Raw genomic sequence first — 57671 nt, forward strand, 5'->3', positions numbered from 1 at the left:
CCGCTACTGGCAACGAGCCAACCAAGCCGTCAGTCTCGCGTCAGTCAACCATCTGCTCAATGAAATGGATGGCACGCTCGCCGATCCGGCGCAGCACGTCGAGCCGCTTGACGCGCTGCGCCAGCGGTTGGAAGCGTTGCCGTATCGCCAGCGTGGCGAAGCCTTCAAGCGCGTGTACGCGGCGGCACAGCGTATTCCGAAGGATGGCGTGCAGATACAGAAAGCGCTGTTGTTGCACTCATTGTGCGATTTTCATTGGAGCCATCGCGATGAATTATTCGACTTCGCTTACGCAATGGCGCAGCGGCGTGCGCCCGAGGAGGATAATGTCTGGACGGAACTCGCTGACAGTTTGGATTCGTTGTTGTGTTGGCTCAGCTGAGTTTGTCGAGCGTTATCAAGCGCTCGTGGCTCGGCTTGCGTCCTTAAGGGTGTCCGAGCAAGCGGAGCTGATCCCAGTATTGTGTCTGCGAATGATCACTTTGGTGGAAGCGACGACCGCCTCCCTGGGCTGTATGCGGTGTTACGCGAACACGCGTTGCAGCTGCCGCCTTCTCATCAAGGCGCACCGGTTGGCAGGTTAGCCAGTGCCATATGGGTTTTGCCGTACGCGGAGCGGCTCGCACAGTACACCCAGCTACGTGATGTGGCGCTGTCGCTGCCTGACGAGCAGTTGAGCGTTGCGCTACGCGATCTTCCAAAGGGGTTGACGGATTTACCCAGCGAGCATCACGCACACGAACTTCAGTTGCTAGAGCCGGCATTGCTGCGCGTACTGCCAGCGCAGCGTGCGCAGGTCGCACTCGGCCTACTAACGTGTGCCTACAGTTTAGACGATGCACTGGTAAAGTGGGTCTGGCAGCAGGGCTTGAGTCTATTGAATGGCGCGGGCGAGGCCGCCTTATACGATGTGCTTAGCAGACTTCGGTTCGAGGGTTCGCTAAATAACTTAGACGATCGTCAATGGAATATAGCGAGAAGTGAAATCACCCACTTTATGGAAGCCAACCAGTTCTCCGAGCCGGCCCGGGCACGAATCCAGGACAGTGTGCCTTGGTTCAGAAGTGTGCCACGTTAACCGGCGACTGAACCAACATACTTCGTTTATCCGGAAAATTCCTTAAACTCGATTGCAAAACGGGTTTTTTGTAAAAGGTTAGTATCTATAGAATTCTCAGGAGACTCAAGAACCGAGCGGGCAAGCGATGACAGCATGTGTTGCGCTGTAAGTATTTGGCGCGCTACTGCCCACGCTCGCTCACGCGTCTTCCCCTACGTCATGCGGATCAGGCAGCGGCTCATGACCTGCCTTGGTCGGTGCGGGCGGATGCCCCCTCATCGTCGCCTTCTGCGCTTCGGAGAGCCGGCGATCCGCTGCGGTCGGCACGTCGGGGCGCTGCCGTGGCGCGCCTGCCGGTTGGGAGGATTGTGTATTACCAGGCTTCGTCGGTGCGTCATTTGACTTTCGTTCCATCTGTCGTGCTCCTCAATCTAACAACCATGTTGGTCAAGCTCAGTACAAGCCAGCTTCCGTCCCGCGCCCGCGTGGCAGACCACTTGCCGCACCGCCGGCACCATTACCGATGCCCGGCGCGCTACCGATCCCGACACCCGTGCCGCCCGCATTATTTTGAAACGCCCAACGGCATCGTTCTCAACGCCGTACCCGTCCAGGTTGCCGGTGCCAGCGCATCCTGCCAATACCCTAGCAAACCGCATTCCCAGCACAGAGCAAGACAGGCACGCAGCTTGCGAAGTGCCGCGTGCTCTTCGCTGCTGCCGTACAACACCATGCCTAACTCCCCGGCCCCGACCGCAACACGAGCGACCCCGCGCCGCCGACGACGCCCCGCGCCCGATGCCGATGCGTGCGAGCAGTTACGCTACGTGAGCGACACGCAGCGCGGCTATACGCGCCGTGCGGTTAACGGCCGGTTCGTGTACTTCGACACACGGGGCACGCGCATTCGCGATCGCGCGCGCATCGAGCGCATCAATACGTTGGCGATACCGCCCGCGTATACCGACGTGTGGATCTGCCCGGACCCATACGGTCACTTGCAAGCTACCGGCCGCGACGCGCGCGGGCGTAAGCAATACCGCTATCACGCCGCGTGGCGCATGATGCGCGACACACACAAATACGCACGGATGGCCGACTTTGCGCGCGCGTTGCCGAAGATCCGCGCGCGTGTGACGCGGGACCTACAGCGCCCGGGGATGCCGCGCGAAAAAGTGGCCGCGGCGCTGGTACGGCTGCTCGATCGTACGCTGGTGCGGATTGGCAGCCCCGAATACGCGCGCGAGAACCGGTCCTACGGCTTAACGACTCTGCGCAAGCAACACCTGGCGCTCGACACCGACCGCATGCGACTGCGGTTTCGTGGCAAGAGCGGCGTCGAGCACGACGTCGACATCGACGACCCACGTATCGTGCGCATCGTGCGACGCTGCCTAGACTTACCTGGCCATGAACTATTCCAGTATGTCGACGAGCACGGCGAGCGGCACGCTATTGGCTCGACCGACATTAATGCGTACCTGCGCGAGATAAGCGGAACAGGGTTCACTGCCAAGGACTACAGAACGTGGGCGGGTAGCGTCCTTGCACTTGGCGCGTTGCGCCAAATTCCGCCGTGCAATCTCACGCGCGCGCGCCGGCATGTGGTCGACACGGTCCGGCAGGTCGCCGATCTGCTGCGCAATACGCCTGCCGTATGCCGTAAATGCTATATCCATCCGGTAGTGCTTGACGCTTTCGAAACAGGTACGCTTGCCACACTTGAGCCGCTGCGCCAGCACCGGCGCCTGAAGGCCGATGAAGCGCTGTTCGTCTCCTTGCTCCACCATCACGCGCGCACAGCCCGCGCAGGGCCAGCACGCTTGCGCCGTGGGGCGCAATAGCCCGTCCGTCACAACCACGCGGTGCCATCTCACGCCACGTGATGCCGTACTACGCGTTACGTCGCCTCGGTCAACGCGATGGTAGCCGGTTGCGCTTGCCTCACACGCTCGAGCATGAAATCGATGAAAGTCGCGGCCGCACGGGTATGATGCCGCTCTGGCCTATACAGCATTACCCTCCGCGTGCCAAAGATGCTCAACCGCCAGGGGTCCAGCGCGGTCACTACATCGCCGCGCCGGATGTCGTTCTGCACCACGTAGTCGAGCACGATGCCTGGGTAGCAACGCTTGAATTCGATCAGCCAGCGCGCCATCACCATCTGGCCATCACCACTGGGCACCGACAGCCGCACGCACCCCTGCAGCGTCTTGCCGAGGGTGGACACCGATTCCTGCGCGACCAGCAGCTCATTGCGGATCTTGCGACCCTGCTCGTCCAACCGTAGCCCCACGCCCCACCTCGGTCGGCTCCCGCTACCACGTGGTCCGACGCCGCAGTGCCAGCCCGACCGCAAGCTCCAGCTGGTTCAAGTGGTAGCTTACGTTCGCACGCGACATCTTCAGCCGACGCGCGGCCTCGCTGAGATTGCCGGATTCGAGGATTTCGACCAGCAACGTAAGAGGTTCAGGTGCATGGTTGCACGCGCTTCGCAGCGCATAAGGCATGACGCACGGCGCCATCACGCAATAGTTCAAAATTTTTTGACACTCTGTCAACCATCGTTGTAATTGTCAATACAGGTTATCGATTGGACAATCAGCCGGCGAAGTGCGCCGCGCGCTCCTCTATTCCGGAAACACGCCCCATGACCCTCGCTCCCTCTCCGACCCAACCCGTGAGCCATGAACGACACGGTGAGGTTCTGGTTGTCACGATTGACCATCCGCCGGTTAATGCACTTGGGGTTGCGGTGCGCCAAGGCCTGATCAACGCGATCGATGCCGCTGAGGGCTGCGACGAGGTCGCAGCGGTGTTGCTGCTCGGCGCAGGCCGCAACTTCATCGCCGGCGCCGACATCCGCGAGTTCGGCAAGCCGCCATTGCCGCCGTCGCTGCCGGAAGTGTGCCAGCGCATTGAATCGTGCCGCAAGCCCGTGGTCGCCGCGATTCACGGCGCGGCGCTGGGGGGCGGTTTAGAAATCGCGCTGTCCGCACACTACCGGATCGCCACGCCCGGCGCGAAGTTCGGCTTACCGGAAGTGCAGCTCGGCCTCATGCCGGGGGCCGGTGGCACGCAACGCACACCGCGACTGATCGGCGCACGTGCCGCGCTCGATCTGGCATTGAGCGGACGCCATGTCGATATCGACGAAGCACTCCAGCTCGGCCTACTGGACCGCATCAGCCAGAGCGACGACACGCGAGCGGAAGGCCTGGCCTATGTGCAGGCGCTGCTGGCCTCGCGCGCCGGAACACGTCCGACCCGTTCCGCCAAGGCGCTCGCCGATCGCGACGCAAGCCATGCAGCCGTACAGGCCGCCCGCGCCGACGTCGTGCGCCGCTCGCGTGGGCTGTTCTCGCCGCTGAAAATCGTCGAGGCGATCGAAGCAGCTATCGATTTACCGTTCAACGAAGGCATGAAGTTTGAGCGCCAGGCATTCCTGCAATGCCTTGACAGCCCGCAGCGCGCGGGGCTCGTGCACGCGTTCTTTGCCGAGCGCGAAGCCGCCAAGACACCGGAGAGCCAGCATGCCTCGCCGCGCACGATCGACACGGTTGGCGTGGTTGGCGGCGGCACGATGGGCGCCGGCATCGCGGTAGCCGCGCTCGATGCGGGCTTTCCAGTGACCCTGATCGAACGCGACGATGCGTCGCTGGCACGCGGGCGGGCCCACGTGCAACGGGTCTACGACGGGCTGGTTGCCAAGGGTAAGCTGAGCGTGTCGGCCAGTGCCGTCACGCTGTCCCGGCTCAGCGGCAGCACATCGTATGATGCGTTGGCCAACGTGGATCTGGTCATCGAAGCGGTATTCGAGGATCTCGCGGTGAAGAAAGCTGTTTTTGCGCAGCTGGACCGCGTCTGCCAGCGCGGCACCGTGCTGGCGACCAACACGTCCTATTTGGACATCGACGAGATCGCCTCCAGCACCGAGGAGCGTGCGAGCGACGTGATCGGACTGCACTTCTTTTCGCCGGCCAACGTGATGAAGCTGCTCGAGGTTGTTGTGCCGGCCAAGGTGGATGCCGACGTCGTGGCCACAGCGTTCGAGTTTGCCAAGCGCCTGCGCAAGACGCCCGTGCGAGCCGGGGTGTGCGATGGTTTCATTGGCAACCGGCTGTTGGCCGTGTATCGCGCTGCCGCCGATGCGATGATGGAGGACGGCGCCTCGCCGTACCAGATCGATCGCGCGATCCGCGATTTCGGCTTTCCGATGGGCCCCTACCAAGTCAGCGATCTGGCCGGCGGCGATATCGGCTGGGCCGCCCGCAAGCGCCGTGCGGCTACGCGCGATCCGCGCGCCCGCTACGTGCAGATTCCGGACCGCCTGTGCGAACGGGGCTGGTTCGGCCAGAAAACCGGTCGCGGCTATTACTTGTATGAGTCGGGCCAACGCACCGGCATACCCGATCCCGAGGTCGAGGCAATCATCGCGTCCGAGCGGCAGCGGGCCGGGATAACGCCACGCGAATTCACCGACGAGGAAATCGTGCGCCGCTATTTGGCCGCCATGGTCAACGAGGGCGCCAACGTCGTGCATGAGCACATTGCATTGCGGCCGCTCGATGTCGATGTCGTGCTCGTGCACGGTTACGGATTTCCGCGCTATCACGGCGGCCCGATGCACTACGCCGACACGCGAGGCCTGGCGAACGTGCTCGCTGATATCCGAGAATTCGCGTGTCAAGATCCGTTGTTCTGGCAACCGTCGCCGTTGCTCGTTGAACTCGCGGACAAAGGCGCCACCTTCGCGAGCCTGAACCGCCACGCCGACGCGTAGACGCAGCGGCCCGTCGCCCTGGTGGGCCATGGGCACATACCTTGCATGAGCAACGTCCGGTCGGTTACCCGGACGTCGCGCGACGCTTATGCTCTGACAATCCTTAATATTCGTCCGCCCGAAAAGTCGCTATATTGAGGGCCGTCTAGTCGGCGTGAACCCTCACGCTGTACGCGAACTACCGATACGAGTCAACTTGAGACCGTATCGACCGGGTACTTTTTACACGACGACGAAAATCCATTCTAGCCTGGAACGGCGTCCTCTTCTATGCCACGGACGGTATGAACGCCAGTCTCAATGCATCAATGACACTCAAGGAGAGTCTGGAACAGGCGATACGCGACAACACGTTCCGCCTACGCTATCAGCCCCAGGTCGATCTGACCAGCGGCTGGATAGCAGGGGCCGTCGTATCGCTGTATTGGCCGAACCCGGACGGCAAGCCGGTCGCCCAATCGGCCTTGCTGAGCGCCGCGCACGACAGCGAGATCGCGGTCGAGGTCGGCGAGTGGATGCTGCGCCAGGCCTGCCAGCAAAATTACAAGTGGCAGCAGGCCGGACTGTCCCCGATCCGTGTTGCAGTGCCGATGCCCGCCGCGCTATTTCGCATGCAGGACGTGGCGCAGCGCGTGGGAGCGATCTTGCAGCAGGCGCAGTTACATGGACGCTACCTAGAGCTGGACATCGCGGAAACGGCCCTGCTCGAGGACCTGGCCCATGCCGATGCGGCGCTATCCGCGCTGCATGCGCTGCAGGTCCAGAGCACGGTTACGGACGTGCGTTTTCGCGCACAGGGCGACGAGCACCTGGCTACACTGCAACTGGACCGGATCAAGCTCGATGGCGAGTTGGTCTCGCCATCGGCCAAAGCACGCACCGGCGAGACACTCGCCAGGCTGCTGGTGGCACATGCACACTCCACCGGCCTCAAGATCGCCGTCCATGGTGTTAACAGCTTCGAGCAATTCGAGTTTTTCAGGCGTCACGAATGCTTCGAGATGATCGGCAATTTTTACTACCGCCCGGTTGACAGTGCCGTGATGTCGCAATTACTTAGCCGCGGATCGAAATCGTTACTGCTCTGAGGATCTAACCGGTCCGCGCAAGTTGTGCGAAGATGCGACAATCAAAGACTTGCAATGCGTTCGGAGCTGCAACATGGGCAAGCAGGCCATTGGCGTGATCGGACTCGCGGTCATAGGTCGCAATCTGGCATTGAACATCGAAAGCCGCGGCTATGCGGTATCGGTCTACAACCGCACACGTGAGCGCACTGACGCGTTGATCACCGCCTTCCCGGATCGCAAGTTGGTCCCGACTGATACATTGGAAGCGTTTGTTGAATCGCTCGAAACGCCGCGACGTATCCTGCTAATGGTCAAGGCCGGCACGCCGACCGACGCCACCATTGCTGCGCTCAAGCCGCTGCTGGAACGGGGGGACGTACTGATCGACGGCGGCAATACCCATTTCACCGACACGATGCGCCGCCACCGTGAACTGGCCGACGCCGGCCTGCATTTTATCGGCACCGGCGTGTCGGGTGGCGAAGAAGGCGCGCTGTACGGCCCGTCGATTATGCCGGGCGGGCCACGTGACGCATACGAGCGTGTCGAACCGATCTTCATGCGCATTGCCGCGCGTGCCGATGACGGCGAGCCATGTGTCGCGTACATGGGACCAGACGGCGCCGGCCACTATGTGAAGATGGTCCATAACGGCATCGAGTACGGCGACATGCAGTTGATCGCCGAAAGCTATGCCTTACTCAAGCATGTTGCAGGTTTGTCCAACGCGCAATTGCGCGACGTGTACGCGCAGTGGAACGAAGGCGAGCTTGACAGCTACCTGATCGACATCACGTCGAAGATCTTCGCGCGCAAGGATGATGAGACCGGCCAGGATCTGGTCGATGTCGTGCTCGACCGCGCCGCGCAAAAAGGCACCGGCAAATGGACCAGCCAGAATGCGCTGGACTTGGGCGTGCCCTTGCAGTTGATTACCGAGTCGGTGTTCGCCCGCTTGCTCTCCTCGCTCAAATCCGAGCGGGTGACGGCCAGCCGTCAACTGAGTGGCCCGTCGCCGCGCACCCTGACGGGCACGCGCGAGCCGTTCATCGAGGCAGTCCGGCGCGCGCTGTATTTAAGCAAGGTGATTTCGTACGCGCAAGGGTTCGCGCAATTGCGTGCCGCGTCCGATGAGTATGGATGGGATTTGCCATATGGCACGATCGCGCGCATTTTCCGCGCCGGCTGCATCATCCGCGCGCGCTTCCTGCAAAAGATCACCGACGCGTATGCGCAGAATCCGACGCTGGTCAACCTGTTGCTCGCGCCATATTTCCGCGATATCGCCGCGCAATACCAGGCAGCGCTGCGCGAGGTCGTGGTGGCGGCTGTGCAAGCCGGCGTGCCGGTGCCGGCGTTTGCGTCAGCGATCGCGTATTTCGACGCGTACCGCGCCGAAACATTGCCGGCCAACTTGATCCAAGCGCAGCGCGACTTCTTCGGCGCCCATACGTTTGAACGCATCGACAAACCCGGCACTTTCCATGCCCGCTGGGTATAGCGGCACCCGCTTTGCCACGGCACCGCGTGTGCCGTGCCGCCCTGCCGTGATGTACACGCGGCCGTTTCTGTTGATCGATTGTCCTGTATTCATGCTGCACAACGCTGCTCCGCCTCAGCCGTCATTTTGCTTATTACGTTTGTGCTCCAACGGAGGCCGGGGATGAACGATCCACGACTCAATCCCAACATGGCGACGGCAATGCCCGGGGCGGCAACCGCAGACGCGGCGCTGGCCGAGCCACCGGCAAAGCCAGCGTCGAGCACACTGCCGAATCCGCCAGACGATCCGGCGCAGGATGTTCCGCTGGAACCCCCACCCGCGCCGCCGCCCTCCGAGGCAGCCGCGCGTCAATGGCACGACCTGCCGCGCCCCACCGTCCAACCGGATCTAACCGGTGCGTTGTTCCGTTCGCTATCCGGCTTGCTCGCCGCGTATGCGGTGCTGATGGTCGGCAACGGGCTGTTCACAACGCTGATTCCGATTCGGATGTTGCATGCGGGACTGTCGACGGTCGCAGTCGGGCTCGTGCAGTCGTGCTACTACGTGGGATTTGTCGCTGGGGCCGTGACCAACAGCCGTCTGATCGAGCGCATCGGCCAACATCGCGCATTCGTCGCGTTTTCGGCCGGCGCTGCGCTGACCGCGCTCGCATTCGGCACGTTCGACTCGCCGTGGATCGGCGGCGCACTGCGCTTTTGCAGCGGTGTTGCATTCATGGGTATCTACGCGTGCGTCGAGAGCTGGCTCAACGGCGCGGTCCCGAATGCGATGCGCGGCCGGGTATTCTCGGCGTACCTGGCGATCACGTACCTGGGCGTCGGCGCGGGGCAGTTCCTGCTGGACATAGCCGGCGCATCCGGCGGGCGCAACCTGCTGATCGTCGGTGCGCTGTTTGTCGGCGCCATCCTGCCCGTCACGCTACTGGAGGGTTGGCCAGTACACGTATTCGAGGACCGGGCCGGCCTGCGCCGCCCTCGGTCATGGATTGGCAATGCCGCCGACTTGTGGCGCGACACGCCATTGGCGATTCCCGGTTGCATCTGCGCCGGGTTGCTGTCCGGTGCATTTTATTCGATGACCCCGGTGTTCCTGACTGGCATCGGCTTCTCGGTTAGCGAGCTGTCGCACTTCATGGGCATCGTGCTGATCGGCGCATTGCTGTCGCAATGGCCAATCGGCAAACTATCGGACCGCATCGAGCGCCGCGTGCTAGTGTTCTACCTCGCGGTGCTGGCCACCACCCTTAGTGCCTCGTTGATCATCGTGCGCGTGCACTGGTTTGTCGGCATCGCGACGCTCGTGTATGTCGCCGCGGCGTTCACGCTTTATGGGCTCATTGTCTCCTATGTGAACGATCATATCGACGCAAACCGGCGCATTGCGATCAGTGCAACGCTGTTGATTCTGTTTTCGATCGGCGGACTGTCGGGGCCGACGATTGCATCCATGGCGATGACCGTGCTTGGACCGGGGGGCCTGTTCGTGTTCAATACCGCAACGGCTGCGCTGCTTGCCTATGCGGCGCGCCGGTCGATCACCGGCGGGCGGGCAACGCGGTCCGAAACGCCGTGATGACATGCCCGCGCACAGCGAGCTGCCACGCGCTTATCCGACCTTGTGCGCCATCATTGCGCTTGCACAGCCCGGTGCGCCATCATTTTGCGATCGGAATCGCTACCTGCGCGGCCGGCTACAGCGCGTTAAGGCCGCCGCCTGCCCAGCGATGTGCTGGGCATCGGCCGGTCAAGCATGAACCCAGCTACCTCGTGGCCGCTCAAGCGCACTTGGTCGAGCAGATGCGCCACAATCGGTGCGCCCATTGAGTAGCCAGGGAGAAGCACTTTTTCCGGCGGCACGCTCATGTTACGGGTCATATGCTCAAACATTGTTCGCGTGGGCCCAGTATCGATCGCATTGCTGAGTCACGCTACGCGCTATATTGCAGACTGCTGACTGACGAGCGTATGGAGCGACTTGTCTCTGGCCCGCTGATTCGACTCTTGACGCGTACACCACCAGTCTAGCCGGCCCGCGAACGCTATGTTGACGCTGTCATTAACAGCAGCGTCATCAAAACAGTGCCGGCGCCATTGCAATACAGCGCATCCGGTACGCTGCGCCCGTCGCCGCATCAATGCAGCGGCCCATTCGAGATCGTTTTGCTCCAGCGCTGCAATGATCTGCAAATGTTTGGTACACGACGGCACATGTCCCAGACCATGGCAGTGCTATGGATGCTCGGACAGCCTGCGCATCTCATGCTGCTGCTGAATCACCTGCAGCACAAAGCGGCTATTCGCAAAACGCGCGATGGTCTCGTGCAACGCGATGCACACCGATTGCTATGTCTTATTTTTGACCACCGATATATGTCGATGGCGCGCGCCTATCGAAACTATTTCGTCCGAAAATAATATGCACATTGTGCATTCTTGTGGTCGTCATATAAACGCGGTGATAATCCGCTCGCCTATTGCCTCGGCCGGCACGGTTTCAACTAACGTGTGAGCGCTTGACGCGTCGCTAGTGACTCACGTCGTGCATACCGCACCGTACGTGCATACCAACCGTACTGCGATATTGGGTTTGGCACAGCCATTTACTTCGCAAGTTCATTAATTGCTAACGCCAAAATAATGAATGGAAAGGCATGGGTTTATCAGTTTAAATTTGGCCACTGCATCACGGAGCACATGAATATACCATTAAAATTCGAGGCGTGTGGCACCATCGTGCAAACACGTTCCTCAACGAGGAAGCGTGCACACGCCCATGTCACGGCATTTCTCAAACCGTTACACATCTCGATCGACGCGCGCGCATGCGCTGTGTCAATCTAACATCCAACAGGAATACGCATGCTTTCATGCGCCCACTGCAAGGTGGAGCTACCCAATAGCCAGAAGTTCTGCAACACATGCGGCACGCCGGTCATGGCCCTCCCAAACAAAGAAGCCAGGACAGCTTACCGACATTGCGGGCATACGCTGCCCGCGCGTCAGTACTTCTGCAATAAGTGTGGTACACCCGTCGCGGCTTCAACGAATATCGATGAGGTCAACGTCGAATCAAGCCTGCCGACGTACGCAAAGATCGATGCCTACACTACCACGGTCACGCCACGCACGGCCGTCAAAACCGGCGAGCCGATTAAGCTGCAATCGCAGATCCGCACACCCGCTGAACGCTAAGCCGGCTAAAAATCAAAAGGAGATTGACGATGTCCATGACCGACCACACGCTAGCAACAGGCCAGTTCGGACTGCTGCGCGCCGCCGAAGCGGTGACGAACTGGCGCGCGCTAGCCATGTGCGCGTTCTGCGTCGTCGCGACGATGCTCATTGGCATGCTTACGATGCAGATGCTGCGCCACAGCATCATGCTTGGCTTGCCGTTCATCTTTGCAACGATCGCCGCGATGATCGTCGGCTATTCGGCAGTCGGCATCATCCTGATGCGTGGCACACAGGGCGAACGCGTTGGCTTTGCCAATGCGCTGCGTCAGGCTGCGTTCACCGCGCACCGGTTCGTCGGTGTCGGCGCGCTGCTCGGCATCGGCTGGCTGGCGCTGTTGCTGGTGCTGCTGTTCGTATTCTTCGTCTGCAAGATCCCTGGTGTTGGCCCGCTGCTGTACGCGATCGCCTATCCGATCGTAGCAATCGTGGCGGGTGCCGCCTTCGCCGGTATGTGGTACGTCGGTTATCCGCTCGCGGCCCCTGCGATTTGGCAGGGCAACTCGACACTGCAGACTACCGCGCGCCTGCTGCACATAGGTCGTCACCAACTGCTTGGCATGATTATTCAAATGTTCATGCTGCTGTTGCTCGTCGGCGCGCTATCCGTCATCGTGTTCGGCATTCTCGGCGTCGGCATGGTGGTCGCGTCGACGGCATCGATGGGGGCGGGCATCAGGCCGTTGAGTGGCCTGCTCGACCTGCTCGGTGGCTTCGGCAGCGTTGACGGATTGAGCGGGCTCGGCACTTTTGACGGCCGATACGGCGGCTATGGCATGAACGACAATGCGATGGACAGCGCGTTCGGCAACGGCTTAGACCACCATAGCATGGCATACCTTGGGTCGTTCGGCTTTGGCAACGGCCTGTTGATCGCGATCGGCCTGGTCATTCCCTTTTTGACGTTCGTGAACGGGACATGCCTTATCTATCTGCAAGCCGCCAGTGGCATCGACTTCTCGGCCACCGAAAGGAAGCTAAGGCAGCGCGTCGCCGAGGCAAGGAGACGGGCTAGGCAGGCGCGCGACACGGCGATGCACCCCACGCCGAGCGGCAACAACGGCGCCACGACGTGCACGCAATGCCACAGGCCGATGGGCAAGGAAGACCTGTTCTGCGGCGAGTGCGGCACGCGGCGCCAGGCCTAACGGTTGCATGGTCCCCCGTCGAGGCGCGGCGGCAGACTGCCACGACGACGGCGGGCGGATACTGCGTGGCATCGAGCGGCAAACCGCCGCAGCTAGCATCGGGCTGGCCGACTGACCGAGGCAATCCATGGCAGACACCGACGCGACCCCAAACGGGGAGCCGGCCTATATCAGCAGTTTGGCCGAACGATCGGTTGCAAACGCTATTTCGGCCGGCAATCGCTCGTGGACCGTTGCAGCACGTTGGCGGGCGACAAACTGCTATTCTTGGCATGATCGCACGGGTGCATTGTCCATTACGGACACCAATCATGCGAGTGCGCAGGTAACATAACGAGGCGACACGCGATGCTGCCGTGCCCGGACTGCGCTACAGCAGGCCGGTAATCCGCGGAAGCGAATTACACGTCCTCGGGGTCTTTGAGATCCAAGTCGAGCAACACGCTGCTAAGCGACTTACCGTGTGCATCCAACGCAAGCGATCGCGTCACGCCGCCACCGAGCGCGTGTTGGGCAACGAAGTTGAACGCCGCGAGCTTCGGCAATTCGTAGCGGATGACGTCACCCCGTACCACGTCCTGCAGGTGAGCTTTCACCCGCTCAGCCGACAGCGTCCGACGCAGATACTCATAGTGGCGACTGTCGTAGCATATGACCGATATGTTCAGCGTATCTCCCTTGTCACCGGTACGCGAGTGAGCTAGGTCCCGCAACTTCATCTTATGCCTCCACGAATTCGAATGTCGGGTGCACGTGCGCCCTTGGCAACAAGATCGATTGCACGGCGAGTACCTCGCGTGTTGTCTTGCTTACGCCACCGCCGCCCGCAGGACCATTGGTATAAAGCGTCTCCACCTCGTTGCCGATGCGCATCGCCTCCCTAATCGACGCGGTCCGTCCCGCGACGCGTGCCCGGACTTCGTATGGCTCACTGTCGCGCGTGCCCGCGCGTCCAGATATGGCATCCACGCCAATCAAGTCGAGCCGCAACTCCCGGGTTTCAACGGCGGTCAATTGCAGCCGCTCACGCACGATATCGAGTGCGGCACGTGCCCGCGCCAGCGCGCCCGGACCACAGTACGAAATCTGTCCTTCGCCGATAAAGCCATCCAGATAACCGACCGAGACCTTCAGCGTATCGGTGTGCGCCGTACCCCGTCCGCCAGTCAGACGGACACGATCGGGCGCTTCTTCAAATACCCGGACCCCGGTGAAATCCGCCACGACGTCAGGCTGCACGTAGCGACTTGGGTCGTGGATCTCATAAAGAAATTGCTCCTTGCATGTTGCCTCAGTCACTCGACCGCCGGCGGCGGGCAATTTCGTTATGACGGCGGCCCCATCCGCGCCAACCTCGGCGATCGGAAATCCTAGGCTGGCAAGATGAGGCACGTCCTTGAAACCCGGATCGGCAAAATAGCCGCCTGTGACCTGGCCCGCGCACTCCAGCATGTGCCCGATAAGGGTGGCTTGCCCGAGCCTATCCCAGTCATCCATGCCCCAGCCGAACTCATGAACCAGCGGTGCGATGAAAAGCGCTGGATCGGCGACGCGTCCCGTCAGCACAACATCCGCGCCGGCAGCCAACGCGGCAATGATTGGCGCCGCGCCCAGATAAGCGTTCGCCGACACCAGCCGCTCAGCGTACGATGCTACGCTATCGCCCGACTCCTCAAAATAGAAGTCGCCCTGTCGTACGACGTCTAGCACGTCATCTCCTGTCACCGCGGCGATCTTCAAGCCGTCCAGGTCTAATGATCGAGCGATCTGGGCTGTCTTGCGCGCCGCCGCAAGCGGATTGGCAGCGCCCATGTTGGAGATGATTTGCACGCCGTTGCGCGCGGCGACAGGCAGAACAGCCGTCATGCGTGCCTCAAGCAGCGGGTCATAGCCCAGTTCTGGGTGACTGCGCCGCATTTGCTGGGCCAGAGCGATCGTTCTCTCCGCAAGACATTCGAATACGAGATAGTCTAGTTTGCCGTATTCGGCCAGTTCGACAGCGGGCTCTATCCGGTCACCCGAATATCCGGCACCCGTACCGACGCGCACTCGGCGCGGATCGTGAGTTACAGCCATGGCCTCATTCTCTATCAACACTCACAAGGGGAAAACGCCTAGTACGACTGCTGCGACAGTCATGACAATCGAAGCACCAAACAACAGAGGAAAGCTGAATTTCTGATGATCGGCGAGATCGATACGACACAATCCGACCACGAGGAATGTAGCAGGCGTAAGTGGGCTAACGGGAAATCCCGTGGTCATTTGTCCCAGCAGCGCTGCTTGCGCAACCTGCAACGCAGGCACACCCAGGTGCCCCGCCACTTCGGCGACAACCGGTAATACACCAAAATAGAACGAATCAGGATCAAACAGCATGCTGAGCGGCATGGCGATGAATCCGAGCGTAAAAGGGATATGGCTAGCCATCTCTTGCGGTACCAGGCCCACTGCAGAGTGAGCCATCGCCTTGAGCATGCCACTACCTTGCAGCACACCGGTAAAAACGCCCGCCGCCAGTAGAATGCCCGCCATCATCAATGCGGCTCGCGCATGCGCATCTATACGATTACGCTGCATGTCGACATTTGGATAGTTGACCACTAAGGCAATGCATAGCCCGACCATAAACACGATTGCAGGCGGCACTTTGTCTCCCATCACCACCAACGTGCCCAGCACGCATAGTGTAAGGCCGACGTTGAACCAAAAATACTGGGGACGACGTACCTTCATTTCGTCGGATGTAAGCTTGCGCTCAGGTATGGGTACTGGATTGGCGAGACGCGTGAATCCAAGTCGCTTTTCCTCGCGACGACCAAGCAGATAGGCAATACCAAAGACGAAAACCAACCCAATTGCCTGTACAGGTATTAACGGATTGAAAATCGACGAAACAGGCAAATTCAACGATGCGGATGCACGGATCGTGGGCCCTGTCCACGGTAAAAAGTTAATTCCCGCCGCCATCGATACGGCTGCCGCCAACACGCGACGATCCATCTTCAAGCGGTCGTAAAGTGGCAACATCGCTGGAATAGTTACGAGGAAGCACACTGCGCCTGAACCATCGAGATGGATAAGTAACGCCAGCAGTGTCGTTCCTATGACAATGCGTGTTGGCCTCGTACCAACCGCCCTTAGGATGCGGTCGATAATCGGATCAAGCATACCGGCGTCCGTGACCGTTCCGAAATAAAGGATCGCAAATACGAACATGCCAACGACCGGCGCCATGTTTCTTAAGCCGTCGATCACGAACTGGCAGGTCTGCCACCCGAAGCCTCCAATCAACGACGCAGCAATGGGCACCACAATCAGCGCTACCAGCGGTGACATTCGCTTCGAAAGGATGACAGCGAGCAAGACTACGATAGTAGCGAATCCTAGTAGCGGCAACATGTAGTGGGTCCAGGTCCGTCATTCAACTTGATCGAGGATATTTTCCTTCACTGAATAGATCAAATGAAATAATTTAATCGCAGCATTCAAAAACACAATGGATATAAAACTGCGCTATATCAAAGCCTTTGTCACCGTAGCCCAGACGGGGAGCTTCACACTGGCCGCGGCCCACCTACATTTGTCTGCGCCTGCGCTAACATTCCAAGTTCGCAGGCTGGAAGAGGCGGTGGGCACGCGCCTACTGGACCGCAATAGTCGTAAAGTGGCGCTAACGCCCGCGGGACGTGAATTGCTTCCTGCGCTTAAGCAGTCGCTGCATAACCTGGAAAAGGTGCTGCTTGACGCACGCACGTTGGGCGACGATTTGAGCGGTGTCGTGCGGATCGCTTGCTTACCGGTGTTTGCCGCCAGTCTCCTGCCTGGGCTCATTCGGGAGCTAAGGGCGGATATGCCACGCGTCAACTTCTATCTGCGCGACGTGGTGGCCAGCACCGTTCACGCATTGGTGCGCAGTGAGGAGGTCGACATCGGACTGACCGGTGCAGACTCGCTCGACGCCGCTTTCTAGGTTTTATGTTCCGGCGCCGATCGCCTCATTGCGGTGCTTCCGGTGGACCACCCGCATGCTCGGCGACAGCACCTCGAATTGGACCATCTGCTAAGCGAACCACTGGTGCTCACGGCGCAAGGCACCAGCGTGCGTGCGATCGTCGATGCCGCGCTAGCCAACGCCAGTTCAACGCCGAACATTTCGTGCGAGCCAACGTACATCATGACGGCCGTCGCAATGGTGCGCAGCGGACTAGGCATAACGATCTTACCCGGCAATGCGCGCGAGATCCTGGCCGAGCCAGGACTTGTAGTGCGGCCCATCGCAGACGAGGCGTTTGTCCGTCCGATTGCGCTGGTCAAAATGCGAGGCCGTACTCTGCCACCTGTAACAGAGCGATTTGTATCGGCATTGCGACGCAAGCTCAACGGCGGTGCAACATCGGCGTAGGCCGGGCCGGCAGTCGGCCTACCTTGGCCAGTACGGATCGACAGAAACGCCAAAGGCCTGCTGATCATGCGGGGTGCGTGCGCTCGCTGTACGTATCGCTGTACGTATCATTGCCGCAATGCGGGCATGTCGGGATTGGCTTGCCGGCCGACACATGCGTCGATCGATGGCACTTTTCGCGGCGAAAGTCCGCTGTCTTTTGGGCCTTTTCTCTAGCATGCGCGGTCATCCTCGCCCGCCTGTCAGCCGATGTGCACGCCGCTCAACGCGGCATTTTGACCTTGACCTCAGCCGCCGCAAGCTGCAGCGTGCTGCCCTCTTGCCACGCGTTAGCGCCGACAACCGGCCTGGGCTGCGGCAGATCGGCACGGCGCTGACGTAGCGCGTCAGTAGATACGCCGAACCGCTCATCACGCGCCTGCACGCGCGCACGGTCAAGTTGCCCGTCATTCGTGAAACTCATCATCAATTGAGGGATGCCAAGCGGCAGCGCGTGATCTCGATCGATCTGCCACGTATGCCAGGTCTTGCCATACGTATTGACAAGTTGCGCCATCAGCGCGTGCTCAGCTTGCTCCGGAATGCCCGGCGCCACAAGCTGTCCGGAACGCACCTCGTAGTGGTGGCTATGCCATAGCCGTCGCTCCTCGTCAGGCAGCGTGCGAAATATACGCTCGCTGATAATGTATTCGATACCAATCAGCTTCGCATCCGGCGCATCCGAATCGTAGATCACGCATTGATGGAAGTCTTCTGTCAGATGCGTGCAGTAATGATAGGCCTCGACCTGCCGGCCCATGTCATCCGCATAAAAATGAAAGCCGTTTAGGAATGCGCTCATTGCGTCAACAGGCCGTTTTTTCTGCAACAGCCGTGCGCCCGTATCGAGCACGCGACTTCGCGGCGACAGCTTTGCCCCAGGCACGGGCGTGCCGTGGTCCTCGTCAGCACGCGCAGACGACGCCGATACGCCAACCGCGGAAGTCAGCGCAATCTTGAGCGCTGATGACGTGAACGCTCGGCGGCACGCGCAGATTGCAGGTTGCTTCATCAATCACCCCCGTTATATGTGAATCGGGCCGCGTGGCCCCCAAGCTAAAAACCGGTATGTGGCGAAGGCATCATGCCGACAAGTCGCCACCGCTACGTGGCTCGACGTCCTTTGGATTATCGAGATGCCCTGGCGGCGGCTGGTATGGGCCCCGGTCCGGTTCCGGTTTCTGCGGAATCATCGTTTCATCCATGTTGCCATGGCCTTTTTGGTGCACCTTGCCATCCTTGTCGCTGGTCACCTCACCCTCACCCGCTGCGGGTTGTCGCATAGCAGGGTCGGCGCGATCGGCAGCATCGCGATGTTTCATTGTGGGTCTCCTTCAACAGGCGCGCCGCGACAGCGCGCGTCCTTGTAGAGAGCAAACCGCATGCCGCTATGTGGCAGCTCGGTGCCGGATCGATCAATCGCTGCGATGCCCTGTTGCCATGGCCACTACACTGCTATGAAAAGCAACGCCGGCGCTCGCCGACCGCCGACCGCCGAGGGTTGAGGGTTGAGGGCCGTCACCCACATGCTGCCTTGGCGGACGGCATCAATCGTTAGCGATTGCGGAAATTGGACCGCTAGGTCTTTTACATCCATCCGGTTTCGATACGTTGCAAAAATTCCCGAGCGACGTGGCCATTGCTGGTGAAACATGCAACACCGTTCGGCAACCGAATCATTGCGCTACACCTGTACAGCTTTTATGTGCCGCGCGGTGCCCGTCTATGTTGAATACCTGCGCCACGCGCTGCACTAGGGTTTCGGCGCAGATTGTGTACCCATACTCTCGTAACCAGATGCGCGGCAACGGGTCTTCCACAGTTCAGCGAGCCCATGAATCCGCTTCATGTCACCCACGCCGCACGATACTTTGTGATTTAGCTGCGCAACTGGATCCTGCGGTTTTCTTGCCAAATAGATTACTCCGACCCCGTATTAAATAATTTCACAATTCAATTAAATTTTTGGGGAACAATCGCCCGATCAAGATTAATCCGAGTATTTACTCAACTACTGCGCTATTTAAAAAACAAGCCAAACAATTCTTACTTCAAAACAGCTGTCTTTCTTCTACTTTCTTCTTTGCGCTTCGCGGAACCCTAAAAGATTATCCCCAGCAACCTCGCTAAAAGAATAGATTCTTCGTATCCTCAAAAAAGTTTGACCGTGACTTTTCCTCTTGATACTGTCACACACACATAATCCAGTAGTCGGATAAGCAAACAGCAGGCACCTTTCGTGGCAAAACGTTAGGGTTAACGCGACACCGCTCCACTGTTGTTTCCTTATCCAGACGATATTCTTTATCTGCACAGGCAACCGATTTTATGAAGCGATTTTTTGCAACCTCAACAATTAATTTAACTACCTAATTAAATTAGTGGAGACGCTTGATGACTGCAATCCAAATTGGCATCGTGGGCCTAGGCGCACAGATGCAAGAAAACCTGTTACCCACGTTGCTGCAGATGCCCAATGTCCGCATCGTTGGCGTATGCGATATCGCTGCTCCCCGCGCCGCGCAAATTCATCGCTTCCTATCCGATGTTCCTGTCGCAAGCAGCGTCGATGAGTTACTCACGCTTGTCAAGCCCGATGCACTCGTGCTCGCCTGCCCGCCTCAGGCACATCGCGACATTGCATTACAAGCGATGCGCGCGGGCATCGATGTCTTCGTCGAAAAGCCTCCATGCATCACACTTGACGAACTTGAAGCACTCGTCCTGGCGAATCGTCAAAGCGGCGTCATAACAGGTGTCGGCATGAATTTTAAATTCGCAAAGCCTGTACGGCAGTTACGCGACATGACGCAGGCTGAACCATTCGGTCGCACGTTGCACATCCAGCTCAATCACTATGCGAGCAAGCCTCGAGCACCCCTGTGGGGCCTAGATTCGACACTGCGCTCGTTCCTGCTCGCGCAGGCAATCCATACGATCGATCTGGGCATCACATTCGGTGGTGGCGAGTTGACCGACATCCGATCGCGAGTGCAGCGCTATGACGACTCACTGATCGTCAATGCCGAGCTGGTCTTTTCATCCGGCACGACAGCAAGCCTTTTGTGCGGCACGATGTTTCCGTACTTCGAGTTCGACATGAAGATCGTCAGCTCGACTTCGATGATGATCGAACTCGACAACCTGTGGAACATCACAGTGCACGAACCCGAGCACGGCACGCGCGCGACTGGTGCAGCGAAGCGCTGGCGCGGCGCGTGGCAGCCAGGTCCGCTCGATTCCGGATACGAGCGAAGCGGTTACTATGGTGAACTATTTGAATTCTTTGAAGCCGTCCGCAAGCGGGGAACGTTCAGCGCGAATTTCGAAAGCCTGCTGCCCACCTATCGAGTCATCGAACAGATTTGCGCCGCCGATTCGCAAGACGTCTGCGGCACGAAAAACTTCGCACTGCAAACGCTTCATGCCACATCCACCGCCAATCCGGGAGTCGTATCCAATGTCCTCTGATCTCAGCGTCAACACATCGGTCCCCGCGCGCCGCACAGTCTCGGACAAGTATCGAGTGGTCTATCCGGAAGACGTCGACACGCTGCAGGCAACACTCGCACGTTCACTGTCGGGCACGAGCGACGTTGTAACCGAATACGAGCAAGCGCTTGGCGGGTGGTTCGGTGCCCGGCATGCCGTCGCGCTGTCATCGGGTGGAGCTGCACTAAGCGTCGCGCTGCACGCGGTTGGCGTTGGGCCAGGCGACGACGTGCTGCTCACGCCGAGCTGCCCACTGTGCACAGTCTATCCGATCATCGCCGCGGGTGCGACCCCCGTGTTTGTCGATACGCGCGTGCACGGTTTCTGCGCCGACCCGGACTGCGTCCATGCGAGCATGACGCCGCGCGTGCGCGCGCTGATCGATATTCCGATGTGGGGATATCCAACCGAAGTCGACGCGCTCCAGGCCATCACGCGTGAGCTAGGCATCAAACTGATCCTCGACCTCGCACACTCGCACGGCACAACTCTGCATGGCCAACCGTTGTCGCATTTCGGCGACGTGTCGTGCTTCAGCACGCATGAGCGAAAGCTGCTCGCGACGGGCGAGGGAGGATTTCTGCTGACAGACGACGACACGCTCGCAAAACGTAGCCGCGATTACAGCCGCTTCGGAAATCTGAATGGCAAGGACTTCGGCCTGAACTACAAGCTTGCGGCGCTACCTGCCGCGCTCGGCAAGAGCCGGCTGCAGTCGCTCGCCGCGCAGATCGACAAACGTCGCGAGAATGCGCGTTATCTGCTCGAGCGCATCCATCATCCGCAAGTACGAGAAAAGACGATCGTCGCGGGCGGCGTGCCGAACTACTACTTTCTCAATCTCGAGTTGCACTTTGCCAACAATGCGGCATTCATTGACTATCTCGACGATCTCGGCGTGCCGTCGGACATCAAGCGATACGGCTGCAAGGCACTGTACGAGTTCCCCGCGCTCGAGCAGTACCGCACCGCGTGTCCGAACGCGCAGGCGCTGCTCGCCGGCATGACGACGATACCCGTGCATCCCGGCATCACGGTCGACGAACTCGACTACATCGCGGCCTGCATCAACCGGTATGAAGCGGTATGACCACTCACGTCCCTCATGGCCGAGCGTTGCTGGAACGGCATTTCACCGCGTCGGGGCTGGTGATGAACCGGCATCGGGAGCTTCTGCTGCTGCAGCATCGCAAGCTCGGCGTGTGGCTCTATCCCGGTGGCCACATCGAGCGGACCGAGACGCCCGACCAGGCCGTACTGCGCGAGATCGACGAAGAAACAGGCATTCGCGCAACGCTCATCGGCAAGACGGACGCTCGGCTCGCCGATCCGGACGCAGACGTCACGGTGTTGCGCCGACCATACCAAGTGCTGTGCGAATTTATTGACGACACGCGTGAGCCACATTACCACATCGACCTCGTCTATCTGTGCGTAACCGCCGCCCGTGCGTGTCCGGTCCAGCGGAAAAACGAGCGCGCGCACTTCTTCACATACGAGCAGACGAGCGGGCTGCGCATGTTCCCGAACTTCCGGCGTCTCGTGCACCGCCTATTCCGCGACAAAGCCGCATGGCGCCTGGTGAACGAAGAGGTGATCACATGATGAACGCTACCGAAACGGCGCCGCGCCGGATTACCGAGACATGCTTGCACGACTCGCCGGAAGACATCGTCGAGCTGACGCGCGCACTGCACACAGGACTGTCGGGCACCGCGCAGATCGTCGAGGACTACGAGGCCATGCTAGCCACCACGTACGGCGTACGGCATGTGATTGCCGTCTCATCGGGCGCTGCTTCAGTCACCGCTGCGCTGTCCGGCATCGATTGGCAGCTGGGCGACGAGGTCGTCGTCGCGCCGACGTGTCCGATCTGCACGGTATTGCCCATCCTGTCGCTTGGACTGCGCCCCGTGTTCTGCGACGTCGCGCCGGACAGCTTCGGCCTCAATGAGGCGGATTTGCAGCGTTGCATTAGCGAGCAGACCTGCGCGGTCATCGAGGTGCCGATGTGGGGGTATCCGAATCGGCCCGACCGAACGCTCGCCTTGCTGCGACACATCGGCGTGCCGTTGATTCAAGATCTCGCGCACGCGCATCTAGCAAAACTCGACGACAGGTGGCTGCCGCACTATGGCGACATCAGCTGCTTCAGCACGCACAGTTGCAAGTACCTGTCGACCGGCGAAGGCGGTTTTGTCATGACCGACGACGACGCACGCGCGCAACGCATTCGCGCATACACGCGCTTTGGCAACCTGACAGGCGAAACGGTGGGCGTCAACCTGAAGCTCGGAGGACTGCAAGCCGCACTCGGGCTCGCGCGCTCGCGGCGGCTACATGCGCACCTAGCAACACGGTTGCGCAACCGGGAGCGGCTGCTTGCGCTGCTCGACAATTCGGCGTTCAGGGAACTGCCCATTCCACCGCACGGCACGCCGAACGGCTACGCACTATTGTTGCAAGCACTGGGGCATGATGGGCGCCGTCTCGTCGCCTACCAGCAGCGGCATCAAATTCCGTCCGACATCGGCAAGTACGACAACCGTCCGCTGTTCGAACTGCCGCTACTCGCCGTCTATCGCCGGGCCTGCCCGAACGCTGCGCGCCTGCTGCGCTCGCTGACGACGGTGCCGCTGCATCCCGACCTGACCGACGACGAACTACATTACATCGCGGGAGTACTTAATGACTACACCGCACAATGACGTCACGGTTTGCGCCCGGCGTGCAAACCACGCAGTCGTGATCGGCGGCAGCCTTGCTGGCTGCCTGACGGCGGCGGTGCTTGCCCGCCGCTTTCAGCACGTGACACTTGTCGAAAAGGGCGACTTCTTTGATGAGTCGGGACCGCGCCGTAGTGTGCCCCAAGAGCATCACGTCCATCTGTTATTGCTGCGCGGCAAGCAAATTATTGAACGCATTTTTCCAGGGTTCCTGGCGGCACTGGAACGCAACGGCGCACTCGTCGCTGATCTCGGTCACGACGTCAAATGGTTTCAAGCGGGTCAATGGAAAAACCGGTATCGCAGCGGCATCTACGCGCACTATTGCAGCCGAAGGCTCATTGACAATCAGTTGCGCCGCCACATCGCGCAAACGCCGGGTGTCGAAGTCTTGTCCCGCTCGCGCGTAACGCGTGTCAGTTTCGTGGCAACGAGTAGCATGCGCTCGGTCAACGGCGTGTGGATCGCCGACGATGCGACGCTCGGTGAACGCTTCGTTGCGGCCGATATCGTCGTCGATGCGAGCGGCCGTGGCACGCGGATGCCGGAATGGCTGCGCGAAGCGGGGTTCGGCGACGTCAAGACGAGCATCGTCAAGACCGAACTCGGCTATGCGTCACGCATCTATCGTCGTATCCCGGCCTTGGCCACACAATGGCAGGTACTGCTTGTCCTGCCGAACGCACCCCAGCAACGCGCGATGGGCGTCATCAGCCCCATCGAAGCAGAACGCTGGATGGTCACGACAGGCGGGTGGTTCGGACACTTTCCCAGCAGCGATCCGACCGAATTTCTTGACGCGCTCGCCTCGCTACCCGTGCCGGACATCCACAATGTGATCCGCGCTGCCGAGCCGCTGTCGGACGTCGCGACGTTCCAAATGCCGGGCAGCCGGCGCGCACACTACGACCGGATCGCACATTGGCCGGCCGGATTGCTCGTCATTGGCGATGCGCTAAGCAGCATGAATCCGTTATACAGCCAAGGGATGACGCTCTGCGCGCTCGAGGCCGAATGCATTGATCGCCACCTCGATGCGGCACTCGCAGACGCATTGGCATGGCGCGACGTACAGCGGCTGCTGTGCGGAATCGTCGATGACGCGTGGCATATGGCGACGACCGAGGATCTCCGGTTTTCAGAGACGCTCGGCGAACGCAGCTGGCGCACGCGCTTGCACCATTGGTATGGTGCGGGACTGGGGCGCGTATCGGGCCGCAACCGCCGCGCGCTCGAAACCCAAATCGGCGTGACGAATCTCGTGACGCCGCCAAGCCGGCTGTATTCGCCAGCCATTGCGACCCGCATCGTGCTCGACACCCTTCTGCCCCGCTCACTCAGATGACACACGCCACTGATTTGGTTCCCACGCGCATCGAACACATCGTGCTCGATTGGAACGGCACGTTAATCGACGACATCGATCTCGCAGTACGCGCCGTCAATTGCTGCGGCGAGCGATTCGGTGTCACGCCGGTGACACGCGACCGCTATAGAGCATTGTTCGATTTTCCGATCGCCGGCTTTTATCAGGCGCTCGGCTTCGACTTCGCACGCACGCCGTTCGCGACAATCGTCGAACACTATCTCGAATGCTTCGACGCAAACGTTGCGCAATGCGCGCTGCACGACGGCGTTCTCGATCTGCTCGACACAGCGCGCGCGGCCGGCGTCGGCCTATCGATTCTGTCTGCTTCGCATCACGACATCCTGCGTGGCACGCTCGACGCAAAAGGCCTGCACGACCGTTTCGAGCACGTCGTGGGCCTCTCGCACAACCGTGCGAGCAGCAAGCTGGACGAGGCAATGCAATTGATGCGGACACTGGCTCTGCGCCCGGACCGGACGCTATACGTCGGTGACACAACGCACGATTACGACGTCGCGTATGCGGTCGGCTGGCGACCCGCTCTCGTGTCGACGGGCCATCATGATGCCAGCCGGCTACTTCGCAGCGGCGCACCAGTGTACGGTGGGCTCGGTGAATTGCTCAAGCATCTGACGTGCAGGTGGTCGACCGATAGCAACGATAGGAGCGTTGAACATGACTGATTTTCTCAATCCGGCAGTCCTCGCCGTGGTGGTGACTGCCCTCACCATGCGCGCGATCGTCGCATGGTACTACCGCGACAGTACGCGGGTGCTGCGCCTTCTGCGCCTGCTGCCACGGCTGCAGGGCCACAAGGAAAGCTATTACCGGCCCCTCGACGCGTGGCTCGCGCCGCTCCCGTTCATCTGGACCTGGCTAGACATCGTCGCGGCCGTGATGCTTGCGCAGCGGTGTCCGTGGCCCATCGCGTGGCTGGGCGTCGTGCTGTGGAGCGGTGGACGGATGCGCGCGCTGCAGGAATTTGGTCACAACGCCGTGCATTTCGCGCTGTGCCGATCGCACGCCTGGCAGTGGTGGCTGAGCGACATGTTCTACCAGTTTCCAATGTTTAAGCGCGATATGCACAGCCGCCACCAAACACACACCGTCGAACATCATCGTCATCCGAATCATCCCAAACTCGATCCGAACCGAGCACGCGTCGCGGCAGGCGGCTACACGAACGGCCTGTCGCCGCTCGAATTCTATGCACGACTGCTGTATCCCATCACGCCGAAAGGAGCGTGGGCCAACGTCGCGACGATGGCGCGCAACAGCATGCTGAATCATTCGCGCGTGACCACGGCCGCACGCTTGATCACGCTCGCCACAACGATGGCCGTGCTGTACTGGGCCGGTGGCTGGAAGGGTGTGGTATTCGGCTGGCTCGCGCCGCTCATCACATCGTATCCGGTGTTCGCGTGGGTCTCGCTGTTGACGGAACACCGCTGGTTCGTTGACGGCCCGACGCGCGATCGGCTCGAGCTTGAGTATCTCGCGGGCCGCCCAACAGACTATTTCGGATGGACTGGGTGGCTGGTGCGCGTGTTCATTGCGCCGACCTCCGATGCCTATCACTTGGTCCACTCGCTGTACCCAGGGGTGCGATGGAATTACTTGCCTGCAATCGACCGTCATCTGAAAGTTCACGAGCCGCGCTATACGGCGAATGCAAGCGAAGGGTTGCTGGTGCGCAGAGGCAATGCGCCGAGCGCGTTGTCCGAACTGTACGACCGCCTTGTACAGAGCCGGCGAGAATCATCGATACCCCAAACGGGAGGTGGAATGTGACGCACGAACAAACACCGCGAATCGGCATCATCGGAGGAAGTAGCTTCCAGGATCTGGCCGGATTACAGCATGTAGAAACCGTCGAATTCGACACGCTGTTCGGCACGCCGTCGTCGCCCGTCATGCTCGGCACGCTCGGCGGTGTGCCAATCGCCTTCATCCAGCGGCATGGGCCCGGACACACGATCCCGCCATCGTTGATCAACGTCCGCGCGAACATAGCGGCGCTGCGCGCGCTCGGCTGCACGCAACTGCTGTCGATGAGCGCGGTCGGCAGCCTGACACATGAGGCGCCGCCCGGCACGTTCGTGTTGATCGACCAGTTCATCGACCGGACGATACAGCGCGACAAAACGTTTTTCGGACAGCGCCTAGTCGGTCACGTGCCGTTCGGGGAGCCGGTCTGCGCCCGGATGCGCGCAACGCTTGCCGATAGCGCGGCCGCGCTCGGTGTAGATGTGCGGCAACGCGGCACCTACGTTGTGATGGAAGGTCCGCAGTTTTCGACGCGAGCCGAGTCGAACCTGTATCGGCAGTGGGGCGGCACGGTGATCGGCATGACAGCCATGCCGGAAGCAAAACTCGCGCGGGAAGCCGAACTTTGCTATGCGCTCGTCGCGATTCCGACCGACTTTGATTGCTGGGACGATGAGCACGACGCAGTAAACGCGACGCTCGTCGCTCAGCGGATGCACGACGTCAACGCATCGGCAACCCGCCTTTTCACCGACGCAGTCACGCGGCTCGGCTCGCATCGCGGCGCGTGCCCGTGCGGCTGCGACCGGGCGCTTGATACCGCGGTCATGACCGCGCTCGCCCACCGCGACCCTGGGATGATCGAACGCCTTGCGACGGTTTCTCCCCGCGCAGCCAAATTGCTGTCTCAATGAACGGAGAGGATGCCTTGAAAGATGCTATTCCAACGCACGATCGCGTACGCATCAAAAAAGTTCAAGTGCTGTCCGACGATTGGTACGTGCTGCGCAACACAACATTCAACTACCAGCGGCGTGACGGCGCGTGGCCAAGCCAGTCGCGTGAAACCTACGACCGCGGCAACCGCGCGATGCTACTGCTCTACAACCAGGCGAAGCAAACCGTCATCCTGACACGGCAGTTTCGCTTCCCAGCGTTCGTCAACGAACACGACGGAATGCTGTCCAAGACCTGCGCGGGTCTGCTCGCCCGCGACGAGCTGTTGGCCTGCATCCAGCACTCGCCATGATCGATTCGAGCGAGATCACCGACGGCAAGACGATCATGCTCCTGCAGTACGCGAAACTTCATTGCCTCATGGATTGACGCCATTATGGACGAACTGCTTGCCGTCAGCTCGATGGAGCATGCGGAGCTTGCCGAATTCATCGCCGGCATGTCGGCGCACGTCGGCGTGCCAATCCGCCTGCTGCGTTGGTCAACCGCCGAACTCACCGAACGCCTGCGCGGCGACGACGCGCCCAAGTGGGATCTGCTGCTCGGAACCGCCGCTACCGCGTTGCTCGATTCGGCGATCGTGGTGCGGCTCGGGCCGCTGGACCGGATCAATTTTTCAAGCCTGCCGCGCGGTGCCATCGACACCAACCGCCGCGCGTTCAGTCCGTCGGGCTTCGTTCCTGTTTTTTGCTACGACGCAACGGCGCTGGCCGATCATCGGCTTGCCGCCCCGGCTTCGTGGGCAGCGTTGGCCGCGCCGATCTGGTGCAACCGCATCACGTTACCCGATCCAGCACGATCCGGCGCCGGCTATCTTCATCTGAGCGCGCTCCTCGAGTGCCGTCCCGATTCGGCGTGGCAGACGCTCGCCGCCGTCGCGAAACTGCGTCCGTCAATCGTTGCATCGTCCACCGCACCAATCGACGACGTACTCGCAGGACGTGCATGGATCGCCGCCACGGTATCGACAGCAGCGACACGCGCGGCACGCGCGTACCCGGCCTTGCGATGGCTCGTGCCACGCGATGCCTGCCGTTACGAGCATGAAGTGTTCGGCTGCCGCGCGGGCTCGCCTCGGGCGGAACTTGCACAACGGGCGCTCTCATGGATGTTATCTAGCGACGCGGCGGCAATCGCGCGGCGCTATGGCAAAGTCGTGCTCGGCGATACACCGGACCCGAACGAAACGATGCGGGGCTTGACCGCACTGAACGTGGCCGACGCCGGCCGCTCGAAGGGCGACCGTACCGCGCAATGGCACACGCTATTTACCCAGCAGGCTCACTATGACTGAACGGTCTACAAGCGAAGCAGATGCCAACGGCTCATCCGTCCACGACGTTCACCGTCCGTGGGCCATCTACCTGCTGTTCGGCTTGTACGGTTTGCAACAGGGGATGCTCGGGCCCGCAATGCCGTTCGTGCGTGCCGAATTCGGCTTTGACCTGCGTGCCGTCGGTTTGCATTTTGCCGCTTACGCGCTCGGACTCGCATCGATCGGCCTGCCATACCATTGGCTCAGGCACCGACGATTGTCCACTGGCATCGGACAAATCGCGATTCTGGCGGTCGCCGTGGCGAGTGGCCTGCTGGCCATCGCGCGTGCACTGCCGATCACACTGCTCGCCGGCACGCTGATGGGCATTTCAGGCGGGCTTTTGATGACCACCGGCCAGGCCAAGCTTGGAGCACGCTATCGAGCGCGCGCCGCCTCAAGGCTCGTCGAAGCGCATGTCGCCGCTAGCCTGTGCGTGCTCGGCGGTGCGCTGCTGGTCGGCGGCTTGACATCGCTCGGATGGTCGTGGCGCTCGGCTCCGACCGCCATAGCGGTCGCTGCACTACTGCTCGCCGCATTGCCGTTCGCTGCGTACCGTCAAGACGAACCGGAACGGCACGCGGCAAACACTGGTGTGCCGGCGCCGGATACCGCGAATGTCCCCAGCATGCTGCGCTTTGGCCTTTGGGCGCTGGTGATCCTGGCCATTTCGGCCGAATGGGGCGTCGGATTCTGGGGGGCCGAATACTTGAAGGAAATGGTCACTGGCAACGCCGCGACGGCTGCGGCGTTAATGACCGTTTACTTCGGCGGCACCGTGGGGGGGCGCTTGGCCAGTAGTTACCTGCTGCGGGCGATGCAGCCACTCACGCTGCTCTTGGCCATCACGCCCGGCGCGGTCGTCACATTCGCCGCGCTACACGCGACGCGTGGCATAGGGGTCACAGCATGCGTCATGGCTATGCTCGGCGTATGCCTGGGTAACTTCTTTCCGCTGATCCTCGGCGCGGCCATGCGTGCGGCACCCGGCGCGGGTGCATCGCTGAGCGCGTGCGCTTCGCAGGGGGTCGGCATCGCGTTGTTGATTGCACCGTTCCTGCTCGGCATGTTATCGGAAGAGATTGGGGTACGGACTTCATTCGCCACGTTAATCGCGTATCCGCTGTTGATGCTGCCACTTCTACCGATTCTGCGCACCCACGCCAAAACTGACCACTGCGGCACCACAAATGGAGACCCTGCCCAATGACCGCGCTAACCCTACTGTTTGATCTGGACGGCACGTTGGTCGACACTGACGCGCTGCAACTGAACGCGTATAACACACTGCTCGCGCGTTGGAACCGATCCATCGACCTCGACTATTACCAGAGGCATGTGATGGGTTTTCCGGACGACATGATTTTCAGCAGACTGTTTCCAGGCATGCCAGCCACGGAATATACGAAGCTCGCGAGCCAAAAGGAGCGACTGTTTCGCATGCAGCTTGGGAATAGGCTGACTCCGACTGCCGGCACACAGCGCATTCTCGACTTCGCGGATCGGTTCGGCATCCGGCTCGCCGTCGTGACAAACGCGCCGCGCAAGAATGCAACGATGATGCTGAACGCACTCGAACTCGCTACACGATTCGACACGCTCGTGATCGGGAGCGAACTGACGCACAGCAAACCGCATCCACTGCCCTACACGACGGCGCTGGAACGGCTAGGCGGAAACGCCGACCATGCATTCGCGTTCGAAGATTCGGCGGCGGGTGTGCGTTCCGCAAGCTCGGCCGGTATCTTTACGTTCGGGATATCGACCGCATTGAGCGAAGACAGGCTTCGGGAAGCCGGCGCACAAGATGTGATTCGGAATTTTGAAGATCAACGCCTTTGGGATCGGTTAACACACCAGATCAACGCCCAGCACGACGCTACCAACCGGTGAATGACGCTCGGCACGACTGTGGGCTGTGGACTGTGGGCTGTGAGCCGTCACCCACATGCCGCCTTGGCGAACGGCATCGATCTTTAGCGATTGCGGAAATTGGACCACTAGGTCTTTTACCTCCATGACCTTGACAATATATCTAAAGACCCATATCTTTAGATATATCTTAAGATCCTATTGGAGAAATCGATGCGTCATTTTTCTCTTTTCCGCGATGGGCCACGCAGTCTGCGTTCTTGGGACGATTGCATACCGGTGGCCGTGCCACGTTACGCGATGGGTCGGCACGGTCACCGGCGACACGGCGGTGGTAGCTCGTCCTGGGGCGGTAGCGGCTTCGGCGACGACGAAAGCATGTCGCGCGGACGCAAATTCTCGTCCGACGACCTGCAGTTGCTGCTGCTCGCGCTAATCGCGCAACAGCCCAGCCATGGCTACGAGTTGATCAAGGCACTGGATGCCCGCTCCAACGGTTACTACAGCCCAAGCCCAGGCATGGTGTATCCGTCCCTGACCTACCTCGAGGAGCTTGGCTACGTCACGGTCCAGCTGGAAGGCAACCGCAAGCGGTACATATTGGCGGACCCCGGGCGCGACTATCTTGACGCCAACCGGGAGCGCGCAGACCTACTGCTCGCCAAGCTGCAGCACATCGGTCGCAAGATGGAGATGATCCGCCGCTTCTTCGCCGGTGGGGAGGGCGACGACATGTCGGGTAGTCCGGCGTGGCTGCCGGAATTCAACGAGGCCCGCCTTGCATTGAAGCAGGCGCTGTATCGTCGCGATAACCTACCACCGGATGAGCAGCGGCGCATTGCAGCCATCCTGATGCGCGCGGTCGCCGAAATCGAGCACAAGCCGGAGGCAAGCCGATGACATCTGATCAGGACAACATAACAGTCCGGGACCACCCGGAGCGCACCGTGACACGCGTTCGTCATCCGTTGAAGTTTCGTCTGCTGCGCGTGCAGCGCGTGCGACAAATCACGCCGACGCTCGTGCGTGTGACGCTGGTCGGCGACGATCTACATGATTTCGTCTCTGCCTCGTTCGACGACCACGTCAAGGTGTTTTTCCCCTTACCCGGCATGGATAAACCCCTGCTACCCACCGTGGGAGCGGATGGCGTCGTGTTCCTGGAGCATCATCCGCGCTCCCCGGCACGCGACTATACGCCCCGGCGCTACGATCGGCACGAAGGTGAATTGGATCTAGAGTTCACGCTGCACGATGCCGGCCCCGCATCTGCATGGGCAAAGCAGGCGCAACCGGGACAATGGCTCGGCGTCGGCGGACCACGAGGCTCGCTGGTCATTCCAACCGGCTTCGACTGGCATGTACTAATCGGCGACGATACCGCACTGCCAGCCATTTCGCGGCGGCTTGAAGAGTTACCCACCGATACTCGGGTGGCCACCGTGCTCGAGGTAGCGGACGCGGCGTCGTGCATCGACCTCAAGACCCGCGCGCAACTGCATGCAGTGTGGTGCTATCGCGACTGCGCGGGACCCGACGGCGGCGCGTTGTTACGCGCGGTACGGAATACGTATCTGCCAGACGGCGATGGCTACGTTTGGGTGGCAGCCGAGGCCAGTGTAGCGCGCGCAGTACGCCAGCACTTGGTGGAGGAGCGCAGGGTACCGAAGTCCCGGATCCGCGCGGCCAGCTATTGGCGGCGCGGTACCGCAGCGGTGCACGAGACGATCGACGGTTGACGATCTGCATCGTGCCCTGCCTGGTCAGCGTGCGACGGGTATCGCACAGTCGGCGCCGGCGCCAATGAACGACAACCAGCGCTGCATCACCGACTTCTGCCGCGTGTAGAAGCGCACACCCTCCGCGCTGTGTGTAGGCATGTCGCCAAACAGGCCGTGCTTCCAGCCGCCGAGGGCCTGCCCTGCTCTCGGCACTGGGATCGACATTGGCCGGTCGGCTTGCTTGTCATCGGCGATGCGCTAAGCAGCATGAATCCGTTTTTAGAAACCTACCCTGAAATAAGAGTCCTCGCCTCGTACTTCATGGAAATAATTCATGTTGCCGTGGCACCGCCCATATTCCTTTTGGGCATAGAACCAACCGGCCTGCCCATCGGAGCCATAAGGTGGTGAAAAGAGTATTTCAGCCAGGGGAATGCGTGCGCAGGAGCTTAATTGTGCATAGTACTCAATGAATCCGCCCTGGCTGGAAGACAGTGAACCCCATGTCGCCGGTACTTTGTAGGCGCCAAGCTCAACTCGCTCATACGTTACAGAGTCGGTAATGCTGCCTCGCCATACGCGTGAGTCGGCTGGGTCCCGGGTAATAGTGAGAAGATACTGCCGACCGTGCACCAACTCGTGCTCGGCCGAGCAACTGACGCCTTTTCCGCCATCTGCGCCGCTTTTGCAACGCGTGGTATCGACTACTTCCGTTCCGCTGCCAAACACCGAGAAAGCCGCAAGCGACTTCCCACCCGGACGCGGGCGAATCCCCATGTAACCCACGCTGCCGCCCGAAAAACCATACTGCTGAGCAAAATAGTAGCCAGCAGCATCTGGAGCACCAATCACAGTGATGGGGAAAGTGATTTGGGTGATTGGCGGGGTGGTAGGCATGTGATAAGAGAGCGATGCCATCCCACCCGGTGTCACTGGTGGGGGAAACATACCAAATCGCCATTGTCTCATGGAGGTGTAATCATTTGGCCCACCTTGCGCATCGCACGCGCCAATCTGTATCTCTGCGTTGCCGCCAGCATAGACACGGGCACAATGATGGCTTGACCGCACACCTTCCTTGTAAAGATTTTTTGCGAGTTTAAAGGTACCGCCTTCCAATTTCCATTGCTTTGTTGATAATGGAGCAGATGCATTACCGTTACAGCTCCCCACGATCAGGTCTGCCGAGTCTGGGAGAGCTTGTAGGCAGCTGCCAGCCCCCATATCGTTACGGTACTTATTTTGGATTAGATAAGTGCCGTCTTCCTGCTCCACGAGCCGCCATTGCCTCATGGAGGGGTCATCACTTGGCCCTCCTTGAGCCTCGCAGGCGCCGATTCGTACGGATGTGCTGTTCTCGAATGTACGCATGCAACTAGCCTGTTTTGCGTCCTGCTTGTACTTGCTTTCTATCAGCCCATAGGCGGATTCCCTCGTTTCGATGGCTGATACGTATGTTGCGAAGCCTAGCGTGCCAGCAAACATCAGTGTAATGATAGCTATTCGATGCATAATGTTTATCCTTTTAGACTTTAAAATGAAAGATTTAATTTGCATTGAAATAGTCGTCAGTTTTAAAAACTAATATAGAGGACCGATCAGAGTGTGTCAAGAAGTAGCTTTGCTGGTTGGAGCAATCGTCTGAGAAATTCAAGTGAAACTAGATAAATCCTATCTAACGTGATAACAACCCAAGCTAAATCGTCAGATAAGTGAATCAAAGTGAACACAGCGGAGACTATCACGCATACAAATCACTTAGTCGGAGTCAATGCCGAGAACGTAATATTTGCAGCCTCACTCGAACTGGCAGGCGTCCAATGGAAAATACTACTGCACGATGGACGCAGGCAGAGTTCAGCGGCGTGCCCGGTAAGAATGAAATCTACTATAGCTAATCCTAAACAATTCGTTTTAGCTCGCAGATGAAGTTATGCTGTCGAGATGCAACGGTTTGAAGCGGAGCAAAGTGACACGAATCAGGGCGTAAAAAAGCCGCAGCTTACGCAGGATCATCCGCAGATTGTGACCGTGCAGTGCTCACCCACGGTCTGCTCGTGGCACCGGTCTACTTACCAACATAACCTTATATGCCTCGCCCCATTAAAGTTGAGGCATTGGCCGGTTGATACGCCTTTTTGTCGGCACGCTTGCGTCGCCCCGTGCGATGTCGCGCAGCTTGTCCACCGGCTTATGCTACCCGCCAACGATCTCACACTTACGACGTATCGCTGCACGTCTGCCCCTACTTTTCGTTAGCCTGCTGCACAGCTTCGCTACACGTGGTGTCTTTTTTACCGATCACTGATGAGTTTGCCAATGGACTTCGACTTGAATGCCACTTTAAACCCTCACTCCAGCTACGTATGTGCAGGGCAGACTGGCCAACAGCCTGCCGCGTCAGCGCCGCCACGACCACCTTCCGACGACGCGTTGACTCACTCTTCGTCCACTCGACCGACCACGTATGACGACCTGCCGTCCGAACTGATTGCCCGGATCGGTGACTGTGTACCCATCCAAGACGTGACGCCGTTCGCCACGGTCGATCGCCGCACGTATCATGCGATGCAGGCTAGGCGCCTCGTCCACCACTATTGGCAGCGGGCACACCAGGCCATCAGCTTGGCGTCAGTCAACCAGCTGCTGGACGAAATAGGCGGTGCGTTGAGCAATCCAGCGCAGCATGTCGAGCCTATTGATGCGCTGAGTCAGCGTCTGCAAGCGTTACCAGAAGCCGAGCGAGTTGATGCGTTCAAGCGGGTGTTTGCAGCTGCAGAGCGTATCCCGCAGGACGGCGTGCGAATACAAAAAGCGCTGTTACGCACCTTTCTTGATTTTCCTCGGAGCCAGCGTGTTGAGTTATTCGACTTCGCTTACGCGATGGCGGAACGGCGCGCGCCCGGGCAAGACAATATCTGGTCAGAACTGGCTAACAGTTTGCAGTCTTTTTCGTTCCGCTCACCTTTTGTCGAGCAGCGTTATCAGGCGCTGTTGGTTCGGCTTGCGTCGATAAAGGTATCCGAACAAGCGAAGCTCATCCCGGTATTATCGAATTTGCTACGTTACTTTAATAAGACAGACCCACGCGTCCTTGAACGCTATGCGCTCTTACGCGAACACGCGCTACAACTGCCGCCCTCCCATCAAGGCGCATCGGTCGGCATGTTAGCGAATTGCGTACAGATTTTTCCGCAAGCGGAGCAGTTCGCACAGTACACGCAGATGCGTGATTGGGCGCTGTCGCTGCCTGACGAGCAGTGGGGGATTGCCTTGCGGTATTTGCCTGGAGGGCTTGAAGCGCTGTCGCCCGAACAACGCGCGCAGGAGGTGACGTTGCTTGAGGGTCATTTAGCGCGCGTGCCTATGTCACAGCGTGTTTCAGCGGCGTTTGGACTACTCAAATGCCACGCGTTTTTAAACGATGTACAAGCAAAGCGGGCCTGGCGGCAAGGTTTGAATCTACTGAATGGTGCGGGCGAAGCCGCTTTATGGGATTTGCTTATCCAACTTCGGTCCGATTGGGTGTTATCTGAGTTAAGCAATTTCAGATGGGAAATGGCAGTGGGTGAGATGACTCGCTTTATGGAGGCCAGCCAGTTCTCCGAGCCGGCGCGGGCGCGATTCCAGGCCAATATACATTGGCTCAGAAGTGAGCCAATAATATTTATTGAGACTGGGTCCAGCATGCTTCGTTGATCCCACGCCGGAACAGATACCGTCGTGCCATCGGCACGCTGGCAAGGGTTCGTCGTTGTCGTCATGCAACCTGAGACCGCCGCGCGATGCTCGCCCGCAAGAATCACGAAGCCGGCAACGCCAGCCTCGTGTGCGCGCAGTGTGGCATCTGCCGACCAACACTTCGCAAATGGCTACGTCGCTATCAAGAAGCCGGCGAAGCAAGTTTCCCATCCCAAAGCCGCTGTCCACACCAAAGTCTAAGCCAGAAGGTTTTTGAGGCCGATCGAGCAACGATCCTCCGACTGCGTGCCGAGCACAAAGGCGACTCGCCGATTAATGATTTACGGCACTATGCCAAATCACGCGCTTCGATACCATGGCAACAGCCAGCGGGCAAACCGTCTTTGACCTCAACACAGCCGCACATGCCAAATCTTGGCGGTCCGCAATTTTATCCTATTGTATTGATGCAGCAAAGCCATTGAAAACGACTTTGTGCATGCCTGATCAGCAATGGTTCGGAGAACCGTTCACCCATGCATTATATAGTCGGCGCACTCCTATCCGCGTCTGCCCGGGTGGCATTGTGAACTTAGGCTTTCTCTCGTTCTCGATACGCTCAGCATGGATTTCAATACCACACCACCGCCGAACCCTCACAACGCCGCCATCTATGCGTCCATCGACTCGCACAGGAGCGGTCCTAGCAACTCGCCCCCAAGCGGTTTTTTCAGCGTCGGGGACTCCAATACGACTCAGCGTCAGGCGTCAGCCCATTCTTCTGGCATCGCGCCTATGGAGCGCGTTAGCGCGTTCTTAAAGACACTGCGTAAGAAGAACGTCGAAATTGAAGCCCGCATAGGCGCGTTGCGTGAGCTGTTGGATGGGCTCAATAGCGACGTTGCGAATCCAAACATCCTATTGGCAGCACTAGACAGGCTGGCCATGTCTGGCATCAGTGGGCTTCCTTTTGAAGCGCAAACGGAAGCATTTGCGCACATCTTTGCTGAGGTAGTGAAAATTCCGAACAGTCAGGCACTGCAGGACAAGATGATTCATCATTTTGGACCTGACTATCATGTGGTGAGCACCGCGGGGCTGGGCTCCTATCATGTTGTGCCGGCTGAATCGATGATCGCAATGTTCGATGCAATTCTCAACCGCACGATCGCTGGTCCATTGGAAGAGCGGCGCAAGATACTGCCATTCCTGGCGCTGCAACTGGACTCTTCTCATTGGACCGGGTATCAGAATTGGGCAGCTGTCCCTGGACGGCCTTATAACCCGAGGCCTGAGTTGCCAGCACGATTTGATCGGCTGCTGAACGAAATGACGCGGCTGGACGACCTCGGCCGAGCGGAATTAAGCGCGGAACTCGCCAACCAATTGTTTTTGCTTCATTGCCTGGATCGCACTCTTGTGCTGAACCGACATCAGCGTTTGCTCAGTTACGTCGAAGCGCTTCCTGAAAATCTTCAAGCAACACCTCGCAAGGCGCTGGGTCGTGCGATTCGATGGCTGCCAGAGCACACACGCCTTGCTACCTACGAATCCATGCTCGAAGCAGCCAAGCGGTTGTCAATAGGCAAAGGCGAGGCGCTGTCAGGCTTGCCCGAAGCGCTGGCGGGCTTAACCGCCGCCGAACAAAGCCGAAAGCTGCAACAGTGGAAGTATGAAATCCTGCCGATGTTGGATTTATCGGATCAAGAACCGATCGTTGCAGGATTGATCGAAGCCTTTGGCAACTTGGCCGAGGGAAACAATCCCGAATTTGCACTGGCGCTGGCGCTTGATACCTTTGATAGGACGTCTGGTGGCCAGAACATGGATAAAGACAGATTTAGTAGCATAATTTTAGAGATTCGCTGCAACCGAAAGCACATGTACTCTCCCGAGACACTGGGACGTATCCTCGATCTAAGTAGCGGTATTCCACCGTCCACACGTGAAATACTTCTCCTCGACCTTGAAGAGTGGCTAGACTTCAAATTTTTTCATAAGGAGTTGGGCAAACCGGAACAGTTATTTTTGCCGATACAGGATCGCATGGAGCGAACGCGCCAAATTGGCACCTGAACCGCTACTTAACCTTGACCCTGACCCATCACCAGTGACATGGTGGGAAGATCCCGACCGACGGAAGGCGGCTGGTCATACAGATGGCGAGCGCCGTCGGCGACCCATCGTCGATTGGATCAAGGCACGGCTAGGCCGGCGATGAGATAATGCCCATTTGGCGACGTGTATGGAAAAAACTGACGCAACCTGACCATGCGACTCGCCAATTAACGAGGTCAGAACCGTCTGACAGGCTGGAAAACGCAGTTGTAAGAGGGCGTCGTCAATAATTTTAAAATTGAGCTAGCAAACCGGCGTGTCGTTTGATGTGCCGGCAAGCAGCGTCGCGGTAGTGGGCTAAAAAACATAAATGCCGACTTGACGCCCCCCTGTCGTTGCCCCGCTTGCATCGCCCGCTTGTCATACCGTGGCTTATCCGCCGGGCTTGTGTTACCCGCCAAAAACCTTGCGCTTGTGACGTATTGCTGCGCGCCTGTGCCCACTTTTCGCTAGCCTGCTGCGTAACCTCGCGACGCGTGGCGTCTTCTTGACTTCTTGCTGAGCTTGCCAATGGACTTCGATCTGAATGCCGCTTTAAACGACTATCAGGCCTATATCTGCGCGTTAGAAGCTCGCCCGACACCCGCTGCGTCGGCGTCCCCACTGCCGCAGCCGCTCAGCGCCGCGTGGGCCAACCCTTCGGCCAAGCGGCCCACCACCTACCAGGACCTGCCGAGCGAAGTCATCGCGCGCATTGGTGACTACGTACCCGTCCAAGACGTGATGTCTTTTGCCGCCGTCGATCGGCGCACCTATTATGCGATGCAGACCAGGCGCCTCGTTCACAGCTATTGGCAACGAGCACAACAAACGGTGCACTTTACGTCGATCCACCGCCTGCTCGATGAGATGGACGACACGCTCACCGATCCGGCGCAGTACGCTGAACCCTTGGCTGCGCTGTGCCAACGTTTGAAAACGCTGAAGGCCGGGCGCACCAACGTGTTTAAGCGTTTATTCGCAGCCGCGCAGCGTATCCCGCAAGACGGCGTGCAGATACAAAAAGCACTGTTGCTCATGCACCGGGATTTCACCTATGAGCTTGAATGGATGGAACTGTTTGACTTTGCCTACGCGCTGGCCGAACAGCGCGAGCCCGGGCAAGACAATGTGTGGCCGGAACTGGCCCTTGGGCTGTCAAATTTCTCAATCGATACACCCGAGACCCCTGAGTTTGCTCAGTGGTATGACGCGCTTCTGGCACGGCTGCCGTCATTGAGCGTAGCCGAGCAAGCGCAAATCATTCCCACATTAACCCTTTTACTAGATAAATTTAGTCAAGCAGACCCGCGCATCCCTGATCTCTATACGCTCTTACACGACTACGCGTCACGCCTGCCCCCCTCTCATCAAGGCGCATCGGTCGGCGCGTTGGCAAGCTACGTGTGGCAATTGCCGGAAGCGGAACAATCCGCGCGGTATGTGCAGATGCGCGATTGGGCGCTGTCGCTGCCCGACGACCAGTGGGGGGTTGCGCTGCAGCGTTTGCCTGAAGGACTGGGTAGTTTCTCACCTAAGCGACAAGCGCAGGAGCTGGCGTTGCTGGAGCGCTATTTGGGGCGCGTGCCGACGGCGCAGCGCACGCAAGCAGCAGTCGGGTCAATTAGAAGTATCTATTTCATCAATGACACGCTAGCCAAGCGGGGATGGCAGCAGGGATTGAGTCTATTGAATGGAGCGAGTGAAGCTGCTTTATGGGAAGTACTGAGCGAGCTTCGGGCCAATGGGGTGCTATGGCACCTGAACAATCGCCAATGGAAAGTGGCAATGGGTGAGATCATGCGCTTTATGAAAGCCAACCAGTTTTCCAAACCCGCTCAGGCGCGGATCCAAGACAGTGCGGCCTGGCTCAGAAGTCGGCCAGATTAACAGCCACAGCAGCTTAAGTACATCAATCGTTGGACAATTCCACTGCATCGAGGCGGCGGTGCTATGCGTCGCCAACCAGACACTGATCTAGGCGAGAATGCTCGCCATGAAGAGGTGTCTGATGACGAAGCAGCGACGTACGTTTTCCCCGGAATTCAAACAGCAAGCCGCCTGTCTGGTGCTCGAGCAGGGCTATAGCCATATGGAGGCGAGCCGTTCGGTCGGCGTTGGCGAGACGGTACTGCGTCGCTGGGTGCACCCGCTTCAGCAGTAACGTCAGAGCATCACGCCGCAAGGCAAGGCGATCACGCCGGATCAGCAACGCATTAAAGAACGCGAGGCGCGTATAGAACGCCTCGAACGTGAGAAGGCCATTTTAAAAAAGGCTACCGCGCTCCTGTCTGTATGCGTACCGGGAGCGTGCCAAACACGTTGATGCCGAACGCATGGCGTTGCGTAGCCGAGTTCACGAGCTATTCGTAGAGAGTCGCAGTTCCGCCAGCAGCCGCAGTCTCATGGGCATGATGCGGAAGGCAGGCACGGCGATTGGCCGTTTCAAGGTCAGTCGCTTGATGGAGGAGCTGGGACTGATCTGCAAGCAGCCTGGTGGCCATGCGTACAAACAGGCGACGGTTGAGCGGATCGATATTCCGAACCATCTCAACCGTCAGTTCGAGGCTGATGCGCCTAATCAGCTCTGGTGCGGCGACATCACGTATGGTACGCCCAGCCAGCGTAGCCCGCCCGCATGGGGGTGGCGCTGCTTGAGCATGTTTGGAATGCAATACCCCGGAGAAGTTGACGTTGGGGTATGCCCTTCCTTTGCTGCGAGAGGAAGTGAGCCGAAGCGGCGGTGACTTGCCGACACTGGCAAGGTGACGTAGTCCGTGGGAAACGGGGCTTGCGGCGAAGCGGTTACGCCAAGATGAGCCTCCAGGCTGAGCATGGGACGGTTGAGGAACACGAACCTGTTAACCCGCATCTGAGGGTTGAAATGTCACCTCTGCCCACACCGCTTTATGGGCAGAACGCGGACTGTTGCCGGTTACACGTATGGCCCGGCAGCACGAGGGCTGACTGGATATGTATGCTGGTCGGCAGGGAACCACGGGGAGCGCGCAGCTAGACCGTGGTGTTCTCGACGACTTGCGGCAAGCAAGGATAAAGACTGCGACAGGCAACCTCGCCCATGCGTTGAGTCCGACATGTGAACTGGGAAAGGTCTGCACGGATGCCAAGGGAGTGTGCCCCCGATGACGTGCAGGCTGGCGGAGCCTCCGTAGTAGTCTGAGGTCGGGAGAGCCGGCCACACGGCGAAGGGAGGCAGTTGAAGTGGTTTGCTTAGTTAATTAACTGACCATAGTGAGGTGAAGACCTTTGATAATCAGTGAAATGCAAAGCAAACTGGCGACGTGGTCAACGGAGAACAAAGAGCGCAAGTTCAATCGACTCCTGAGACTGATTGCCGATAGAGATTGGCTGAGCGAAGCGGCTCGCATTACGCTGGTATCCAGCGGAGCTCGCACGCCGGGTGTGGACGGAGTCGACAGAGGCACGTTGGAAGCAAATCTCCAGCATGAACTGGCGAGGATACGCGAAGAACTGCTGGCGGGATCGTATAGTCCGCTGCCCGCACGACGCGTGTACATACCGAAAGCGAACGGCAAGCTCAGGCCACTCGGCATTCCGAGCCTGCGGGATCGGATCGTACAACGAGCCATGCTGATGGCGATGGAGCCGATATGGGAGAGCGATTTCCATCCGGCTTCATATGGTTTCAGACCGGCCCGTAGTGTTCATCACGCGATTCGCACGGTGAAGCTTCAGCTACAAGACGGTGGCAAACACAGTGTCGCCGGACGCTGGGTTATCGAGGGCGACCTCACCAGCTACTTCGACACCGTTCATCATCGTTTGCTTCTGAGGGGAATCCGTAAGCGGATCGCCGACCAGCGCTTCCTTGCTCTGCTCTGGAAGTTCATCAAGGCGGGCTGCGTTGATCGTGATCTGTTTCGTGCCGCGAGTGAAGGCGTCCCCCAAGGCGGTGTCATCTCGCCGCTGCTATCCAACATCATGCTGCACGAATTCGATGCGTGGATGGAAAGGAACTACCTGAGCAAAAAGGTGCGCAAAGATCGGTGGACGTGGAACTTCGCCATTCTCAAACAGCGTCCGATTACCGTGCGAGAAAACCGCCAGTGGAAACCAGCTGTCGCCTACTGTCGGTATGCAGATGACTTTGTGATCGTGGTCAAGGGAACTCGTGAACATGCCGAGGCAGTGCGCGAAGCATGCCGTGAGTTTCTCGAAGGCGGCCTGAAGCTCACGCTGAATATGGAGAAGACCCATATTACACACGTGAACGACGGCTTCGTCTTCCTCGGTCACCGCATCATCCGCAAGCGTGGACCGCGTGGCCGCATGCGGCCTGTAACGACCATTCCGTGGGAGAAGTATCGAGGCTTTGCCGCGAGGCTGGTCAAGCAACTGTCGGGCAACTATGGCATGAATCGGATGGATCTGATGGAGAGCCTGAACCGGCAGATCGCCGGCTGGGCTGCCTTCTATCAATACACCGACTTCACGGCCACCATGTTTATAAAACTGGACCGCACGGTCTTCTGGAAATTCAGCTACTGGCTCGCGCGCAGGTATCGGCGCGGGTTCAGTTCGCTGATGCGTGACTACATCCGGGCACCAGAACCGGGACAGGCTACGACATGGGTGCTGCAAGGCCAAAACAGTCGAGGTTGGTATGGGGTGGTGGCGCTTCGGCGTCTTGTTACCAGCCGGAAGGGCCAATTCAGGTGGCGTACGCCGTCGGAAAATCCGTACATCATGTGCGATGAGGCCCGGAACACCATCGAGTCGCGCTATGCCGATGTCGCCTTTGCTATGAGCAACGCTTGAATGGAGAGCCGGATGCGCTGAGAGGTGCAAGTCCGGTTCGGGGAGGAGAGGCAGGGAGATAGTTCGACTACGCCCTGCCTCTTACTCCACTCTGGGCGCAAGGCCGTTGGCATTCTCTGGCGGCGGTGCTCGAGCTGTTCACGCGGCGGGTTGTTGGCTGGGTGTTCTCGAGGCGTCCGGATGCCGACTGGGTCGTGCAGGCGTTGGAAATGGCCTATGAGCAGCGTGGCCGAGCGCAAGGATTGCTGTTCCACTCGGATCAGAGCGGTCAGTATGCCAGCCGGAAATTGCGTCAGCGGCTGTGGCGCTATCGGATAAAACAGAGCATGGGCCGTCGCGGAAATTGTTGGGACAATTCGCCGATGGAGAGGTGGTTGCGCAGCTTTAAGACAGAATGGCTGCCACCAGTGGGTTACATGTCGGTACAGGAAGCACACCGGGATATCAGTCATTACCTGATGCACCGGTACAACTGGATACGGCCGCATCAGTTCAATGACGCACTGGCTCCGGCGGTTGCGGAAGAAAAACTTAATGCAGTGTCCGGAATCAGTTGACCACTACAGAGAGGAATCGGGAGCATCGGCTGTCGGTCCAAACCGGATTCGGGGATCGACAGCACGGATCGACGGCTCGGCGAACCGATTACGAGTGCCCGCTGGCAGGCAGCTTCCAGGCGGTCCTTGCCGTACTTGCGCGAGAGCGATAGCAGTCCGAGGCACGCGCGGTACCCCATCTCGGGGTGCGGCCGGTTGGCCAGCAAGTCTCGAGGCCGCGCGCGTGATGCTGCGGCTGTATCCGGCCGACGCGATGGTGGCCGTAACGCACGCCCGCTGAGGGCCGCGGCGCCGGCTTTTCCGAGGAAAGCCGACAATTCCGAGCTCGCGGGACGGCTTTTGCGCTCGTCGAGGCAAACATCCTCGTAACAGTAGTCCCCCAGGCGCGCTCGTTACGAGGCATGACCACGCACGATCCGCTCAAGGCATGGAGTGCAGTCGCCGTCCATGTACATACGCGTATTTACATAAAGCGATGGATAGTCTATAGTACATCCGCAGTACACACATCAGGAACCGCTATGCATACCACCCGCGTTTTCAAGAATGGCAACTCGCAAGCCGTTCGCATTCCCGCCGACCTTGCTTACGACCGGAGCGATGTCGAAATCGAAATTGAGCGCGTAGGCGATGAGATCCGTATCCGTCCGATGCGTCGTCCGCTGACTGGAGTGCTCAAGAAGTTCGCGAAATTCGGGCCGGATTTCATGGCTGAAGGCCGCGGCGAGCAGGAGCAGGCTGAGCGCGAAGGATTGTGATGCCGCGTTTTATGCTCGACACGAACATGTGCATCTACCTGATGAAGAATCAGCCTGAAGAAGTCGCGAAGCGATTTGCGCAGTGCTACGTCGGGGATGTGGTTATATCCGCAGTCACCTACGCTGAACTTGAATACGGCGTCGTAGTGTCTGCGAACCGAACTCGCGAGCGCCGCAATCTCGCCGCCCTAATCGAAGATATTCCTGTGGCCCCGTTCGACGCTGCCGCAGCAACGGCCTACGGGCCTGTGCGCAAAGCGACGAGCGAGCGCAAGAAGGATGCTCTTGACAAGCTGATCGCCGCACACGCGATTGCCCTGGACGTTATTCTCGTTACCAACAACGAGCGCGACTTTGCCAGCTATCCCGGTATCAGGCTCGAAAACTGGCTCAACAAGTAGAAAACTCCAACATGTTTATTAATCTCGAAATTTGGAACGAAGAGCCTCGCCACGACAAGGGGAATGAACAGGGTATGTCAATTGTCGTTGCCCCGCCTGTCATACCGCAGCTTATCCGCCGACTTATGTTATCCGTCAAAAACCTCGCGCTTGTAACGTATCGCTGCGCGCCTGTGCCCACTTTTCGCTAGCCTGCTGCGTAACCTCGCGACGCGTGGCGTCTTCTTTCCTTCTTGCTGGGCTTGACGATGGACTTCGATCTGAATGCCGCTTTAAACGACTATCAGGCCTATATCTGCCCTTTAGAGGCTCGCCCGACACCCGCTGCGTCGGCGCCCCCACCGCCGCAGCCGCTCAGCGCCGCGTGGGCCAACCCATCGGCCAAGCGGCCCACCACCTACCAGGACCTGCCGAGCGAAGTCATCGCGCGCATTGGTGACTACGTGCCCGTCCAAGACGTGATGTCGTTTGCCACCGTCGATCGGCGCACCTATTATGCGATGCAGACCAGGCGCCTCGTTCACAGCTATTGGCAACGGGCGAAACAGGCGGTGAGTCATGAGTCAATCAGCCAGTTGCTCGATGAAATGGACGGCACGCTCGCCAATCCAGCGCAGCACGTTGAGCCCATGGAGGCCCTGTGCCAGCGGCTGCGAGCATTACACAGCGCAGATCGCGGCGATGTGTTCAAGCGTTTATTCGCAGCCGCGCAGCGTATCCCGCAAGACGGCGTGCAGATACAAAAAGCACTGTTGCTCATGCACTGGGCTTTCACCTATGAGCGTGAATGGATGGAATTGTTTGATTTTGCCTACACGCTGGCCGAACAGCGCGAGCCCGGGCAAGACAATGTGTGGCCGGAACTGGCGCTTGGGCTGTCGAATTTCTCAATCGATACACCCGAGACCCCTCACTTTGCTCAGTGGTATGACGCGATTCTGGCACGGCTGCCATCATTGAGCGTAGCCGAGCAAGCGCAGATCATTCCCACATTGACCCGTTTACTCGATAAGTTTCGCTCGGACAACCCGCGCGGTATGCGCAAATGCGCGATTGGGCGCTGTCACTGCCCGACGACCAGTGGGGGGTCGCACTGCGGCGTTTGCCTGCAGGGCTGGATGGGTTATCGCCTAAACAACAAGCGCAGGAACTTGCGTTACTCGAGCGTTATTTGGCGCGCGTGCCCGCAGCGCAGCGCACGCAGGCAGCAGTCGGGATAATCTTCTGTCTTCATTTTATGAACGACTCGCTGTCAAAACGGGTGTGGCAGCAGGGACTAAGTCTACTGAACGGTGTGGATGAAACTACTTTATGGAAAGTATTGAGCGAACTTCGGAACGAATATGTGCTATGTAGCCTGTGACCTGCCCCCTTGGTTAGGGCCAGCCGGCTTCTAGCAAAGTCCTTTTAAACCAGCTCCTGGAAAGCGGCAGGAGCATCCGCTGTTGCCCGATATTTCGCCGCAAACTGTGCGGGCGAAAGGTAATTCAGTGCGCTGTGCGGCCGTTGCTCGTTGTAGTCCTGGCGCCACGCGGCAATAAGCGCGCGAGCGTGCGCGAGACTCGTGAACCAGTGTTCGTTAAGGCATTCATCGCGGAACTTGCCGTTGAACGATTCGATGTAAGCATTCTGCGTCGGCTTGCCCGGCTGAATCAATTTTAAGCTCACCCCGTTAGCATACGCCCATTGATCAAGCGCCCGGCCCGTAAATTCCGGTCCCTGGTCCGTTCGCAGTGCTTTTGGATAGCCTCGGAAACGCGCGGCGCGCTCCAACACTCGCGCGACATACAAGCCGCACATGCCGTAGTCCACCACGATATCCACGGCCTCTTTGGTGAAATCGTCCACGATGGTCAGGCACTTCAGACGCCGCCCATTGGACAGCGCGTCCATCACAAAATCGATTGACCACACCTGGTTTGGTCCGCTTGGCAACGCCAACTGCTCGCGCTCAATCATGACGCCGTGGCGCCGTCGACGGCGCCGTACGGCAAGCCCCGCTTCACGATAAAGGCGATGCACGCGCTTATGGTTCGCCTGGATACCCTCGCGCTCCATCATCGCGTGTAATCGCCGATAACCGAACCGCCGACGCTCGTGCGCCAGTTCCACCAGGCGAGCCCTCAACACATCATTCTCGTGGTCCAGCTTCGCTTCGTAATGCAACACGCTGCGAGAAAGCCCGACAAGCCGGCAGGCGCGGCGCTCGGAGATATTCACCTTCTTGCGAATCGCCGCGACTGCTTCGCGCTTGGCTTGCGGGCTCAGGGCTTTCCCTTGACGACAACCTTTAACGCTTGCATATCGAGCATCGCCTCGGCCAGCAGCTTCTTCAGCCGCGCGTTCTCGGTTTCCAGCTCCTTGAGCCGGCGCGCTTCTGACACCTACATGCCGCCAAACTTCGCGCGCCACGTGTAGAACGACGCGTCACTGAACCCGTATTGCCTGCACAACTCTTTGGCCGGCCTGCCGGCCTCGGCTTCCTTCAGAAAACCGATGATCTGTTCTTCCGTAAAGCGCTTCTTCATGTTCGTCTTCTTCTCCGAAAACGAACTTTACTAAACTCCGGCCGGCCCTGTTTGCCGGGGGCAGGTCACGCCGTTGAACCCTTGGCCCACGATTTCCCAATACAACCTCGTCGCGTTTTGGCAGCCTTCATGCCAGCGCTGGGCAAGATACGCTCGATAGGGATCCAACTTGCTGGCAGCTGCTGGCCGTTGCGCCCGCTCAGGGAACCCATCGGCGTGGATCCAATGCCGCACCGTACGCCGCTCCAATGCCGTGATGCGCGCAATCGCGCGTATTGCCATCCCACTTTGATGGTGGCGCATGATCGATTCATAACGTGCGAGCCGCGCTTCGCGCCGCTGCGCTTGTTGCTCCTTTGCGCGCGATGTGGTTGCCACACCGGGCAAATTCGATTCGATCGCTGGCAATGCGGCAGACGCGTGCTCGTGACCGAGCGAGCGTGCAACTTCGTGGATAGGCCGCTGGCAACGGTTCAGCGCGCGTTCAATGGCCTCCCCAAGATTCTTCAATAGATGCCATCGATCGGCCACTTGTATGGCTTGCGGCGCGCCACGGGTGATGCCTTCGGCATAAACACCAGCGCGATCGCGAGACACGATTCGGATTGCGCGGTTCCGTGTTAGCCAGTTCGCCACCGATGTCGCATCACGATCAGGCAACAAATCCAATGGACGCCGTTGCTCGATGTCGACCAGTAGGGTGCCATAGCGATGAGCGCGTTTAAATGCCCAGTCATCGACACCAATAATGGTAGGGGGCGATGTTGTCGCGACATGCTTCTGACCGCTGCGTTTGAGCAAACGAAGTATCGTTTCGCCGCTGATCGACATGCTAAGGCGCTGCGCCAGGCGCGCACCTGCGGCACCACTGAGCGCCAAGCCCACATGCCATAGCACCGTCTGTGCTCGGGCTGTGCGACGCTGCTGACGCGCGCCGAATGGCGCAAGGCATGGGGCAAATGTTCGCCGGCAACACTTTGTGTTATCGCAACGAAAGCGCCGCACATGGATTTCCAGCGTGACGCGATGGCCGCTACACGGCAGGTCCTCAACGTGTCGTCGGTACCATCCGTGTATCCGGGAGCTTGTCACTCCACACGCCGTGCACTGTGCAACGAGCCATTGATGTTTCAGTGCAACGATGAGCCGATTGCCAATCCTCTCCCATCCGACAATACGCATGCCGGGAGCGGGCAACAGGCGTTGAAGGAAGGAAAAATCCATGCCGATTATCCGAATAATGCGATACCGGCTTGATCCTCATTGCCACCTGCAGGTTCACACAAAGTGGGGAAGAGCCACTTCTAAGTTGCTGTTGACAGTGGCGCACTGCGACCACGTAGACGACAACGAGACGGCCTCTATGAAGCATTGCAACAGAGAGGAAGCTTATTGACAGGAATTAGACGATAAAAGGGTTTACCGGCTCTATCGTGAGCAGGGGCTGTCATTGCGGCATAAGAGGCCGCGGCGAAACAAGGCGGCGCGGTTGCGGCAGCCCAAACAGATCGTGACCGCGATCAATGAAATCTGGAGTATGGACTTCGTCGCTGACGCACTGTTTAACGGTCGGCGTTTGCGCACGCTGACAATTGTTGACAACTATACGCGCGAATGCTTGGCCATCGAGGTAGGTGCCACGCTGCGTGGGGAAGACGTCGTGGCGGCGCTGGATCGCATCGCTGCTAGCCGGCCGTTACCGCGCTTTATCAAGGCGGACAATGGCAGCGAATTCATCTCTAAGGTGCTCGACAAGTGGGCGTATGAGAGGGGCGTTGAAATCGATTTCTCTCGCCCTGGCAAGCCAACTGATAACGCGAAGAACGAGTCGTTCAACGGGCGCTTGCGTGACGAATGCTTAAACGCGCATTGGTTCTTATCGCTCGAAGACGCCAAGCGCAAAATCGAGACTTGGCGCCAGTACTATAATGAGGTGCGTCCCCACTCTGCACTGCAGTGGATGACGCCCGCCGAATTCGCCCGTCAGTGCAGGCCCCGGGCCGATTCGGCCCACCCCGAAGAGCCGGAAATTTCCACTTTAGAACGGCCCTAATTTAGGGGTAGCCTCAGATTGCCAACTTCGTGCCACAGTGAACAGACGGTGATGACGCAACGCTTACGTGCCAGCCGCACGCCGCAGATCCTTGTCAGGCACTGCGGCGAGCGCGTGCCACAGCGCCGCGCGGCGATTGCCCGTGAGGCTCACTAGTGCGTTGGCGTCGGCCAACGCTTGCAGATCGCGCCGCGTGAGCTGCGCGCGCCGCGCCAGATCCGTCACATCCGCAAAGGGCCGCACCGCACGAGCCAATTCGATGCGCGCGACCGCCTCCTCTGCTAAGCTGCGAATCAGCGACAGGCCCAGCCGCACCGGCGCCTCCAGGTCTTGCCCTTGCAGCGTGCTGCCCCAGTCGCTCACGGTCACATCCACTGGCAGCACCTTGACGCCATGCCGACGCGCATCCTGCACCAGCTGTGACGGCGTATAAAAGCCCATCGGTTGGCTGTTGAGTAGCGCGCACAGAAACGCAGCCGGCGCATGGCATTTAAGCCACGCGCTCGCGTACACGAGCAGCGCGAAGCTGGCCGCATGGCTTTCCGGGAATTCCATGTCTCCCGATGTATAGTAAAGTGGTAGTGTGTACAATAATAAAAGTTTAACCAAGTCCAGCCCAGCTCGCGCTGGCCACCACCGGAGCGAAAACGATGCGGCCTGAACAGATGACGCCCGCCGAGCGCGCGGCACTCGAACGCCTGATCCAGTACGCCCAGAGCGACACCGGCCAGGGCCGGCGCGTGGCCGATTTCCTGTTGACCTGGTGGAATGCTGGCCAGTGGGGCGGCTTCGACCTGACCAACCTGTGGGGCGTGGACGACGCCATTGCCGAAGACATGGGCATCCTCTTCCGCTTGGTCACGGGCGCCAACAGCTACCCCGACACGCTGGGCTATGGTCCGCAATTCGAGGCCATCGTGCACGCCTGGCGGCCTGAACTGATGAACGAGAGCCATTGACGGAGATTTCACCATGGCAACCGAGACCATTGACCAAAAGACCCTCACCCAACTCGTGGAAGCCGGCGCCGTGCGTGCGGCGCATGTCGTCGGCCATGGCAACGGCTGGACCATCGCGGCCAAGTACGGCCTGACCGAGCGTTTCCTGGCGGCCAAGCGCGGCGACGTGCGCGTGTTTCGCAAGCTCGAAACGCTGGTGGCCTTCCTGCGCGAACTGGGCATCAGCCGCTTCGACGTGGACACAGCCGGCTTCGATCCGGCGTCGGCCGAGCGCACCACACGGCCCGACCGGTCGGCCGCGCTCAAGGAAGCGCACGCCGCACGGGCCTATGACAAGTGGTTCCGCGACCAGGTGCAGCAGGCGCTTGATGACCCGCGCCCTTCCCTTCCCCACGCCGAAGTCAAGGCCGAGTTTGCCGAGCGCCGCGCGGCGCTGCGGCAGCGGATCGCGAAGCGCGGGGGTAACGCTTGACCTTGGCGCTGCACTGGAACCCGAGGGCGCGCGAGGATCGCGCCGCAATCATGGACTACATCGCCGAGGACAACCCGGTGGCCGCGCTTGAGCTGGACGAGCTGATCGAGCAGAAGGCCGAGGCCTTGCCGGAGAATCCGACGCTGTACCGGCCGGGGCGCGTGCGCGGCACGCGCGAGGCCGTGGTGACGGAAAACTACCTGATGGTCTACCACGTGACGGACAAGCGCGTGGAGATCCTGCGCGTGCTGCATGCGCGCCAGCAGTGGCCAGCAAAAGGATAAGCCCCATGTCGAATCCGAAGCCACTGTGCCTGACTCTCTACAACCCGTCGACCTACATGTACCACTTCTACCGCGTCGGCAAGGACGGGCTGGTGCGGTTTCGGTCCTTTGGACCGGCTGAGCCCCGGCCGAGGATCGATGCCCAGCGCTTTGCCCGCGTCGCGTAGCGCGCTGCGCGGCTGATAGGTGGTCACCGCCGCCGTGAGCGCCGCTTGCTCGTGCCCATACTTGCGATACAGGTACTGAATGACTTCTTCGCGACGTTGGTGCTCAAAGTCGATGTCGATGTCCGGCGGCTCATTGCGCTCGCAACTCACGAAGCGCTCAAAGAGCAGATTCGAGCGCGCCGGATCCACTTCTGTGATCCCGAGGCAGTCGCACACGGCGAAATTGGCCGCCGAGCCCCGGCCTTGACAAAGCATATCTTGGCTGCGCGCAAAGTGCACGATGTCGTACACGGTTAAAAAGTACGGCTCGTAGCGCAACGTCGCAATCAGCGCCAGTTCGTGCTCAAGCTGCTGCTGTACCACCATCGGTATTCCGTTTGGAAAGCGCCGATGCGCGCCTAAATAGGCCTGCTCACGCAAATACGTTGTTGCCGAATGACCGTTGGGAACAAGTTCTTCTGGGTATTCATAGCGCAGTTCATCCAACGAAAAGGTGCATTGGCGGGCCAGATGAACGGTGGCCTCCAGCGTGTCGCGCGGGTACACATTGGCCAGCCGCAGTCGTGCACGCAAGTGCTGCTGCGCATTGGGCGCCAAATGGTAGCCACATGCCGACACGCTCTGACCCAGCCGGATTGCGGTGACCACATCTTGCAGCGGCTTGCGCGAGCGCACGTGCATGCGCACCGCCCCAGTGGCCACCACCCGCACACCATGTCGGGCCGCCACGCGTTGCACGACACCGCGGTGCAGATCATCCATCGCCTGCGCGTGCAACGTGAGCGCGACGGCCACGCGTGAGCCAAAGCGTGGCGCGGCCCACGTCAGCTGCGCGGCCAGCTGCGCTTCGTGCGCCGGATAGTCCGGGTGGAGAATCACCAGACAATGCGGCAACGCGCACCCATGCCGATCAGCTGCGTCAGCGTGGGCGAGGTCATCGCAGGACAACCGATACGTGCCTTTGTCGCCGCGCAGGCGGCCAAGCGTGATGAACTCGCACAGATTGCCATAGCCGTCGCGATTCATAGCCAGTGCGCTCAGGGCCATGGCAGGGGTAGCCTGGCCTTGGGCTAAGCGAAACTGCGCGCCTACGATCAGCGGCAGCCCCACCTTTTTCGCTTCCAAATGCGCGCGCGCATCGCGGCGCAGTGCCCGGATACCCCGAAAAAGCCGCAGGCTTGCGCTCACGTCCAGCAGCACGCACGCCTCGTCGGTCACCACGACATGAGGGGTAAAGCGCAGCATCGCCATCCCGACGCTGTGCTGTAGCGCCGCTTCGCGTAGGCGATCACGCTCGTGCACGCGCACCTGCGGTGCAAGCGCCAGCACGCCGCCGCGGCGCATATAAGGGCGCGAATGGGGCGTCAATAACATCACAACAGCCAATCATCTTTGAGAAAGCGAAGGCATGCGAGTTTGAAGCAGCCCTGCCAAGCCGACTTCTCTACTCACGGTCCGCGGCATCGCAGAGAAGCATAACTTTGTAAGCTCTTTCATCTGGGATCTAGAGCGGAACGATTCTCTTTATCTTTTTTTATTTTACTAATGATATCGCAACGCGATCTATTGGAAAGGGCTTGCTACTTGCACAGGTGTGTCCACGGGTACCCGCTTTCATGCGGCCTTTATGTAAAGATTGTGTAATAAATTTCTCTATCTTTACCGACGAGCCGTGCGAAATGGACAAGCTTCGCGCGCTCCAAGCTACGTGTGTACGGTGCGGCCCGGGATGGTGGAATGTAACTCAACCTGCACCATCACTTATTCGATCCGCACGTTGTTTCGGCTGCGTGCTGGTGACCATTGCCAGCTTCACACGAGCTTCTTCAGCAGTGTGCGTTGCCAACAGACGATGTAATAGCTGCCGCATATGGCATTGCACTATCCGCCAAGAACAGGGCATTTGCAGTCCATCGCTGTGCTCAGCTTCCCGCTTTTAGCTAACCTGCCATGCTGCCGCGCGGCCTCACTTCATATTGGCCATTTCTTTTTATCAATTGCCGAGCTTACAGATGGACTTTGATCTGAATGCCGCTTTGAACGACTACCAAGCCTACATGTGTGCGTTGGAGCCGTGCCCGCAGTCTGCTGCGTCGGCGCCCCCGCCGATACTGAAACCAGCAAGCGGTGGGCTGGCGAGCCCGTCGGCCAGCCGACCCACGACATATCATGACCTGCCGCACGAACTAATTGAACGGATCGGTGACTACGTGCCCGTCCAAGACGTAGGAAACCTTTCAGCAGTCGATCGTCGCACGTACCATGCGATGCAAAGTCGGCGCTTAGTCTACCGTTACTGGCAACGAGCCCACCAAGCCGTCAGTCTCGCGTCAGTCAACCAGCTGCTCAAGGAGATGGACGGCACGCTCGCCGATCCGGCGCAGCACGTCGAGCCGATTGAGGCGCTGCGCCAGCGGTTGGAAGCGTTGCCGTATCGCGAGCAGGGCGAAGCCTTTAAGCGCATGTACGCGGCGGCGCAGCGTATTCCGAAGGATGGCGTGCAGATACAAAAAGCGCTGTTGTTGCACTCATTGCACAAATTCCATTGGAGCCATCGGGATGAATTATTCGACTTCGCTTACGCGATGGCGCAGCGGCGTGCGCCCGAGGAGGAGAATGTCTGGATGGAACTCGCTGACAGTTTGGGATTCTTGTTGTTTGGCTCAGCTGAGTTTGTCGAGCGTTATCAGGCGCTTGTGGCTCGGCTTGCGTCCTTGAGGGTGTCCGAGCAAGCGGAGCTGATCCCGGTATTGTGTCGGCAAATGATTCGCTTTCGTGCAAGCGACGACCGCCGCCCTAGGCTGTATGCGGTGTTACGCGGACACGCGTTGCAGCTGCCGCCCTCTCATCAAGGCGCATCGGTTGGCATGCTAGCCAGTGCCATATGGGTTTTGCCGAAAGCGGAGCGGCTCGCACAGTACACGCAGCTGCGTGATGTGGCACTGTCGCTGCCTAACGAGCAGTTGGGCGTTGCGCTAAGCTATCTTCCAGAGGGGTTGACGGATTTACCGCGCGAGCAGCACGCACACGAACTCCAGTTACTGGAGCCAGCATTGCTGCGCGTACTGCCAGCGCAGCGCGCGCAGGTCGCACTCGGCCTACTCATGTATACTCACAGACTAGACGATGCACTGGTAAAGTGGGTCTGGCAGCAGGGATTAAGCCTACTGAATGGCATGGGCGAAGCCGCCTTATGGGATGCGCTTAGCAGACTTCGGGGCGCGGGATCGCTACATAACTTAGACGATCGTCAATGGAATATAGCGAGGGTTGAGATCACCCGCTTGATGGAAGCCAACCAGTTCTCCGAGTCGGCCCGGGCGCGATTCCAGGACAGTGTGCCTTGGTTCAGAAGTTGGCCACATTAACCTGCGGCTGAGCCCGCATGCTTCGTTTATCCGGGGGATCCTTCGCGAGTCGGACAAGGTGATGGCAGTTCACCGCCTACATTCGAGTGGTGAACCGCCACCCTAAGTAGGACTCGCCATGGACCACCGAATACCTCTTTCTTCCATTAATGTAGGCGCCAGTACGTCATCTGCGCCACCCAGCATTTCACAGCGCTCAACGGCTCCCTTGCAGGGCAACCCTCGCTCTACGCCCTCGGCACTCTCGGGGCTGTGCTGTCTAAGCAGAAGCTCAAGCACTGAGAGCAATGGGTCTGTCTCAGCGGAACAGACCCAGGGACAATCGATCGGTCAGTCAATGCTTTCTGGGATGCACAGTGCATAACGAGTTGTTTGCCGAATTTTGGACCGAATCTCTCCAACTTGACTCCAGAACAGCGCAGCGAGTACTACTGCAATCTGGCAGCGGACTATGCCAGGCGTTCCGCGGAACGCGATTCGAATGGTGATCCACTGCATAAAAAAGAAAATGAAGACTTGATAAGTAAAGGCAACATATGCTGGGATGCGGTCAAGGACTGTGCGTTTAAAGCAGGGGCCATCTCTAAAGATCAATATAAATTGATAAATGGTAAGACAGATTTGGTCACACCGATCGATAAACGGATACACAATGCCAATGAATTAGAAAGCGTGCCACCCGGGCATATCCTCGAATTTTTCGGACGCGGAGAAACTGAGCCCTTTCACGTGATGCTTACCACGGGTGACAATAAAGCCGCCAGTAACAAAAATCAATGCCTTGAAATTGGCAACGCTGCCGGGTGGGAAGAGCTTGATTTGAGCCAGCTGACGCCGTTCAATGGAATATTTATAATTAATTATCCTAAAAAAGACGTGTACTATAAGCCTTTTGTCGTCACCTATAGGCCCATTAGCGAAGCCGGCAAGCAACCGAGCAACGAAGCTTCCACCTCGGCACAAGTGTGATGATCGAGCAGCTCTGGCAGCCACTCAAGGCAAGCTGCATGGCTTACCTTGCAACACGGGTGCATATCTCCGTGGAAGTGCTGATTGGGAAGCCCAGCGGATACCCTAGATTTTGTTCCGCAAAGCTAAAAAATCCTCAGGCGAAATACGGGTTTGCGGGCTGCTGACCTGCCCCCTTGGTTAGGGCCAGCCGGCTTCTAGCAAAGTCCTTTTAAACCAGCTCCTGGAAAGCGGCAGGAGCATCCGCTGTTGCCCGATATTTCGCCGCAAACTGTGCGGGCGAAAGGTAATTCAGTGCGCTGTGCGGCCGTTGCTCGTTGTAGTCCTGGCGCCACGCGGCAATAAGCGCGCGAGCGTGCGCGAGACTCGTGAACCAGTGTTCGTTAAGGCATTCATCGCGGAACTTGCCGTTGAACGATTCGATGTAAGCATTCTGCGTCGGCTTGCCCGGCTGAATCAATTTTAAGCTCACCCCGTTAGCATACGCCCATTGATCAAGCGCCCGGCCCGTAAATTCCGGTCCCTGGTCCGTTCGCAGTGCTTTTGGATAGCCTCGGAAACGCGCGGCGCGCTCCAACACTCGCGCGACATACAAGCCGCACATGCCGTAGTCCACCACGATATCCACGGCCTCTTTGGTGAAATCGTCCACGATGGTCAGGCACTTCAGACGCCGCCCATTGGACAGCGCGTCCATCACAAAATCGATTGACCACACCTGGTTTGGTCCGCTTGGCAACGCCAACTGCTCGCGCTCAATCATGACGCCGTGGCGCCGTCGACGGCGCCGTACGGCAAGCCCCGCTTCACGATAAAGGCGATGCACGCGCTTATGGTTCGCCTGGATACCCTCGCGCTCCATCATCGCGTGTAATCGCCGATAACCGAACCGCCGACGCTCGTGCGCCAGTTCCACCAGGCGAGCCCTCAACACATCATTCTCGTGGTCCAGCTTCGCTTCGTAATGCAACACGCTGCGAGAAAGCCCGACAAGCCGGCAGGCGCGGCGCTCGGAGATATTCACCTTCTTGCGAATCGCCGCGACTGCTTCGCGCTTGGCTTGCGGGCTCAGGGCTTTCCCTTGACGACAACCTTTAACGCTTGCATATCGAGCATCGCCTCGGCCAGCAGCTTCTTCAGCCGCGCGTTCTCGGTTTCCAGCTCCTTGAGCCGGCGCGCTTCTGACACCTGCATGCCGCCAAACTTCGCGCGCCACGTGTAGAACGACGCGTCACTGAACCCGTATTGCCTGCACAACTCTTTGACCGGCCTGCCGGCCTCGGCTTCCTTCAGAAAACCGATGATCTGTTCTTCCGTAAAGCGCTTCTTCATGTTCGTCTTCTTCTCCGAAAACGAACTTTACTAAACTCCGGCCGGCCCTGTTTGCCGGGGGCAGGTCAGGGGCGCCCTTCATGGCAGACCCTATAATCCAAGGCCTGAGTTGGCGACGCGATTTGATTGGCTGCTGAACGAAATGGCGCGGTTAGATGACATCGGCCGAGAGGCATTAAGCACGCAACTTGCTGACCAGCTATTTATGCTTCATTGTTTGGATCGAAACTTGGTGCTGGAGCGACATCAGCGCTTGCTTGATTACGTCGAAGCGCTTCCGGTGGCTCTACAATCTAGACCTCGAAAGACACTGGCTACGGCGATCCGATGGCTGCCTGAGCACACGCGCTGCACGACCTACGACTCCATGCTGAGCGCGGCCACTCGATTGCCGGTCGGCAAAGGCGAAGCTTTATCGGGATTGCCCGAAGCGATGATCGGTTTGAGCGCCGGCGAACAGAGCCGAAGGCTGCAACAATGGAAGTACGAAATCCTACCTACGTTGGATCGCTCAGATCAGGAGCCGATCGTTGCAGGGCTGCTCGCTGCGTTCGGCAAATTGGCCGAGGGTAACAGTCCCGAGTTTGCGCTGACACTGGCGCTCGATACCTTTGATAAGACATCTGGCGGCATAAGCCTGGATGAAGACCGGTTCGAAGCTGTCATTTTGGGCATTACAGACAAGGACAATTTAGCACACACGTATTCTCCCGAGATACTGGAACGTGTCCTCGATTTAGGTCGCGATGTTCCGCGGCCGACACGACAAAGACTTCTCCTAGAC

At 59.2% G+C, this 57671-nt stretch carries 44 protein-coding genes and 14 pseudogenes (1 of these 58 running past the window's edge); 43 read left to right on the forward strand and 15 right to left on the reverse strand.

Annotated features, from left to right (window positions below):
• Positions 1-382 (forward strand): annotated as a pseudogene (locus IHE30_RS12890) (hypothetical protein); the annotation flags it as partial.
• A gap of 138 nt (positions 383-520) precedes the next feature.
• Positions 521-1078 carry a hypothetical protein gene (locus tag IHE30_RS12895; protein WP_337691139.1) on the forward strand — a complete coding sequence of 186 codons (558 nt, stop codon included), beginning with the start codon at positions 521-523 and terminating at the stop codon, positions 1076-1078.
• 180 nt (positions 1079-1258) lie between these two features.
• Here IHE30_RS12895 and IHE30_RS12900 read toward each other — a convergent pair whose 3' ends face one another.
• Entirely contained in the window at positions 1259-1474 is a 216-nt protein-coding gene (locus tag IHE30_RS12900; RefSeq protein WP_337691140.1) for a hypothetical protein, read from the reverse strand.
• A 317-nt stretch (positions 1475-1791) separates the two neighbouring features.
• Here IHE30_RS12900 and IHE30_RS12905 point away from each other — a divergent pair, with 317 nt between their 5' ends.
• Positions 1792-2904: a DNA topoisomerase IB gene (locus tag IHE30_RS12905; RefSeq protein ID WP_337691143.1), complete on the forward strand. Its 1113-nt coding sequence runs from the start codon at positions 1792-1794 to the stop codon at positions 2902-2904.
• 56 nt (positions 2905-2960) lie between these two features.
• Here the strand turns inward: IHE30_RS12905 and IHE30_RS12910 are convergent.
• A pseudogene (locus IHE30_RS12910) lies at positions 2961-3570 on the reverse strand (LysR family transcriptional regulator).
• Between the two features lie 140 nt (positions 3571-3710).
• Between IHE30_RS12910 and IHE30_RS12915 the strand changes: the two are divergent.
• From IHE30_RS12915 to IHE30_RS12945, 7 genes are all read left to right on the forward strand, one after another.
• Positions 3711-5843, forward strand: coding sequence for a 3-hydroxyacyl-CoA dehydrogenase NAD-binding domain-containing protein (locus IHE30_RS12915; protein ID WP_337691144.1), 2133 nt, complete (start codon positions 3711-3713; stop codon positions 5841-5843).
• A 284-nt stretch (positions 5844-6127) separates the two neighbouring features.
• A complete protein-coding gene (locus tag IHE30_RS12920; protein WP_337691146.1) occupies positions 6128-6931 on the forward strand; it encodes an EAL domain-containing protein in 804 nt (267 codons plus the stop codon).
• A 73-nt stretch (positions 6932-7004) separates the two neighbouring features.
• Positions 7005-8414: an NADP-dependent phosphogluconate dehydrogenase gene (gene gndA, locus IHE30_RS12925; RefSeq protein WP_337691148.1), complete on the forward strand. Its 1410-nt coding sequence runs from the start codon at positions 7005-7007 to the stop codon at positions 8412-8414.
• A gap of 162 nt (positions 8415-8576) precedes the next feature.
• On the forward strand, positions 8577-9989 hold the full coding sequence (locus IHE30_RS12930) for an MFS transporter (RefSeq protein WP_337691150.1): 1413 nt from the start codon (positions 8577-8579) through the stop codon (positions 9987-9989).
• A 518-nt stretch (positions 9990-10507) separates the two neighbouring features.
• On the forward strand, positions 10508-10831 hold the full coding sequence (locus IHE30_RS12935) for a hypothetical protein (RefSeq protein ID WP_337691153.1): 324 nt from the start codon (positions 10508-10510) through the stop codon (positions 10829-10831).
• A 444-nt stretch (positions 10832-11275) separates the two neighbouring features.
• The gene (locus IHE30_RS12940; RefSeq protein WP_337691155.1) at positions 11276-11608 is read left to right on the forward strand and encodes a hypothetical protein; all 333 of its coding nucleotides are present in this window, start codon (positions 11276-11278) and stop codon (positions 11606-11608) included.
• 29 nt (positions 11609-11637) lie between these two features.
• Entirely contained in the window at positions 11638-12798 is a 1161-nt protein-coding gene (locus IHE30_RS12945; protein ID WP_337691157.1) for a hypothetical protein, read from the forward strand.
• A gap of 401 nt (positions 12799-13199) precedes the next feature.
• Here the strand turns inward: IHE30_RS12945 and IHE30_RS12950 are convergent, their stop codons facing one another.
• The 3 genes from IHE30_RS12950 to IHE30_RS12960 are packed head-to-tail and all read right to left on the reverse strand — an operon-like array spanning position 13200 to position 16200.
• Positions 13200-13517: an AtuA-related protein gene (locus IHE30_RS12950; protein WP_337691159.1), complete on the reverse strand. Its 318-nt coding sequence runs from the start codon at positions 13515-13517 to the stop codon at positions 13200-13202.
• Position 13518: 1 nt separating this feature from the next.
• A complete protein-coding gene (locus IHE30_RS12955; protein WP_337691160.1) occupies positions 13519-14874 on the reverse strand; it encodes an acyclic terpene utilization AtuA family protein in 1356 nt (451 codons plus the stop codon).
• Between the two features lie 21 nt (positions 14875-14895).
• Positions 14896-16200 carry a CitMHS family transporter gene (locus IHE30_RS12960; protein ID WP_337691161.1) on the reverse strand — a complete coding sequence of 435 codons (1305 nt, stop codon included), beginning with the start codon at positions 16198-16200 and terminating at the stop codon, positions 14896-14898.
• 97 nt (positions 16201-16297) lie between these two features.
• Between IHE30_RS12960 and IHE30_RS12965 the strand changes: the two are divergent.
• A pseudogene (locus tag IHE30_RS12965) lies at positions 16298-17203 on the forward strand (LysR family transcriptional regulator).
• 262 nt (positions 17204-17465) lie between these two features.
• Here the strand turns inward: IHE30_RS12965 and IHE30_RS12970 are convergent.
• Together IHE30_RS12970 and IHE30_RS12975 are read right to left on the reverse strand one after the other, a co-directional pair.
• Positions 17466-18254 (reverse strand): OBAP family protein, encoded by a 789-nt coding sequence (locus IHE30_RS12970; protein ID WP_337691163.1) that lies wholly within the window; start codon positions 18252-18254, stop codon positions 17466-17468.
• Between the two features lie 70 nt (positions 18255-18324).
• Positions 18325-18564 carry a hypothetical protein gene (locus tag IHE30_RS12975; protein WP_337691165.1) on the reverse strand — a complete coding sequence of 80 codons (240 nt, stop codon included), beginning with the start codon at positions 18562-18564 and terminating at the stop codon, positions 18325-18327.
• A gap of 1072 nt (positions 18565-19636) precedes the next feature.
• On the opposite strand from IHE30_RS12975, the gene IHE30_RS12980 reads away from it, so the two are divergent.
• From IHE30_RS12980 to IHE30_RS13045, 14 genes and pseudogenes are all read left to right on the forward strand, one after another.
• Positions 19637-20713, forward strand: coding sequence for a Gfo/Idh/MocA family protein (locus tag IHE30_RS12980; RefSeq protein WP_337691167.1), 1077 nt, complete (start codon positions 19637-19639; stop codon positions 20711-20713).
• Positions 20703-21824 (forward strand): DegT/DnrJ/EryC1/StrS family aminotransferase, encoded by a 1122-nt coding sequence (locus IHE30_RS12985; protein ID WP_337691169.1) that lies wholly within the window; start codon positions 20703-20705, stop codon positions 21822-21824. The genes IHE30_RS12980 and IHE30_RS12985 overlap by 11 nt, the downstream gene beginning before the upstream one ends.
• Positions 21821-22339 carry an NUDIX hydrolase gene (locus tag IHE30_RS12990; protein WP_337691171.1) on the forward strand — a complete coding sequence of 173 codons (519 nt, stop codon included), beginning with the start codon at positions 21821-21823 and terminating at the stop codon, positions 22337-22339. The genes IHE30_RS12985 and IHE30_RS12990 overlap by 4 nt, the downstream gene beginning before the upstream one ends.
• Positions 22336-23442, forward strand: a complete 1107-nt coding sequence (locus tag IHE30_RS12995) for a DegT/DnrJ/EryC1/StrS family aminotransferase (RefSeq protein ID WP_337691172.1) — start codon at positions 22336-22338, stop codon at positions 23440-23442. Before IHE30_RS12990 ends, IHE30_RS12995 begins: the two co-directional genes overlap by 4 nt.
• A complete protein-coding gene (locus IHE30_RS13000) occupies positions 23423-24805 on the forward strand; it encodes an NAD(P)/FAD-dependent oxidoreductase (protein ID WP_337691173.1) in 1383 nt (460 codons plus the stop codon). Before IHE30_RS12995 ends, IHE30_RS13000 begins: the two co-directional genes overlap by 20 nt.
• Complete coding sequence (locus IHE30_RS13005) at positions 24802-25512, forward strand: HAD family hydrolase (RefSeq protein WP_337691174.1); 711 nt, start codon at positions 24802-24804, stop codon at positions 25510-25512. Before IHE30_RS13000 ends, IHE30_RS13005 begins: the two co-directional genes overlap by 4 nt.
• A complete protein-coding gene (locus IHE30_RS13010; RefSeq protein ID WP_337691176.1) occupies positions 25505-26620 on the forward strand; it encodes a fatty acid desaturase family protein in 1116 nt (371 codons plus the stop codon). Before IHE30_RS13005 ends, IHE30_RS13010 begins: the two co-directional genes overlap by 8 nt.
• Positions 26617-27510 (forward strand): S-methyl-5'-thioadenosine phosphorylase, encoded by an 894-nt coding sequence (gene mtnP, locus IHE30_RS13015; RefSeq protein ID WP_337691178.1) that lies wholly within the window; start codon positions 26617-26619, stop codon positions 27508-27510. Before IHE30_RS13010 ends, mtnP begins: the two co-directional genes overlap by 4 nt.
• Before the next feature lie 14 nt (positions 27511-27524).
• A pseudogene (locus IHE30_RS13020) lies at positions 27525-27922 on the forward strand (hypothetical protein).
• Between the two features lie 7 nt (positions 27923-27929).
• The gene (locus IHE30_RS13025) at positions 27930-28847 is read left to right on the forward strand and encodes an ABC transporter substrate-binding protein (RefSeq protein ID WP_337691179.1); all 918 of its coding nucleotides are present in this window, start codon (positions 27930-27932) and stop codon (positions 28845-28847) included.
• Positions 28840-30078, forward strand: coding sequence for an MFS transporter (locus IHE30_RS13030; protein WP_337691181.1), 1239 nt, complete (start codon positions 28840-28842; stop codon positions 30076-30078). The genes IHE30_RS13025 and IHE30_RS13030 overlap by 8 nt, the downstream gene beginning before the upstream one ends.
• Positions 30075-30761 (forward strand): HAD family hydrolase, encoded by a 687-nt coding sequence (locus IHE30_RS13035; RefSeq protein WP_337691183.1) that lies wholly within the window; start codon positions 30075-30077, stop codon positions 30759-30761. Before IHE30_RS13030 ends, IHE30_RS13035 begins: the two co-directional genes overlap by 4 nt.
• 192 nt (positions 30762-30953) lie before the next feature.
• On the forward strand, positions 30954-31640 hold the full coding sequence (locus IHE30_RS13040) for a PadR family transcriptional regulator (RefSeq protein ID WP_337691184.1): 687 nt from the start codon (positions 30954-30956) through the stop codon (positions 31638-31640).
• On the forward strand, positions 31637-32479 hold the full coding sequence (locus tag IHE30_RS13045) for a siderophore-interacting protein (protein WP_337691186.1): 843 nt from the start codon (positions 31637-31639) through the stop codon (positions 32477-32479). Before IHE30_RS13040 ends, IHE30_RS13045 begins: the two co-directional genes overlap by 4 nt.
• Positions 32480-32503: 24 nt before the next feature.
• Here the strand turns inward: IHE30_RS13045 and IHE30_RS13050 are convergent.
• Both IHE30_RS13050 and IHE30_RS13055 read right to left on the reverse strand, forming a co-directional pair.
• Positions 32504-32680, reverse strand: a pseudogene (locus tag IHE30_RS13050) (methylmalonate-semialdehyde dehydrogenase (CoA acylating)); the annotation flags it as partial.
• Positions 32681-32740: 60 nt separating this feature from the next.
• Positions 32741-34018: an RICIN domain-containing protein gene (locus IHE30_RS13055; protein ID WP_337691187.1), complete on the reverse strand. Its 1278-nt coding sequence runs from the start codon at positions 34016-34018 to the stop codon at positions 32741-32743.
• A 1110-nt stretch (positions 34019-35128) separates the two neighbouring features.
• Here IHE30_RS13055 and IHE30_RS13060 point away from each other — a divergent pair.
• From IHE30_RS13060 to IHE30_RS13090, 7 genes and pseudogenes are all read left to right on the forward strand, one after another.
• Complete coding sequence (locus IHE30_RS13060) at positions 35129-36160, forward strand: hypothetical protein (RefSeq protein WP_337691188.1); 1032 nt, start codon at positions 35129-35131, stop codon at positions 36158-36160.
• Between the two features lie 86 nt (positions 36161-36246).
• Positions 36247-36489, forward strand: a pseudogene (locus tag IHE30_RS13065) (helix-turn-helix domain-containing protein); the annotation flags it as partial.
• 277 nt (positions 36490-36766) lie between these two features.
• Positions 36767-38218, forward strand: coding sequence for a hypothetical protein (locus tag IHE30_RS13070; protein WP_337691190.1), 1452 nt, complete (start codon positions 36767-36769; stop codon positions 38216-38218).
• Positions 38219-38755: 537 nt separating this feature from the next.
• Positions 38756-40129 (forward strand): hypothetical protein, encoded by a 1374-nt coding sequence (locus IHE30_RS13075; RefSeq protein ID WP_337691191.1) that lies wholly within the window; start codon positions 38756-38758, stop codon positions 40127-40129.
• A 121-nt stretch (positions 40130-40250) separates the two neighbouring features.
• A pseudogene (locus IHE30_RS13080) lies at positions 40251-40848 on the forward strand (transposase); the annotation flags it as partial.
• Positions 40849-41521: 673 nt separating this feature from the next.
• Positions 41522-43039 carry a group II intron reverse transcriptase/maturase gene (ltrA, locus tag IHE30_RS13085; protein WP_443193671.1) on the forward strand — a complete coding sequence of 506 codons (1518 nt, stop codon included), beginning with the start codon at positions 41522-41524 and terminating at the stop codon, positions 43037-43039.
• A gap of 80 nt (positions 43040-43119) precedes the next feature.
• Positions 43120-43596: pseudogene (locus tag IHE30_RS13090) on the forward strand (DDE-type integrase/transposase/recombinase); the annotation flags it as partial.
• Here the strand turns inward: IHE30_RS13090 and IHE30_RS13095 are convergent.
• Positions 43527-43808 (reverse strand): annotated as a pseudogene (locus IHE30_RS13095) (hypothetical protein); the annotation flags it as partial. The pseudogenes IHE30_RS13090 and IHE30_RS13095 sit on opposite strands and share 70 nt — an antisense overlap.
• Before the next feature lie 309 nt (positions 43809-44117).
• Between IHE30_RS13095 and IHE30_RS13100 the strand changes: the two are divergent.
• The 3 genes and pseudogenes from IHE30_RS13100 to IHE30_RS13110 all read left to right on the forward strand — a co-directional run bounded on the left by IHE30_RS13100 (position 44118) and on the right by IHE30_RS13110 (position 46118).
• Entirely contained in the window at positions 44118-44354 is a 237-nt protein-coding gene (locus IHE30_RS13100) for an antitoxin (RefSeq protein WP_041754719.1), read from the forward strand.
• A complete protein-coding gene (locus IHE30_RS13105) occupies positions 44354-44755 on the forward strand; it encodes a type II toxin-antitoxin system VapC family toxin (protein ID WP_337691197.1) in 402 nt (133 codons plus the stop codon). The genes IHE30_RS13100 and IHE30_RS13105 overlap by 1 nt, the downstream gene beginning before the upstream one ends.
• A 233-nt stretch (positions 44756-44988) precedes the next feature.
• Positions 44989-46118 (forward strand): annotated as a pseudogene (locus tag IHE30_RS13110) (hypothetical protein).
• A 44-nt stretch (positions 46119-46162) separates the two neighbouring features.
• Here the strand turns inward: IHE30_RS13110 and IHE30_RS13115 are convergent.
• A pseudogene (locus tag IHE30_RS13115) lies at positions 46163-47283 on the reverse strand (IS3 family transposase).
• A 30-nt stretch (positions 47284-47313) separates the two neighbouring features.
• Positions 47314-48465 (reverse strand): ISL3 family transposase, encoded by a 1152-nt coding sequence (locus IHE30_RS13120; protein ID WP_337691259.1) that lies wholly within the window; start codon positions 48463-48465, stop codon positions 47314-47316.
• Between IHE30_RS13120 and IHE30_RS13125 the strand changes: the two genes are divergently transcribed.
• A complete protein-coding gene (locus IHE30_RS13125; protein WP_337691263.1) occupies positions 48409-48540 on the forward strand; it encodes a hypothetical protein in 132 nt (43 codons plus the stop codon). The genes IHE30_RS13120 and IHE30_RS13125 overlap by 57 nt on opposite strands.
• 145 nt (positions 48541-48685) lie before the next feature.
• Positions 48686-49336, forward strand: a pseudogene (locus IHE30_RS13130) (IS3 family transposase); the annotation flags it as partial.
• A 75-nt stretch (positions 49337-49411) separates the two neighbouring features.
• On the opposite strand, the pseudogene IHE30_RS13135 reads toward IHE30_RS13130, so the two are convergent.
• Positions 49412-49897 (reverse strand): annotated as a pseudogene (locus IHE30_RS13135) (helix-hairpin-helix domain-containing protein); the annotation flags it as partial.
• An 89-nt stretch (positions 49898-49986) separates the two neighbouring features.
• Here IHE30_RS13135 and IHE30_RS13140 point away from each other — a divergent pair.
• Genes IHE30_RS13140 through IHE30_RS13150 form a run of 3 tightly spaced genes read left to right on the forward strand, consistent with a single transcriptional unit; the run spans position 49987 to position 51051 of the window.
• Positions 49987-50295, forward strand: coding sequence for a DUF7673 family protein (locus tag IHE30_RS13140; protein WP_337691199.1), 309 nt, complete (start codon positions 49987-49989; stop codon positions 50293-50295).
• Between the two features lie 13 nt (positions 50296-50308).
• Positions 50309-50767, forward strand: a complete 459-nt coding sequence (locus IHE30_RS13145) for an antitoxin PaaA2 family protein (protein WP_337691201.1) — start codon at positions 50309-50311, stop codon at positions 50765-50767.
• Entirely contained in the window at positions 50764-51051 is a 288-nt protein-coding gene (locus IHE30_RS13150; protein WP_337691202.1) for a type II toxin-antitoxin system RelE/ParE family toxin, read from the forward strand. The genes IHE30_RS13145 and IHE30_RS13150 overlap by 4 nt, the downstream gene beginning before the upstream one ends.
• A 131-nt stretch (positions 51052-51182) precedes the next feature.
• On the opposite strand, the pseudogene IHE30_RS13155 reads toward IHE30_RS13150, so the two are convergent.
• A pseudogene (locus IHE30_RS13155) lies at positions 51183-52352 on the reverse strand (error-prone DNA polymerase); the annotation flags it as partial.
• Positions 52353-53230: 878 nt separating this feature from the next.
• On the opposite strand from IHE30_RS13155, the gene IHE30_RS13160 reads away from it, so the two are divergent.
• On the forward strand, positions 53231-54586 hold the full coding sequence (locus IHE30_RS13160) for a hypothetical protein (RefSeq protein WP_337691204.1): 1356 nt from the start codon (positions 53231-53233) through the stop codon (positions 54584-54586).
• A 372-nt stretch (positions 54587-54958) separates the two neighbouring features.
• Positions 54959-55555, forward strand: a complete 597-nt coding sequence (locus tag IHE30_RS13165) for a hypothetical protein (protein WP_337691206.1) — start codon at positions 54959-54961, stop codon at positions 55553-55555.
• A 211-nt stretch (positions 55556-55766) separates the two neighbouring features.
• Here IHE30_RS13165 and IHE30_RS13170 read toward each other — a convergent pair.
• Positions 55767-56887, reverse strand: a protein-coding gene (locus tag IHE30_RS13170) for an IS3 family transposase (protein ID WP_337688634.1) whose coding sequence is annotated in 2 segments (ribosomal slippage) — positions 55767-56629 and positions 56629-56887 — 1122 coding nt in all. Because the reading frame shifts where the segments join, the coding sequence is not laid out codon by codon here.
• A gap of 109 nt (positions 56888-56996) precedes the next feature.
• Here IHE30_RS13170 and IHE30_RS13175 point away from each other — a divergent pair.
• A protein-coding gene (locus IHE30_RS13175) for a hypothetical protein (protein WP_337691207.1) crosses the window boundary here: on the forward strand, positions 56997-57671 show its 5' portion. It continues 258 nt past the right edge of the window; 675 of the gene's 933 nt are visible here — the first part of the coding sequence; its start codon is at positions 56997-56999; the stop codon falls past the right edge of the window.

The organism is Mycetohabitans sp. B46, assembly GCF_037389205.1.
Taxonomy (GTDB): domain Bacteria; phylum Pseudomonadota; class Gammaproteobacteria; order Burkholderiales; family Burkholderiaceae; genus Mycetohabitans.

Bases quoted from the DNA above. Each gene is read 5' to 3' on its own strand.
- ltrA (WP_443193671.1), top strand. From the start codon at position 41,522: ATGCAAAGCAAACTGGCGACGTGGTCAACGGAGAACAAAGAGCGCAAG.
- IHE30_RS13025 (WP_337691179.1), top strand. From the start codon at position 27,930: ATGGACGAACTGCTTGCCGTCAGCTCGATGGAGCATGCGGAGCTTGCC.
- IHE30_RS12970 (WP_337691163.1), bottom strand. From the start codon at position 18,254: ATGAAGCAACCTGCAATCTGCGCGTGCCGCCGAGCGTTCACGTCATCA.
- IHE30_RS12985 (WP_337691169.1), top strand. From the start codon at position 20,703: ATGTCCTCTGATCTCAGCGTCAACACATCGGTCCCCGCGCGCCGCACA.
- IHE30_RS13010 (WP_337691176.1), top strand. From the start codon at position 25,505: ATGACTGATTTTCTCAATCCGGCAGTCCTCGCCGTGGTGGTGACTGCC.
- IHE30_RS13105 (WP_337691197.1), top strand. From the start codon at position 44,354: ATGCCGCGTTTTATGCTCGACACGAACATGTGCATCTACCTGATGAAG.
- IHE30_RS12940 (WP_337691155.1), top strand. From the start codon at position 11,276: ATGCTTTCATGCGCCCACTGCAAGGTGGAGCTACCCAATAGCCAGAAG.
- IHE30_RS12900 (WP_337691140.1), bottom strand. From the start codon at position 1,474: ATGGAACGAAAGTCAAATGACGCACCGACGAAGCCTGGTAATACACAA.
- IHE30_RS13145 (WP_337691201.1), top strand. From the start codon at position 50,309: ATGGCAACCGAGACCATTGACCAAAAGACCCTCACCCAACTCGTGGAA.
- IHE30_RS13125 (WP_337691263.1), top strand. From the start codon at position 48,409: ATGTTTCAGTGCAACGATGAGCCGATTGCCAATCCTCTCCCATCCGAC.
- IHE30_RS12995 (WP_337691172.1), top strand. From the start codon at position 22,336: ATGATGAACGCTACCGAAACGGCGCCGCGCCGGATTACCGAGACATGC.
- IHE30_RS13035 (WP_337691183.1), top strand. From the start codon at position 30,075: ATGACCGCGCTAACCCTACTGTTTGATCTGGACGGCACGTTGGTCGAC.
- IHE30_RS13140 (WP_337691199.1), top strand. From the start codon at position 49,987: ATGCGGCCTGAACAGATGACGCCCGCCGAGCGCGCGGCACTCGAACGC.
- IHE30_RS12930 (WP_337691150.1), top strand. From the start codon at position 8,577: ATGAACGATCCACGACTCAATCCCAACATGGCGACGGCAATGCCCGGG.
- IHE30_RS12945 (WP_337691157.1), top strand. From the start codon at position 11,638: ATGTCCATGACCGACCACACGCTAGCAACAGGCCAGTTCGGACTGCTG.
- gndA (WP_337691148.1), top strand. From the start codon at position 7,005: ATGGGCAAGCAGGCCATTGGCGTGATCGGACTCGCGGTCATAGGTCGC.
- IHE30_RS13045 (WP_337691186.1), top strand. From the start codon at position 31,637: ATGACATCTGATCAGGACAACATAACAGTCCGGGACCACCCGGAGCGC.
- IHE30_RS13120 (WP_337691259.1), bottom strand. From the start codon at position 48,465: ATGCGTATTGTCGGATGGGAGAGGATTGGCAATCGGCTCATCGTTGCA.
- IHE30_RS13055 (WP_337691187.1), bottom strand. From the start codon at position 34,018: ATGCAAATTAAATCTTTCATTTTAAAGTCTAAAAGGATAAACATTATG.
- IHE30_RS12955 (WP_337691160.1), bottom strand. From the start codon at position 14,874: ATGGCTGTAACTCACGATCCGCGCCGAGTGCGCGTCGGTACGGGTGCC.
- IHE30_RS13000 (WP_337691173.1), top strand. From the start codon at position 23,423: ATGACTACACCGCACAATGACGTCACGGTTTGCGCCCGGCGTGCAAAC.
- IHE30_RS13070 (WP_337691190.1), top strand. From the start codon at position 36,767: ATGGATTTCAATACCACACCACCGCCGAACCCTCACAACGCCGCCATC.
- IHE30_RS12975 (WP_337691165.1), bottom strand. From the start codon at position 18,564: ATGAAACATCGCGATGCTGCCGATCGCGCCGACCCTGCTATGCGACAA.
- IHE30_RS13005 (WP_337691174.1), top strand. From the start codon at position 24,802: ATGACACACGCCACTGATTTGGTTCCCACGCGCATCGAACACATCGTG.
- IHE30_RS12905 (WP_337691143.1), top strand. From the start codon at position 1,792: ATGCCTAACTCCCCGGCCCCGACCGCAACACGAGCGACCCCGCGCCGC.
- IHE30_RS12920 (WP_337691146.1), top strand. From the start codon at position 6,128: ATGAACGCCAGTCTCAATGCATCAATGACACTCAAGGAGAGTCTGGAA.
- IHE30_RS12960 (WP_337691161.1), bottom strand. From the start codon at position 16,200: ATGTTGCCGCTACTAGGATTCGCTACTATCGTAGTCTTGCTCGCTGTC.
- IHE30_RS12915 (WP_337691144.1), top strand. From the start codon at position 3,711: ATGACCCTCGCTCCCTCTCCGACCCAACCCGTGAGCCATGAACGACAC.
- IHE30_RS12950 (WP_337691159.1), bottom strand. From the start codon at position 13,517: ATGAAGTTGCGGGACCTAGCTCACTCGCGTACCGGTGACAAGGGAGAT.
- IHE30_RS13030 (WP_337691181.1), top strand. From the start codon at position 28,840: ATGACTGAACGGTCTACAAGCGAAGCAGATGCCAACGGCTCATCCGTC.
- IHE30_RS13160 (WP_337691204.1), top strand. From the start codon at position 53,231: ATGGACTTTGATCTGAATGCCGCTTTGAACGACTACCAAGCCTACATG.
- IHE30_RS12990 (WP_337691171.1), top strand. From the start codon at position 21,821: ATGACCACTCACGTCCCTCATGGCCGAGCGTTGCTGGAACGGCATTTC.
- IHE30_RS13040 (WP_337691184.1), top strand. From the start codon at position 30,954: ATGCGTCATTTTTCTCTTTTCCGCGATGGGCCACGCAGTCTGCGTTCT.
- IHE30_RS13100 (WP_041754719.1), top strand. From the start codon at position 44,118: ATGCATACCACCCGCGTTTTCAAGAATGGCAACTCGCAAGCCGTTCGC.
- IHE30_RS12980 (WP_337691167.1), top strand. From the start codon at position 19,637: ATGACTGCAATCCAAATTGGCATCGTGGGCCTAGGCGCACAGATGCAA.